The organism is Glutamicibacter sp. AOP5-A2-18 (genome assembly GCF_052446055.1).
Lineage (GTDB): Bacteria > Actinomycetota > Actinomycetes > Actinomycetales > Micrococcaceae > Glutamicibacter.
The window spans coordinates 1-57,671 of sequence record NZ_JBQSVW010000002.1 but is presented as its reverse complement, the minus strand read 5'-3'; the positions used below and the strand labels follow the sequence as shown (position 1 = coordinate 57,671).

Genomic DNA, 57,671 nt, shown 5'->3' with positions numbered 1-57,671 from the left:
GCTCCGTTCTCGCCCTGGCGCAGTTCGGGGGTTTTGACAAGGTTTCCACTGCGGGTAATGTGGGACATTTTTCCTCCTGCTGATTGAACCTTGTAATTCTAATAGTACTGTTGGAGTTAGCGAGTTACAAGGGGTTTTGTGAAACTTTTGGGTAAACTTACTGCGGTTCAAGGGCTTCGATCTTGTCCGGCCTAAAGCCTGACCACTGATCGTCGGCCGTGACGACTACAGGCGCTTGCATGTAGCCCAGGCTGCGCACGTACTCCAGAGCTTGCGCATCGGTCGATATGTCTACCTTGCGGTAGCTGACCCCCTTCTTGTCCAGCGCCCGGTAGGTGGCGTTGCACTGCACGCATGAAGGTTTGGTGTAAACGGTGATTTCGGAACTCATGACCCTTCCTTCCCTTCTAACTCTAATAGTACTATTACCGCTAGTCAAAAGCAACGGTAACAGTACTATTAGTGTCGTCATGTTGTCGGATAGCGGCGAGCTGCTGCAATGTTCTGCATGAGGTCGCTTACTGCCGCCGCATCATCGGCGGGGCCGTAGTAGCGCCTGCGCGTTTCCTTGACTAGCTCTGCTCGGTACTCCGGCGCGATCCCCCGGATCACCTCGGCGGCCGCATTCTCGATCTGTTCAATGGTGAGCATTAGACATTCTCCTGTAACTCTTATAGTACTATTACCACCGACGGCGGTAATAGTACTTTTGGTGTTAGTTCGTCCAGTAGCGCGGGTTGAGCACTTCGGGGCCGTCATAGTCGATGGCCAGGGTTGCGCGTTGTAGCTGCTCGATGCCGACTCCCTCGATTTTTGCATGCTCTGTGCCGCGCGTGATTTCTCGGGCTTCAATCTCGATTTCATCGGCGGGGGTCAGGCTGATCATGATGCCCATTTTGCGGGGCTGCGTGCCGCGCGTGCCGCGCTTGGTCATTGGCAGCACTCGGACGGTCAGCAGCAGGCCGCCGCGCTGGTGAGTTCCTGGCACTGCGGTGAGGTCGCTGGCTCCGAGTGATGCCAGCACGTTCACACCAAGCACCTGCCGGAACTGAATTGCGGTGGTGTGGTGCTCTTCGGTGGGGCTGCATACTGCTAGCTGGTCGTAGATGAAAATTGCCTTGTTCATGGGGTTTCCTTCCTCTTTACTCTTCCTTCTAACTCTAATAGTACTATTACCGCTATTAGAAAGCAACGGTAATAGTACTATTAGTGGTAGTTTTTAGGCGGCTTCTTTGATTTCCTCCGGCTCGGTGATGGCTTCGGCTAGCTGGTGTGCTGCTTTGAGGACTCGGGCGGCGGTGTCCTTGATCATTTCGGTGTCTCCTTGGCTCCATCCGGCCACGTAGCCGATGCTGTAGACGCTGGTGTCCAGTCCGAGGATTCCGGCGACGATGTAGGCCACGCTCTCGGCTTCGGTTTCTTTGATGCCCCGGTGCTCGATGTATTCGGCGGCTTCGTCTTCGCTGCTGTGTAGGATCACGTGGGCGGCTTCGTGTAGTGCGGTCTTGGCTGCCTGTGCTGGTGCTAGTGCTGCGTCGATGACTACCTGGCGGCTGCCGTCCGTGGTGGTGTAGCCGTTGGCGCTGCCGCTGATCGGCTCGCGGGTGACGGTCCAGCCTTGGCCGGTGAGATAGTCTGTGACTGCCTGGGTGATGCCCTGGGGGTCGTCGCCGGTGAGTTTGTGGGCGATGGTGCTAGGGTCTTCGGCTTCTGGGTCGATTAGATCCGTCTGGGCCATGTCGAACACGCTCACGGGGAAGAATCGAACCGCGCTGTGCTCTTTTTCTTCTCCGGTCTGCTCGTCTTCTGCCGTCCATTTGACGTTGCGGCCGCCGAAAATTCGGATGCCGGTTTCTCCCTTACGCACCTGGCGGCCGAGGTTCTGCCATGTGCGGTATCCGGCGACGTGGGTAGCGCCTGGGCACTGGGCCATGATCAGCAGTAGGTTTCCTACGCTGTAGCGGTGGAAGGCCTGGGCGAAATTCAGGTAGTTAATCCATGCGTCGCTGTTGCGCAGCTGCTCGACCTGTTCAGCGATTTTTGCCTGCATTGCTTCGGCTTCGGCGCGGCGTTGGTCGGCGGTCTTGGTGTTCTTGATCTTGCGTGCCATGAGATGTACCTCCAAAAGTACTATTAGGGCTAAATGAGATGCTCGGTTGATCACCTCGTTCCTGATAAGCGGAGCATTCCTGGCATAAGGCCGCGTAGTGCAACCCGTAGGGCGGTGGGGGAGAGAATTTCTGGGCGGGATAAGGGAGCTTGCGACCGCGCCCGGAAAATCTCGGAGGAGCCGGGGCGTAGCCCTTGCGCGCAGCGGCCGGCCAGGCATGATGGAGCGCCAGGAACGAGGTACGAAAGAGTGGGGTAGGGGATAGGTCGGCCGCGTGCGGCCGTCCTTTTGTCTGTGCCAGGGCGTAGCCTTGGCTCGTTATGTCTGACGAATTTGTTGAGGTGCGTTTTACGGCGGCCGGTGTGCCTTGGAAGATTCGGCGCGGCGGCCGTGTCTGGCAGGTCGCGGTCGAGCCGAGCCGTCATTTTGAGCGGGTGAACTGGTGGGAAGACCACTCGTTCAAAATCAAGAAGGGGGCTGCTGATCCTATTGATTTTGCGGTGTGGAGGGTGCAGGTGCGGTTAGGGGCTAATCCCCGTTCGGATCTGCTGGCATGGGATCTGGTGGAGCATCCTCGGGATGGTTCCTGGACTGTGCGAGACGTGGCGTAGATGCGCGAAAAAGGGCCGGCTAATGTAGCCGGCCCTTTTTGGTGTGCTGGTTAGATGAAGATGTTGAGTATGAGCGCAATAAGCACGATGGGAACTGCGCTGTATCCCAGGATTGTGAGTGTTCGGTTTTCGGTCGTGTTTTTGTAGCCCTGGAAGTGCGCTGTCTGCCAGATGATACGCATCAAGCAGGCTACAGCCATGATTACTGCTGCTAGTGCGATTCCAAAAAGTACTGTGAGCGATCCTGAGACGATCACGCCCAGGATCAGCAGGATGGGGATCAGCGTTGCTCGCGCATTTTTAGGGCGGCTTCGTCTGCTGCGTAGGGGGTCATTGCTTCTCCTTCGGGCATATGGCAAGTCTAGGTGTATCGTCGGACAGTTTGGGTTTCGCTGTTTTCTGGTGAGTGGTGCCTGGTCAGAGATCCGTGCACATGTCATGCTCGCGTGTCGTGTGCAAACTCGAGTACTAAACGTGTGGCTTGTGTGCGGTCGGTCGTTTGGTTCCTGCTGTCCATCATGTGTGCGAGAAAAGCCGCTTGCGGTTGAGCTTTTGTCGTGCCCATGTGGGCAGGAGGCTAGGAACATGCCCCGGTTCGGCGTGCGGCAGCCAGGGCGGCGCGTGCGGCTGTGGCACCTCGGGAAGCGGTGCTGCGCAGTTGCGGGCGCTGCGCGGCTTGCTGGGCGCGGCGTTCGGCGGCGGCGCGGGCGGCGGCGCGTGCGTGGTTGCTGGCGGCTGCTGCTCGTTGGGATCGGCTGAGCATGATTTCTCCGGTGGGGGTGCGCCATTGGTTCATGCGGTGCAGGATCGCTGCGCGCAAGATCCGGCAGTAGTCGATGTAGGACTGAGTGTCACGGTTGTGCTGGGGCAGTGCTCCCCAGGCTTCTTTGCCGTGCAGGCCTGGGGTGGTGCGCCATTCCAAGGCGTGCTGGATATCTGAGATTGTCCATCCGTTGGAGAAGAAGGGTTTGAACATGTTGAGCACGTTTTTCTTGGAAAAACGGGCAAAATCTGGCATCCGACGCAAGATTTCAGCGGCAGCCGATAGCCCCTGTCCTCTAGAGCTGATCGTTCTGTGAGCTGGCCACAGCTCAACTGGTCGATGATCGCTGTGGTGAGTTCGCACGGCGGAGCCGTGCCCAAAAAGTTTTTCAGTGCCGCGTAGCGGCTCATTATGAGTGTTTTCTTCGCGCGTGCGCGTGTAGGAACTTACTTCGTAAGTGGTTAACCCCCCTACGGGGAGGGGTTCTAAGTTATTTCCACAGGTCGTGTGGTTGGGGGGGTGGGGGGTTGGTCGGGTTGTGGTGGTGTCTTTGGCGTCTTGGGGGCGTAGTCCGAGGCCGATGGGGCGGGTGATGACGTAGACGGGGGCTTCGTTGGTGGCTGGTTGGCCAGCTTTGGCGGCGTATTCGGCGCTGCGGCCGGAGGCGACGATGCCGAGGATGCCGTGGGTTCGCAGGAATTTCAGGGCGTTGCCTACGGTGGCGCGGGATACGCGTGCTTTGGTGGCGATGGTGTCCCAGGTGATACGCACCGTCATGCTGTCGTGGTCGGTGTAGCGAAGCAGTACCCAGAGCACGGCCAGAATGTTGCGTTTGCAGTCTTTGCGGCGGCACAGCAGCTCGTCCAGGGATCTTGTGGCGCGCCAGGCTTGGGCGGTGTGTTCGATTTTCTTGCTGCCGGTCGGAATTGCCCAGGCAATCGCGCGGGGAGAGGTTTCCTGGGCGCGTGAGACACGCTTGATATGCAGGGGAGCGGGGGTGTGGGCGTGTTTAGTGGCCATTGCTTCTTTGGCCGCATTGAACTGGCTTTTCCCCTTGGCAGTGAATCCTTCTGGGGTTTCTGCCTTGATAAACGGGCGGTGCCCCTGGGCTGTATGGGCCAGGATCGCTGCTACGCGGCCGTCTGCCGGGCGGGTGCAGTGACGCGTCGTTGTGGCTTGTATCGCGTCTTGCGGCCCCGTTTCCGGACTGCTGGTGCTTGATTGGATGCGTGAAGGCGCTACTATAGACATATAGGCATTTCTGGTTTTGGAATGTACTGAAGGGAGCGTCCGGCTGGTAACCGGAAGCTTCTGGTCAATCTGGTCTGCGAGACTCGCCAAAGTTATGGCAGATCAGATTCGGATTCTTAGAAAAGGTCGCGCTCAGCGCGGCCTTTTCCGTTTATGGCTTATCGATAGGCAGCTGCCCCTCGGTGTCTTGTGGCGGAATCCAAGTTGGCTTTCCGTCTTTGTCTAGCTCTACAGAACGCATCATCAGCTCAAGAAACGCGGAGTTGGTATACCCCGCTTTTTTTGCCAGAGCAGCAAAATGGTCTTTGACCGGGCGGTCAATTTCCCATCCCACAGATACAGGCTCTTTCATAGAGCCGCGTGGTCGCCTTTTTACGTTCATAGCTTCACCCTACCCCTTAGGCCTAGGGTTAAGCGAGGTGTGACACGCTCGAATTCGAAAGATCAAACACTAGGGTTATACGGAATCGCTGTTCCGTTTTCATCGAACGAAATCGCGAGGTGTCGGTGCCAGCCGCCTAGCCGAAGAAGTCCTGGTGCCTTTCTGTATTTATCGAGTAGGTGGCCTTTGGTATCAACTAAGTACAGGGCTATCAGCCGAACGAGATATTCCAAGACTTTGCTGGAAAGCACGATCACTTCCTGTTCTGGATACTTCCCTTTGTTGTAGTGCTTTGTTGCGTTATAGGTTTTAGCAAGTCCACGGGCAAGACCTACACAGTTCGGGGCAATCTCATTCCAATAGACGTTTAGCACTGCTAAGCAACGGTAGACATACGTTGACGTCGAGGGACCTGGCTTTTTGCCAGGCTTGTAAGTAATTTCTTCCCCAAGTTGTCTGCCTAAAAGCGTTCCGGCTGCTTCGACGGTCATCGACAAAGTGTTGACTTTTTCTTCGGCAAAGACGTTATCGCGTGAAAAGATGCTGACCGCAGGAAAAATGAACTTTGGTCCCCATTGCGCATATTTCCCAGCCCACGCTTGCAGCCCGTCAACGCCGATCTCGTCAAAGTGAGCTAGGGACCAATTAAAATCCTGATTTTTAGGAGTTGGTTGGTCGTGCTCTAGTACCGTGGCCGAGCTTATGAGCGGGGAAAGGGGGTTCCCGAGTACAGTTCCGGCTAAAGACTTCTCAATGACTCGTGCGGAAGAAACCTTATGCGGCTCTTCACAGATGAGGGTGTAGTTGAGGTCTGAATCCGCCGGACTCGAGCAGGGATCTGGCGATGTAGTTGGTCAGGTTGCGGAAGCCCAGGGCCGAGCCGCGCAGGTGCTCCAGGCGTCCGTTGATCGCCTCTGTGGGGCCATTGCTGGTGCCAGGCCGCTCGAAGTAGGCCAGCACGTCGGTGGCGCGAGCCTTCAGGGTCCGACCGAGCTTGCGCAACTCGTCCAGCCCGGCGGGGACGTCTTGGCTGACGGCGTCGATGAGCGCCTCCATCGCCGCGCGGCCGAGGGATCGGTCCTTCTCGCGGTAGGCCGCGATCATCCGCTGGTAGATCCCCCAGGTCGCCTCGACGGGCACGTGCTCCTCGAGCACGAACAGCTCCTGCAGGCGGGTCTGCTGCTTGTCGGTGAGCAGGCCCGCGCCGGTGTGCAACGTTCTACGCGCACGGTAGAGCGGGTCGTCTTTGCGGCCGCGGTGCCCGTGCAGTTCCTGCTGGACTCGGCGTCGGCACTGGTCGAGGGCATCACCGGCAAGGCGCACGACGTGGAAGGGATCCATCACCGCAGCCGCGTCGGGCAGTTCCTCGGCGGTGGCGCTCTTGAACCCGGTGAAGCCATCCATCGCGACGACTTCGATGGCCTCACGCCATGCCTGAGGGCGAGCGGCGAGCCACTCCTTGAAGACTCGCTTGGAGCCGCCAGACGTGCTCGTCGACGCCGAGCACGCGGACGCCGTCGAAGCGGTTCGGGTCCTCGATCAGGACGCGTGTGCCCTGGGCCAGGACGGCATCGTTGGCGGTGTTCCACGCAACCCCGAGCCCCTCAGCGACCCGCGCGACCGTCAGGTGGGCGATGACGATGCCCTCCAGCGCCCACGCCAGCCCTCGCCGGGAGAGCTTCGCGCGTGGCTCGGCCGCCAAAGACGTGTCTTGGCGCCACACGTGGCCGCAGCCGGTGCACCGGTAGCGGCGGACCGTGACCTCCAACGTCGTCGGACGCCACCCCAACGGCTCGTGGGCCAGCCGGCGGACAACCGTGCCGCGCGCGGTTCCTTCACAGCCACAGCGTCGGCACCAGCGGTCGGGTTCGACGACTCGACAGGCCAGGACCGCACCGGCGGGCTCGAGGCGCTGACCGGTGGCCTCAAGGCCGAGCTCATTCAAGCGGCAGAACATGGTCAGGTCAGGGTCGGTGAAGGTAGCGTCAGGCACGTCGAGGTCTTCCAGATGGGCAGTGTGAGAACTTCCATCATCGGAAGGCCTCGATGCCTACCCGGGCAGCGCCACGCCGTTCGATCCTTGACTACGCGCTACACCCTCATCTGTGAAGAGCCCGTTTCGTCAGTGTTCGGCCGAGCTTGGCCAGCTCGGGCAAGGCGTCCGGGACGCGCTTGCTCAGCGCGGTGATGAGCTTCTCCATCTTCGCTTTGGCTTTCGCGGCTCTTCGGAATCAAGGGTGTAGGTGAGGTCTGAACCCTCCGGCTTCGAGCAGCGACCTGGCGATGTAGTGGGTGAGGTTGCGGAAGCCGAGCGCGGAGCCGCGGAGGTGTTCGAGGCGGCCGTTGATCGCCTCGGTCGGGCCGTTGCTGGTGCCGGGCCGGTCGAAGAACGCGAGGATGTCGGCGGCGCGTTGCTTCATGGTGCGGCCGAGCTTGCGGATCTCCACGAGCGCCGCGGGAACCCCGGTGGTGATCGTGGCGATCACCGCCTGCATGGCCTGCCTGGCCTTCTTCTTGTCGGGTTCCCGGTAGGCGGCGACGATGCGCTGGTAGATGCCCCAGGTCGCCTCGACCTCGACATGCTCCTCGCTCGCGAACACCGCGTTCAGGCGTGCCCGCTGCTTGTCGGTGAGCAGGCTCGCGCCGGTGTGGAGGGTGCGGCGGGCCTTGTAGAGCGGGTCGCCCTTCATCCCGCGGTGCCCGGTGGTGTCCTGCTGGACCCGGCGCCGGCAGGCATCCAGCGCGTCGCCAGCGAGACGGACGGCATGGATTGGGTCCATCACCGCAACCGCGTCGGGGAGCTCTTCCGCGGCGGCGGTCTTGAACCCGCTGAACCCGTCCATCGCGACCACCTCGATCCCGTCGCGCCACTGCTTCGGGCGGCCCGCGAGCCACTGCTTGAAGACGGACTTGGAGCGGCCTTCGATCATGTCCAGCAAGCGCGCGGGGCCGGTCTTCTCGCGGGCGGGCGTGAGGTCGATGATCACGGTGACGTACTTGTCGCCGAATCGGGTGTGTCGCCAGACGTGCTCGTCGACGCCGATCGTGGTGACCCCGTCGAACCGGGCCGGGTCGTCGATGAGGCGCCGCTTGCCTTCGGCGAGGATCGCGGTGTTCGCGGTGTGCCACGACACCCCGAGACCGGCGGCGGCGCGCGAGACGGTGAGGTGGTCGACCACGATCGCAGTGAGTGCCCACCCGATCCCGCCGCGGGAGATCTTCGCCCGGGGCGCGGCCGCCTTCGACGTGTCCTGCCGCCAGGTGCGGCGGCAGGACACGCACCGGTAGCGGCGCACCCGGATTAGCAGCGTCGTCGGCCGGTGCCCGAACGGTTCATGCGCCAGCGGGCGCGTCACCGTGTCCCGTGGCGCGCCCTCGGCGCCGCACTTCCGACACCACGGGTCGTCCTCGACGACGCGGCACTCGATCACCGCCCGATCTGGCTCGAGACGCTGCCCAACGGCCTCGAGGCCGAGCTCGTCGAGACGGCAGAACGTGGTCAGGTCGGGCGCGGCGAAGGTAGCGTGGTGCAAGTCGAGGTCTTCCGGCGGATGAGCAGTGTAGGAACTTCCATCTTGGAAGACCTCGACGTCTATCCACGAACCAGCCGCCCACCCCCGACTACACCGTCAACTGCGAAGAGCCCGATATCCAGGCGTCGAGATGCCGCTGGCTGCATCGTCCACTCGGACCGCGGATCCCAGTTCCGATCACGGAAGTTTGTGCACGCCCTGACCCGTCACCACCTCATCGGATCGATGGGGCAAGTCGGTGCCGCCGGGGACAACGCCGCGATGGAGTCCTTCTTCTCGCTGCTCCAGAAGAACGTCCTGGACCGCAAGCGCTGGCGGACCCGAGACGAGCTCCGGATCGCGATCATCACCTGGATCGAGCGGACCTATCACCGCCGCCGCCGACAGGCCCGCCTGGGCCGATTGACCCCCATCGAATACGAGACCATCATGAAACCGGCCGTGAGCCTCGCGGCCTGACACCACAACTGACCTGCCCTACGGTTAGGTTTCCACTCTTGGTCGCTAGCTTCCGATGGTGGTGAGTGCCCGCGGGGTGCGGGCGAGGTCGTAGTCGTGGGGTGTCGCGTACTCGAGGGAGGAGTGCCGGCGACGACGGTTGTAGAACACCTCGATGTACTCGAAGATCGCGTTCGCGAGCTCGATGCGCGTCTTCCACTTCTTCCGGTTCAGCAGCTCGATCTGCATCGTCGACCAGAACGACTCCATCATCGCATTGTCGAGGCCATCGCCGACGGTCCCGAACGACGGCAGCAGTCCCGCTGAACGGATCTTCTGAGTGAAGACCCAGGAGGTGAACTGGACTCCGTGATCCGCATGAACGATCCCTCCGGGCCCTGGCTGACGTGCACGGATTGCCATGTCCAGAGCGTTCACGACCAGGGTGGAGTCCTGTTTGGAGTCGATAGCCCAGCCGATGATCTTGCGGCTGCAAGCATCCAGCACGGCGGCGCAGTAGATCTTGCCCTCCCGGGTGGGATGCTCGGTGATGTCCGTGACCCACAGCTCGTTCAGCGCGAGACGGTGGAACTTGCGGTTGACCAGGTCGTCCGCTGTGGCGACCCCCTTGAGTCGCTTGATTCTGGCTGGGCCTGGAAGGCCACCGATTCCGGCGCGAGTCATGAGGACGGAGATGAGCCGGCTGGAACACGGAATGTTCATTCCGATGGTGAGCTCGGTGTGGATGCGGCGGTAGCCGTAGGTGCCGCGGGAGGCGACGTGGATCTCCCGGATCAGGCCGGTCAGCCAGCGGCGGCGCAGCTCAGTGGCACTGGTCGGGCGCTTTCGGTACCGGTAGTAGCCCTGACGGGAGACGCCCAGTAGGCGGCAGCAGGTGCTTGTGGGTGCCCCGGCGTCGACGAGTCGGTCGATCACCGGGTGCGCCCTTTTGGGGCAACTCCTCCCTCCTCGTCGAGCCACGTCGCGGCCCGGCGGAGGATCGCGATCTCCTGCTCGAGCTGGCGGACACGGCCGCGCGCCGCGCGGAGCTCGGCAGATTCCTGACTGCTTAGTCCCGGCCGGCGGCCGAGGTCGATATCGTCCTGTCGCAGCCAGTTGTGGAGGGTGACCTCGTGGATGCCCAGGTCCAGTGCGGTCTGCTTGACCTGGCGGCCCTCGCGGACCAGAGCGATGGCACGGGCACGGAACTCGGGAGGGTACGGGCGTGGCATGCGAAGAGCCTTCCATGAAGACCATCGACTAGCGACGTCAACTGGAAACCGAGCCATAGGTCATGTCAAACTGTCACCTGATCATGCGGCAGTCCCGATTGAAAGGGAACGCGTGCGGCTGGGAGACGGCAGTCGCATCCGAAGCTAACGGAAGGTTGAAAATGAGCACGAACACATGGAGCTCCCCGGTGACGGGCTTGACCTGTCACGGTTGTGTCGAGACGGTCACCGCGCAGTTGATTGCTGTGCGCGGCGTCAAAGAGGTGAACATCGATCTCGTCGAGGGTGGCGTATCCACGGTGAGCGTGGTCGCCGACCGTGAGCTCACGGACGGCGAGGTCGAGGGCGTACTACACGCCGGCGGCGCATTCGCACTCGCTCGTGTTGATGCGATGAGCTTCCTCGGTTCGACTACGAACGCGCCCGACCTCGCAGTCGACGTGCTTTTCTTCGACGGGGCCGAGGAACTCGATGCAATCGGTCCCTGGGAAGTGCTCCGCTTCTGGGCGGAGCTTGGTGACCGACGCGTCGACGTGCGTGCGGTGAGTTTGGACGGCAAGTCGGTCCGTTGCGCGAAGGGGCTCACCGTCGATGTCGACGGTAGCCTTGGCGACCGCCCCATCGATCTTCTTATAGTCCCGGGTGGTCGCGGTGCCGACATCCTCGCGGGGGATCTCGAACAGGTCGGGCGGATCTCGCGCCTCGCTGAACAGGGAGCAACGATGGCGTCCGTGTGCACTGGCGCCCAGGTGCTCGGCGCTGCTGGCCTTCTCGACGGGATCAATGCGACGACCCACTGGATGGCCCGCGGCCAGCTCCAGAAGTCCCACCCGTCAGCGCGCATCTCGTCGGGCGAACGATGGGTCGACTCTGGCGATGTCGTCACGAGCGCCGGCGTGTCGGCCGGAATCGACATGGCCCTGCACCTCGTAGATCGGTTCGACTCCCGCGCCGTCGCTCACCGAATCTGCAGCGTGATGGAGTACCCGTGGCATCCAGAAGCTCGCGGCGAGGCCGTTATCTCTACATGATGTAGAGTTAAGGGGTGACTTCGCGACGCATCCTCCCCTCTGCTTTCCTCGCCACCCTGACGATCGCCGCCCTCGCGGGATGCGGTGGCGGGTCGATGGACCATTCCGACCACAGCGGGCACTCCGCCGGCTCCTCGGCTTCTCCCACCGGCGCCGCCGACGTCGTTACCGACCCCACATGCCCGGCGGTTGTCTCACTCGAATCCGTCCCCGAGCGCGTTGTGACCATGGACGCCGGAGCGGCGGCCTTTCTCATCGAACTCGGACTCGGCGACACGGTTGTGGGCACTGCGGCTCCAGACTTCAAGACCGACTTCTCCGGAGACATCCGCGCTCAACTCGACGCAGTGCCCGTTCTTGACGACGGACAGGGGTCAGCTGAGGCAGTGATCGCCTCCGACCCGGACCTGGTCACGGGAATCTCGCAGTACGAGTTCGGCGGTTTCGACGGCACCGCGTCTGTCGATCAGCTGGAGTCCGCGGGATCTGCCGCCCTGTCCGCCTGCGGCGCGGTGCAGGATGTCCCGGTGGACAACATCGATGAGACGTACAGGTATATAAGCGCGCTCTCCGATGCATTCGACGTTACCGAGCGTGGCGAGGAGCTGATCGACCGGATTCGTACTCAGGTCTCAGACGCGACGGCGGCCTCGCGGGACGCAGACGTGCCCGTGCTCAGCTTGTCCTCCGTGCCCGACGCTGGCGCGGGCATCAACACCAACGGCGGATCAAGGCTAGCGAACGGCATCATCACCTTGGCCGGCGGTACCAACATCGCCCGTGACCAGCTCCAGGACTTCGCAAGCTTGTCTGCGGAGGCGGTGACAGAGGCCAACCCGGCTGTGATCGTGGTGGTGTCCGGTTTCGCGGATTCCAGCGATGAGGACCTGAAGGCGGCCATCATGGCCAGCCCGCTGTTGGCCGAGACCGACGCCGTCAAGAACGAGAACGTCGTCGTGGTGCCGCAGCGCATCCTCCTGTCACCGAGCCTGCTGAATGCGGACGCCGTCCAGATCATCGCGGATGCGGTCGCGAATGCTTCCTGAGGAGACGCGCAGACGCCGAACCGGGGCCCTGCGCGCCATCCCTCTGACCGCCATCCTCATCGGGCTCCTCTTCCTGCTTCTGACAGTGATGGTGATCAGCGTCGGTGTCGGCGCGGTATCGATCGCCCCCGGAGAGGTGATCGAGGTCATCTCCGGGCGCGTGGCGGGAAAACCCGAGCTTGGCTCCCTGGATTTCATCGTCTGGGAACTACGCATGCCGCGCGTGTTGCAGGCCGCAGTGGTCGGCGCCGCCCTGGCAGTCGCCGGAGCGTGCGCACAGGTCCTCGTCCGCAACCCCATCGCCGACCCCTACGTCCTCGGCCTGTCTTCCGGAGCCGGGGTCGCGGCGGTCCTGGTCATCACTTCCGTCGGTGTTACCACCTTCGGAGTGCTGTTGCTCCCGGTCGCCTCTTTCGTCGGTGCCGCTGCGACCGGAATCATCGTCGCGGCCACAGCGACCTCACGCTGGGGGATGTCCGCAGGCCGACTGGTGCTGTCCGGAGTCGCGATCGGTCAACTTCTCGGAGGGGTGATGTCCTTTCTCCTCATCCGATCCGGGAATTCCGATGCCACTCAGCAGGTGATGTTCTGGCTTCTCGGGAGTCTGGCAGGCGCCCAATGGCGACTGCTGCTCGTCATCGGCCCCGTGATCATCGTCGCGATCGTTCTCGTCGCAATGTCTAGCGGGCGCCTTGACCTCCTCGGCCTCGGAGACGCTCAAGCGGCCGCGTCAGGGGTGCATCCGGGGCGTTCCCGGGTGCTCGTCTTCGCTCTCGCTTCCCTGATGACCGGCGCCGCAGTCGCCGTCTCGGGGACTATCGGCTTCGTGGGCCTCATCGTGCCGCACATCGCCCGTCTCCTCGTGGGCGGTATGCACAAGCGCGTCATTCCCGTGTCTGCGTTGCTGGGGGCGATCCTGCTCAGCTCGGCGGACCTCGCCGCGCGCACCGTGCTAGCATCGTCAGAGCTTCCAGTCGGGATCTTCACCGCGGCGATCGGCGTGCCAATCTTCATCCTCCTCATGCGCAAGAATCGCGCCATGGCCCTCTCATGAGCTCATCGCATACGACGCCATCCGAAGTGGCTTTCAACGCCGTGTCCGTGAACTACGGACCACGGCGCGCGCTCGACAACGTCAGCGCCACAATCGCAGCGGGTGAGATCGTCGCCGTCGTCGGACCCAACGGATGCGGCAAGTCAACTCTCCTGAGCCTCCTTACCGGATACCATCCGGCCTTCACCGGCACCGTCACGGTCGACGGTGAAGACATCAGCACGATGCGCGCTCGCGACAGGGCTCGGAAGATCGGAGTTCTCCGGCAACACACGGGGCCCCTTCCCGACGTCACCGTGACCGAACTCGTCGCTCTGGGCCCTCAGAAACTCTCCACGCACCAGGTCAATCGCACCCTGGCGCGCGTCGGACTCGACGAACTCGCGACCGAACCAGTCGCGGCTCTCTCCGGCGGACAACTGCAACGCGCACTTCTCGCACGAGCCCTCCGTCACGACCCCACTCTGCTGGTGCTGGACGAGCCCACGAACCACCTCGACGTCCAGCACAGATTCGCCCTCATGGAGCTCCTGCAAGACCTTCGGGTAACGGTCCTCTGCGCCCTCCACGACCTCGACCTCGCGATCCGCTACACGGACGACATGCTCCTCCTCGCCGAGGGGCAGTTGCGCGCACACGGACACCCCGACGCCGTGCTGACGAAGTCTCGGGTTCTCGAAGTCTTCGCGATCGACAGCGAAAGCGTGACCACAGCCCGAGGCCAGACGCATCTTCTCTTACGCTCCGCGCGAGCTCGTGCCGCCGGGGAGTGAGACCTGCACATGAGATATGCGGCTCATCGCATTTGACGGTGTAGCAGGGGTCTGAATCCGCCGGTGTCGAGGAGGGATCGGAGGATGTAGTGGGCGAGGTTGCGGAAGCCCAGCGCGGTGCCACGGAGGTGCTCGAGGCGGCCATTGATAGCCTCTGTTGGGCCGTTGCTGGTGCCGGGCCGGTCGAAGTAGGCCAGCACGTCCCCGGCCCGGCGTTTCAGAGTGCGGCCGAGCGTGATGACCTCGGTCAGCGAGGCTGGAACGTTGCCGGCGAGGTCCTGGATCACGGCGGTGAGTTGCTGCTTGGCGGCAACGCGATCGGGATTGCGGTATGCCTGGACGATCCGCTGGTAGATGCCCCAGGTCGCCTCCACTGCGGCGTGCTCGTCTGCGGCGAACACGCTGCTCAGGCGGCCGCACTGGCGATCGGTCAGGAGGTCTGCGCCGGTGCGGAGGACTCGGCGGATCCCGTAGAGAGGATCCCCGGATCGGCCACGATGCCCGCAGGTGGTCTGCTGGATCCGTTGCCGGCAGCGGTCCAGTGCGTCACCGGCCAGGGCGACGACGTGGAACGGATCCATCACCGCGACGGCCTGCGGGATCTCTTCCGCAGCGGCGGTCTTGAAACCGGTGAACCCGTCCATCGCCACGGTCTCGATCCGGTCGCGGAAGCCCTGTTCCTGCTGGTCGAGCCAGGTCTTGAGCACCTTCTTCGAACGGCCGGGGACCATGTCCAGCAGCCTCGAGGCTCCGGTGCCATCGCGGACCGGGGTCAGGTCGATGATCACGGTGACGTACTTGTTACCGCCTCTGGTGTGGGACCAGACGTGCTCGTCCACGCCGAGGACCCGGACCCCCTCGAACCGGGCAGGATCGTTGATCAGGAGCTCGGAGCCGGCTTCGAGGACAGCGTCGTTCACGGTGTGCCAGGCGGTGCCGAGGTTCTCGGCGACCTGCGCGATCGACATCCGGTCGATGACCACGCTCTTGAGTGCCCAGAAGACCGCGTCGCGCGACAGCTTCGTGCGGGACGCGGCAGCGGCTGTGGTGTCCTGACGCCACACGGTGCAGCAGTCCGGGCAGCGGTAGCGACGCACTCTGACCTGCAGCATCGTCGGTCGCCAGCCGAGGGGGACGTGCACGATCGTCCTGAGGACCGTGCCGCGAGGAACTCCGGCCTGGCCGCAGCGATGGCACCACTGATCGTCCGCGAGGACCCGGCACTCCAGAACTGCCTGGCCCGTCTCGATGCGCTGGCCGGTGGCTGTGAGGCCGAGCCCGTCCAGGCCGCAGAAGGCATCGAGATCAGGGGACGAGAAGGTAGCGTGGGGCATGTCGAGGTCTTCCAGATGGCGAGCGTCAGAACTTCCATCATCGGGAGACCTCGACGTCTATCCCCGCACCGACGCGCCCACCCCGCCACCGACCGCTACACCCTCATCTGCGAAGAGCCCCTTATGCTGCCTGAAATGAATGGATCTACCAACGAGCAGGGTCAGCAAGTCACGCACTTTGCTCTGTTCTTTTAAGTGATCTCTAAAGGACCTAGGGGAATCAAAGTTCGATACGAGTACTGTCCCCTCATCAATGTTCAGTCCGTAGCGGCTCTCTTTGTCAGGGTATGAGGTTTTCCATTCGGAAACGATCTGCATGGTTGCTTCTCCTTGGCACCATGTGTCGCTTGCGACTGGTTTAGCCTTGACGTTTAACTCTTTGATAAGCCCTTGATCATCAGTGATGCGTGTGAAGTCTATGGAACGTATCGAAGTCCACTCGGATAACCCATCGATCCTACTGCGTACCTTTTCAAGTAATAGAGGCTGAGATAATTCGCCGTTGTATTCCCCCACCACCAATTCGTTTGGCCGAATCATACCGAGTGACTGATTATTCGAATCTCTATAGCCTTTCCATTGATTGCCAAAGAGTCCGAGGTCTCCATCAACAGTTTGTAGAATCATGTTAGGTGGCACCTGCCGGTCTTTAAACCACTTAGCGACATGCTGAAATTGTGGGACTTCGGGATGCTCGATATATGGAATTTCTAGGACTATCCCACGTTCAGCGTCAATTGTGAGGGTGGCCCCAACATATGGTGTTCCGTCTTCTCCATCTACCAGTAGCCCAGTGACTGAATCTCCACTGAGGAGAGAAGATATATCCATTTGTAGTCCTACCTAGATTCAAGTGAATGAAATTTGCGTTCGTAGGCTTCGCCAGCCTTTAGCTTATAGTCCTCTTGCTACTGCCGCTCCGGCTGCCAGCCATGCCCGCTGCGTATTTGGACGTAGCGCGTCGTAGCGCAGAATTCCGTCAACGATAGCTGGGTCAAATGGAATAGTTGCTACGTCGCGGGCCAGGGTTTTATAGCCATCGGCCACGCGCTTCACGTCGGCGGTAGTGGCTTTGGAATCTGCCTGGGTCACCACTGCTACGGCGTTTTGTGCCAGGGCGTTTGCCTTGTCGTTTTGCTGCGCGAGGGCTTCCAGCAGCAGCGCGCCGGCTTCGGCGTGGTCATCACGGGTCGTAGTGGCCACGACAAGTTGGTCAGTGTGGTCGATCATGCGCCGCCACATCGGATCTGACTCGTCGTTTCCTGAGTCAATGAAGATCAGCCGGTAGTACTTCGAGGCCACGCGGTGAATTGCGTCAACGTCTTCGGCATCCACGCGCTGTGCGCTGGCCAATTCCATTGGCTTCGAACGCAGCACGTCGAACCGGTCTCGGGTCTGGTGGTGCACGAAATGGGCTAGGTCTGCGGATTGTGCCCCGGTGCCCAGGAGCTTTTCTGATTCAGGTAGCAGCTCCAACAAGGTTGCCTCGTGCGGGCCTTGCTCGGTGCGCCAGCCCAGGGTGCCTCGGGTTTGGTTGTTGTCCCAAGCCAGCACACCTGCCCCGCCGTAACGGGCGAAGATCGCACTGAGCAGGACGGTGGTGGGGGTTTTCCCTGCCCCTCCTTTGCCGTTCACAATGGCGATGGTGCGTGGGCCTGGCCAGTGCTGGCTCACGGCCTGCACATCTGCACGTTCGGCGCGCTCGTCCTCGCTCGGGGCCATGCGGATGCCCATGCGGGTCATGGTGCCGCGCCAGCCTTTGGTGGCTGGTTCTTCGACTTGTTCCTGGGTTAGGAAGCTTTGCCGCGCTTCGCGGCGCGTTGCCGTCGCGCTGTCCTGGGTAGGAGACTTCTTGGCGAAGGGGTTATCTTGGGGAGCTTTAGCTGCCGTCGCTGGGGGCGGCGTGGTTTGTCCTTGGGGTGCTTTTGCTTGCACGGTTTCCATTGCTGCTTCTTCTCCTTCGGCGGTAGGTTCCGTTGAGGCCGGTGCCTCGGACACTGGATGTTCTGGTGTTTCCTCAGTGTCTTGTGCGGCCGCTTGGTCAATGACTGCTGGTTCGGTGGTGGCCACATGGGTTACTGGGCTATCAGCGCGGCGGCGTGCTGGTTTCTCTCGGCGCTGCGGTGGGTTCGTCGTGTCAGGCTCCACGGTGCCATTCGGGTGTACTTTCACAGGCCAAGAGCCTTGGGAATCGTACATGACGGCGCGTACGACGCTGCCTTCTTTCTTTGCGTGGGAGCTGACCAGTTCAACGGTTTGTTCTCGTGCAGCGGCTTCGTTATCTGCCGTGAATTCGTGGGTTTTCCCCTCAATGATCACGGTTGCGCTGCCGTCTGCGTTGACGGTCGCCTTAATGAGTTCTTCGGTGGTGCTCATGGTGTGCTCGCTTTCTTCAAGAGGAAATCGGCTGCGCCTTAAGGGGCTCTTCAGGATTGAGAGTGTAACCAAGGCCTAAACCCGCCAGTCTCCAGCAACGACCGTGCGATATAGTGCGTCAGATTCTTGAACCCCAACGCGATACCCCGCAAATGCTCTAACCGGCCATTGAGCGCTTCAGTAGGCCCATTTGAACTGCCGACGTGGTCAAAATACGCGAGGATGTCCGTCTTCCTCCGCCGCAGGGTGCCACCGAGCTTCTTCAGCTCCGGCATCCCCTTCGGGATCTTTGAGCCAACCCCGTTGATCAGTTGCTCCAACGCCCACCGCCCGATCTCTGGTTTCGGTTGCCGGTAGGCATCCACCATCTTTTGATACACGCTCCAGACCAGTTGAACCGGCTCATACTCCGGCGCCGTAAAAAGGTCCTCAAGCTTGGCTTTCTGCTTGTCAGTGGCTAAGGACAGCCCCGTGGTCAAGATCCGACGGCACTTATACAGCGGGTCATCCTTGCGTCCTCGCCGGCCATGCTGTTCGCGCTGGACCCGCTGCCGGGTTTGATCCAGGGCCTCGGAACCCAATTTGACGACATGGAACGGATCCAAGACCTCCACCGCGTGGGGAAGCTCTTCGGCAGCTGCGGTTTTGAAGCCGGTGAACCCGTCCATCGCGACCACGTCAATGCCCTGCTTCCACTGGTCGTCTTGTCCGGCCAGCCAGGTCTTGAATACGGCTTTGGACCTTCCTGGAACCATATCCAGCAGGCGTGCGGTGCCGGTGCCATCGCGCACGGCGGTGAGATCCACGATGACGGTGACGTATTTGTCGCCGGTGCGGGTATGCCTCCATACGTGTTCGTCTACGCCTAAGACCTTGACGCCGGAAAACCGTGCAGGGTCATCGATCAGCAGGCGTTGGCCTTCAGCCAGCACTGCGTCGTTGGCGGTATTCCAAGTGACGCCGAGGCCTTCGGCGATCCGTGAGACGGAGAGGTGTTGGCAGACCAAACCGTTCAAGGCCCAGGCCAGGCCGGTCCTGCTGATTTTCTGGCGTTCCGGTGCAGCTCTGGACAGATCTTCACGCCACACCCGTTGGCAGTGGCCGCAGCGGTAGCGTCGGTGTTTGATGACCAGGACGGTCGGACGCCAACCGAAGGGTTGGTGGGCAAGTCTGCGGGTGTCAAGCCCCGTGTTTGATGGAGAGTTTTCTACTTGGAATTCATCGGCTCACCCACGAGCTACGCAGCCCGTGGCATCGTGCTGAGATGATCGGCTCGGAACGCGGCGGGAGTCGCCCCACCAAGTGCTCCGTGGGGCCGGTACGTGTTGAACCAGTGCACCCACTGCGCCGTGGCGATCTCGACATCATCAATACCTTTCCAGGGACCCTTGTTCCGGATGAGTTCGGCCTTATAGAGTGAATTCAGCGCTTCAGCGAGGGCGTTATCGTATGAATCTCCTTTCGACCCGACAGACGCGACTGCGTCTTGCTCAGCCAGGGCCTCGCCATAGCGAATCGCTCGATACTGGACCCCGCGGTCCGAGTGATGCACCAGCCCAGACAGGTCGTGACCAGCACGTTTACGCTGATAGATCCCCATCTGCAAAGCGTCAAGAGCCAACTCGGTATGCAACGACCTCGAGACCTGCCAGCCGACGATCTCGCGATTGAACACGTCGGTGACGAACGCGACGTAGACCCACCCTGTGAACGTGTGCACATAGGTGATATCGGCCACCCACAGCCGGTCAGGAGCGAAGGCTTCGAAGTGCCGATCGACGAGATCGGCCGGGCAGTTCTCCCGCGGTGCTGACCTCGTAGTGTTCGGTGCCTTGGCCCTCTTGATCCCGTGTAGATCGAGGTCTCTCATCAGGCGCTCGATCGTGCAACGGGCCACATGCCCGCGACCATGCGAGTCAGGTTCGCGGTTGAGCACGATATGCATCTTCCTGGCTCCGAACGCATCGTAATTCTTCCCGTGCACAGTGCTGATCTCTTCTTTCAATACCTCGTCACGTTTCTGTCGAGCCGAGGCTGGTCGATGTTTGCGGGCATAGTAGGTACTCGGAGCGATCTTCACGCCGGCAGCACGCAGCGTGGCACAGATCGGCTCGACTCCGAGTTCGTCCTTGTGCTCGTCGATATACGAGCAGACTACTTCGAGGGGCGGTCGAGCTCCGCCGCGAAAAAAGCCGAGGCCGACTTCAGGATTTGGTTGGCCCGGCGCAGTTCCCGATTCTCCTTCTCGAGGTCCTTGATGCGCTGGGCTTCAGCGGTGGTAGTGCCGGGGCGGTCGCCGGCATCGACCTGGTCCTGATTGACCCAGGACCGCAGTGTTTCTGGGTTCACACCGAGTTGGTCGCCGATCCGGCGGAAGACGCCGCGGCGGGCACCAGGGTCAGCTTCGAGGGCGTCGAGGACCATGCGGACTGCTCGTTCGCGTAGCTCGAGGGGGTACTTCTTTTGGGGCATGACAGGGAAGTCCTTTCCGTGGCTTCACTGTCTCCATTATTCCCGGGGCGAATCATGTCTCCACTTTTGGTATGCCGCCACACGTGCTCATCAACTCCCAACACTTTGACTCCGTTGAACCGGGTTGGGTCATCTATCAGCAGGCGCTGGCCTTCGGCCAGCACTGCTTCGTTGGCGGTATTCCAGGTGACACCGAGCCCTTCGGCAATCCGTGAGACTGACAGGTGCTGGGTGACTAGCCCGGCCAAAGCCCAGCGTAGCCCGGTCCGGCTGATTTTCTGTCGTGGCGCTACCGCTTGGCTGAGGTCTTCACGCCAGACTCGTTGGCAGTGGTTGCAGCGGTAGCGGCGGTGCTTGATCACCAGGACGGTGGGCCGCCATCCGAACGGTTCGTGGGCCAGGCGCCGGGTGACGGTATCGCGTGGATTTCCGGGCGTTCCGCACGTTTGGCACCATGGGTCAGGGTTGGTCACTTGGCAGAGGATCTCAGCTTTCTTCGGCGTGAGGCGCTGCCCGATGGCGGTGAGTCCCAGTCCGTCAAGGTTGGTGAAAGTCGTGAGATTTGCGGGGGTATAGATAGAATGGTGCACAGTCGAGGTCTCTAGAAATGGTTAGTGTGGTAACTTCCATTCTTCTGGAAGGCCTCGACTTTTTAATGCATTGACGACATGCCCGGGATCCGGGGTGTTGGGTTTAGGTGGCTACACTCTCAATTCTGAAGAGCCATTAAAGAACCGGATATGACGTCCGCAAGAGGTCACATCCGACTGAAAATCGAAGCTGAGCACATGCATCGGATACTCGGCGGTCAAACGCTTTTGCTCCCCAGCTCCCGGGCCGGTCCGGCGCTTCTTTCGACGCTTGGGCTTACAGACTAGACCTTCCTCACGCCACAGACGTCGAACACGCTTACCGTTCAGCACGGTGCCTGCCCACCGTTCGGCGGCCAGCAGGTGCCACCGGGCCTTGCGCCAGCCCCATGTTGGATGCTTAGACGCGACGGCCCTCAGATCTGCGCGAAGCTGTGCTTCGTCAAAGCTCATCGGCGATTTCTTCTTACGTAGTGCAGAGCGGTTCTGGCCCAGAACTTGGCAAGCGAAGCGTTCGGACGCCCCGAATTTTCCCATCGCCATCCGTACAGCACGGCGGCGTGGTTCGGGGCTTAGAATTTTCCCTTAGCCACCTCGGTCAGGATGTCGTTGGCGAGCATCTGATCGGCCAACAGCTTCTTGAGTCGGGCGTTTTCCTTTTCCAGTTCTTTGGTGCGTTTGCTGGCTTCGGCGTTTTTCTCGGACCCGTACTGATTAATCCAGCGGTACCAAGTAGCTTCAGTGATCTGCAGTTCTTTGATGACCTCGATCATCGTGTGGCCGTCGTTGAGCATCTTCTGTCCTTGGCGGACTTTAGCGACGACCTGGTCTGGTGTGTGTCTGCGTGCCATTGTTTCTGTGATTCCTCCTGTGTCCATTGTCGAACACGAATACTCACAAAGTCACTGGACTACTTTTCGGGGACCCAACCAGGACATCGCATTAAGTAGCGAAACTAATATTGGGGGCAGTGACTGTGGGGACGATGACGCTGCCGAAACTAGCCTTTCCATCCTGCGTAAAGAGCTAGATAACCAAGAAGTGCGCCTCGAGCTCCGCGAGAAAGTCAAAGTTTGGGCCACGGTCTTTGCTACTAATGAGCAATAACGTTTAAGGGTTACGATTCTCATCTCTAAAAGACGCACATCGGAGTAAAGGACGCGGTTCAGAAATAATCAAGCTCCCACTAGGGAACTTATTTTTTAGAAATGCTGTCGAGGGTTTTCGCTGAGCAGTCCTACGGCAAAGTCCTCTACGGGTCTTTACCGGTAGAAGAAGTTGAACCCAAATTTCATATTTAGCATATGTGCTATATTGCTAAATATGATAGACGCAATGTCCGACGTATTCACTGCATTAGCTCATCCCACGCGACGGCAAATTCTGCAAGACCTCAAGGATGGCGAGCTAGCTGCCGGAGAGATTGCTTCACGCTTCCAAGCCACCGGGCCGACCATATCCCGCCACTTAGCTGTCTTACGCCATGCAGGACTCGTCACCGAACGGCGTGATGCCAACCGGATCTTGTACACCCTCGGTGAGGAACGCTTGGCGCACTCTGTCGGAGACTTTCTCTCTACCGTTTGTCCGGAGCAGATCGTATTGCGTGAAGTGCGCAGACACAAAGATGGTCGCGTGAGCCAGGTGAAGACCTAAATGGCGTTTTCATCGCTCATTACACCTTGGTACAAGCGCACCTCAGCCCGATCTGGCTGGGGCCACGAACAACCGGGCTCAGTCGCTCCGACGTCGATTCTGGACTATGAAGCACCTGTTGTGGCAGGGCTGGTTGCCCGTTCACGTGAACTAGCGCCATCGCACGAATATATTGAGGTGCTCAAGGCGGCGCACTCGATTATCAGCAATGAAATACGGGCTGTTTACGCCTTAGAGGAGAACACGCCTGCTTCGCGCACATTAATCCGCGGATATGGTTCTTGCAGTCAACGATTGGCGCTATTAGAAAGCGTTGCGCGTTCCCTCAGTGTATCCACTCGGGTGCGTATTTTGCTCATCGATCGATCTTTTTGGTATGCACGTTTTCCCCGCCTCGGCTTTGTCCTTCCAAATCGCATCTTGCTAGCCTGGCCCGAGTTCAATATCGATGGCTGGCACCCCGTGTCCGAGTTGTTCGGACCAATTGGCTGTCGAGGAGGGTCCCCTTTCGTGAATCAAGGCTCCGAAACGCTTTTCGAGGCCGTAGGGCGCTGCGCGGTCAATTGGGACGGCCGGAGTAGTAGCGATCCATATGACCTTTCACGCTTTGTCCGCGCCGACTACGGCTACTTCACGGACAGAGATCAGGCCTTTCAGCAACTTGGTCAAACTCTGTGCGCACCGTCACGCCTTATCGCAGACCCCGTACTCCGTCGAATTGAAGCCTAGAGCTGTTCTTCGCGTCCACAAAGGCGCTCGGCATTGCTTTTACAATTACCGAGACCACCTGCGAGGGTAGCTCCGCTAGCGTGTAATTCTAGTCTTGCGCGCCCTTGAAACAGAGGTGCAGTGACAAGCGACATGAAGCGAAGCGTTCCATCGTTTAAGCATTTGAACACCGGCCGTCTCGGCCACCGTTCTTCTAGCGGAACCCAACGAACCGCCATTTAGAATGGCACTTTAGCCGCCAAATAATGTCAACAGTCACACTCAGGGGAGTGGCATCCAACAAGGCGTCTTGCAACTCTTGAATTGCAAGACATCTCTGGACGTGGGATAAATTCTTTAGTCGTTGGCGAGCTTGCTCGGAAATTAGAGAGTTCACTCAGTCAGAATGAGCGCAGCTCGATAGCCATCTTCCTCGAGACAAGACATGGCGTCTAGTTCCTGGAAAGTTATGGGAAGGCAGGTGGCATCCACCCAGCTCTCTGCACTACTAACATCAACCCAAGAGTCCTCGATGAGGATAACGGGATGTTCCGCGGAACCAGCCGTCCCATGGCACAAGATCCAGTGCGGAACATCGTAGCCGAGCATCTGTTGCAACGACACCAGTAGCAACACCTGGTCACCCTGGTTTACAGCTTCGTGAATCTGTGAGATTTCCATCCGCGTAGAAGTCACCGGCAGTCCGGTCGCTTCGGCACGGCGGCGTGATTCAGCCTGCAAGATGCCCCGCCAACTGCGTTCAACCTCGGGATAGTAGTCGACGATTACTGGCTTATCGGTATCCAAAGACACTTGGACTGAGCTTGCTGGCCAGCGCTCAGCGATGGCCAGCCCGAGTCCCAAGGGTTCACAAGCCATAAAGTTGGTCGCTTGACGCCACAGTAGCAACTCGGCGGTACGCAGTCTATCCATCGTTTCAATGCCGCTGGTTTCCCCATGCGCAGCCAGCGCGGCAACCGCCGCGCAGGTGAAGTTCTCACTTTGCTGGTAATGAGCGGTACGCAGATAACGGGCTGGATGCAACCAGTGCACATAGCCGAATGGTGGACTCGGGGCCGAACCATCCGTGGTGCAGCGTGGAGTTGGCAATGGCCGAAAACCGGTGTGTTCGGCCAACTCGTCTAGCCACGGTTCGTCCGTCCAGCTTTCCCATTTCACACAGGCTAGATCTTTTTCCCTGGCGTAGTCCAGTACCGCGTGGACGAGTTTTTTATATGTTTGTGCGTCGCGGGCAAGAATGCCAGAGATCTTCACATATGCAGTCGCCGAACGGGCGCTGAGCATTGCTGCACCGAATACTGTGGCACCTGCTGACTGTATGGTGAGCAGTTGGGCGTTGGCAGCTGCAATGCCACGTTCCCACGGACCTGACGTGGGACCCAGATGTCGCAGTTGCGCCGGGTGGTGTTCCGGGTCGAAGTTCTGGATTTTCGTGTACGGGGTAGAGCATTGTGCCATGGGAGCCTTTGGTTCGGTGGGTGGGAAGCCGGCTGAGACCCTCGATTACAGACTAGCCGCGTGACCGGTACAGCAGCCAAATGAAGTACGGGGCACCGAGTAAGGAAACGATCAGGCCGGCGGGAATCTGTGCCGGCGCGATCACGGTACGGCCCAGGGTATCGGCCAGACAAACGAGTAGTGCTCCGAAAACCATGGACACCGGGATCACTCGGTGGTGGCGGGATCCCACCATCGACCGGGCCAGATGAGGGGCGATGAGTCCGACGAAGCCAACCACGCCCACAGCCACGACGCTGAGCGCTGCAAGCAAGGCTGCAATGGACAATGAGGCTAATCGGGTGCGGGCGGTCCTGATGCCCAGAACGCGGGGCAGGTCTTCGTCGATGGCCAGTAGGTCGAGCTTGCGACCCATGAGCAGCACGACCGGAAGGGCTAATGTCAGCACCACCAGGACAGGTAACACGTCTGCGAACTGACGGCCATAGGTAGAGCCAGAGAGCCAGGTGTAGATGCGCGGGGTTTCCCACGAATTGATGCTCAGCAACAGGTATGTGGTGACCGCAGAGAGTGTGTAGCCTGCCCCGATGCCGATTAACACAAAACGTTCAGGGGAGAAGCCTCGACGCCAAGCTAGTGCGGTGATGGCAGCGAAGGTCGTCAGACCGGCAATGACCGCAAAAATCACCAGTAGCGAGCGGGAACCGCCAAAGGCGGTGACCACTATGGCTGCACCCAGCCCTGCACCCGCGGTGATGCCCAGGATGCCAGGTTCGGCCAATGGATTGCGCACGGTGCCCTGAACCAGGCAGCCAGCCAGACCTAAGGCGGCTCCGGCACCCAGCGCCGCGGTGGTCCGTGGTGCACGTTCGGCGAAGGCTCGGGTGATGAGCTTAGGTGCATCATCTTGGAACCACAAAGCCAGATCTCCCAGTTTGAGGAACATGCTCCCGGCCAATAGGCCTAGAATCACGGCACCAAGCAACAAGATGAGACCCAGCGACATGGTGAGGATGAGCCGTCGGTGGCTACGCAATTTGCTTGCCACCTGTAACGGATTCCGCGAGCTGGATGCTTCTGGCAGTCGCATAGCCAGGATGATGATCAGCACCCCGCCAAGTACCGCGGTGGGAACTCCGGTAGGAATGGAGGCCGCGCCTTGGGCACCGAGCAAGGCTCGAAGGGAAACATCGGCCAGTAAGATCAGCAGTGCACCGATCAGTCCCGTAGCCGGGAGGAGGAAGAGTTGGCGGCGCAACACCGTCAGTCGACGCGATAGCAGCCGTGCGAGCACCGGGGCACCGAGCCCTACAAAGGCAATGGGACCGGCTAGCGAAACGGCGACTCCGGTGAGAACCACGGCACACAGGATGGCAAGGGTGCGCGTTGAACGCACCGGGATCCCGAGCACCGCTGCGTTTTCATCGCCCAAGGAGAGTACGTCCAATCGGCGGGAGAGCAAGAGGCAGATGACTAGTACCAGCAAGATCACCGGGAGACTGCGCAGGAAAGCATTCAGATTTAATTGGGCTAGCGACCCTGAACCCCAGGCATACAGGCCAGTCGTGTTTTCCTTGAAGAGTAGCAAAATAATTCCGCTGCCTGCTTCTAAAGCCATCGCGATGGCTGAGCCAGCGAGGATCAACCGGGTGGTGGCGGTGCCTGCGCTGCGCCCGGAGATGGCCAGCACGATCCCGGCGGCGAGCAGTCCGCCGGCGAATGCGAGGGTACTGGAGGCCAAAGTGGACAGGCTTAGTCCCAAGGCGGCAGCCACACTCAGCGCGAAGTAAGCGCCGGAGGTGACAGCCAACGTGTCTGGTGAGGCCAACGGGTTGCGGGTGACCGATTGGAGCAGAGATCCTGCTACCCCTAAAGCCAGACCGACGGCAGCTCCCGCACAGAGGCGCGGTAGCCGGGAGCCGGTGAAGATCTCGGCGACTCCCACTCCTCCGATACGGGTGTCGTCTCCGATCAGGGCGCGCAACAGTTCGCCCAGACCTATACCAGAGGTCCCCTGGGTAAGGTGCCAGGCACCCACCACCAGTACCGCTGCCGCTAAGGCGGCTAATAGACCTAGGCCAGCGGCGAGACGAGTACCAGTGACCGGCACGGGGGAATAACCCGCGCCGGTCACTGGGGTGCTGACACCACTGGTCACGACCTGTCGCTCTGTGGATTTTTCAGCGATTTTCATTTCAGCTGTACGCTACTGGGCTTCCGAGGCGGAGGTCAGTGCGTCGGTGAAGGCATCCACGGCTTGACTGGTGGACTTCGGTCCGCCGGCTCCCCAAATATTTGGGAACTGGAAAGTCCGGCCTTCCTTCACTGCGGTCAAGTTGTTCCAGATCTCGCTAGATTCCAGCTCGGTGGTCCACCCGGTACCTGCGTCGTTAGAGTAGAACAGATTGACGTCGCCGACCCCTACGAGGCCTTCCACGTCGGTCTGGGCCAGACCGTATTCTTTGTTCACGCCCCCGGATCCGAAGGACTCATTGATGTCCTCATTCCAAGCTGGGGTCAGACCCAGTTCTTTACCCAGCTCCGTGAACAGCGCGCCATCGGTGTATGGACGGATAGTCAGGTTAGAGCCGTCAACCCAACCGTCGAAGAATAGGAAGTCGGTGGTTTCTAGCTTCACATCGGAGACCTCCTGTTTCTTCTGCGCCAAGTGGGCATCGAATTCGTTGAGCACTGCGGTAGCACGCTCGCTGCGGCCGGTGGCTTCGGCTACCTGTGCGAAGACTTTTTTCATGTTGCCGATGGGATCCGTGGAATCGTTGCCCTTGACTGCCAATACGGGAACGTCTCCCTTATCAAGTTGCGACAGCACAGGGTCGTCTTCACTAAAGGCGTCCACAATGATCAAGTCGGGGTCCAACGCGTAGATCGAATCCAGATCTGGCTCGCCGCGTTCACCCACCGAGGCAACCCCCTCAGGCAGCTCCTCTGCAGTGACGTAGGTGCTATATCCATCGGGGGAAGCGACGCCCACCGGGGTGACGCACAAGGTCAGGGCATCTTCAATTTCCTGCCATTCGAGCACCACCACGCGCTCGGCTGGTTTATCCAATTCCAGTGTGCGACCCAGGTCATCGGTCATCGATACCGGGCCTGTGCTAGTGACGGTGGTGTCATCGGCGCAGGTTGCGGATGCGGCGGCGGGGCTCTGTTCGGTGCCAGAACCGGTGGTGTCGGTGGTACCGCAGGCGGTGGCTGAGAGCAGCAGAGCTAGGGCGGCCACCGAAGTGACTGCGTTACGCGCGAGTGTAGACATAGGTTTTCCCTTGTAATTGAATGTTTTTGTGAAAAGAAGAGGTGGTCAATTCTGCCGGTGGCGGCTGACCGGTTCGATACGCAGCATTTGGGTACGCTCGTCCGAGCGGACCTGCACGGTGATCTCATAGACCTCAGAGAGGTTCTCCGCGGTGAGGACCTCAGCGGGGGTTCCAGCGGCGTGCACCCGGCCGTGTTTCATCAGCACCAGCCGATCGGCCAGGGCGGCGGCTTGGTTCAGGTCATGCAGGACGATGCCGATGGCCAGCCTATTTTCACGGGCTAGGTCATGGACCAAGTCCAGGGTCTCGACCTGATATCTCAGGTCCAGGTGATTAGTCGGCTCGTCGAGAAGCACCACGTTGGTTTGCTGCGCCAAGCACACAGCCAGCCAGACACGCTGCAGTTCTCCCCCGGACAATTCCCCAGCAGCCTTGCGGGACATCGAGGTAGTGCCGGTCAGTTTCATGGCCCAGGCAATCGCCGCATGATCCGTCTCGGATAGCCCGGCGAATCCGCGCCGATGCGGGTGGCGACCAAAGGCTACGATATCTGCCACGGCTAACCCTTCCGGGGTGGCGTGGGACTGGGCGAATAGCGTGACTTCGTGGGCGAATGCTCGTCCGTTCAGCGTGCTAATTTCACGGGCCTCGCCATGGGAACCGGTGAGCGTGATGACCCCCTCGGCACGCTCATGCAGCCTTGCCATGGAACGTAGTAGTGTGGATTTTCCACTGCCATTGGGTCCAATGAGCGCGGTGACTTCACCCGGGGATAACCGGATGGAGGCCCTGTCGACTACAGTATTTTTGCCGTAGCACAGCACTACCTCGTGGGCGTGCATACTTCCGGCTGCAGCGGAAGCTGCTCCGGTCGCTACATCTAGCATGCGCAATGGGAGGATTGAATACATCCGACTTTAGTAGGTATTTTCACTTAGGTAATTCTAAGTTAACTAGCCGGTGTCAGCAATCAATAACTTCTGACAGTAGATCAGGTTTTTCGGTCAACTATTCGTATTTGTCATGATGAATGCGCCAGGGGTGGAGCCCATGGTGCGTCGAAAAGCATCGATAAAAGTACTTGATTGCGCGTAACCCAACAGGTCGGCGACGTCTTGGACCACTTCGCCATTGGTTAGCAACTCCAAGGCGCGCTGAATTTTCACCGCTTGACGCCACTGGGCAAAGGATAAACCGGTCGCTTCACGGAAGACTCGCGTGATAGTGCGTGCGCTGATTCCAGCATCCACCGCCCATCGCTCAAGAGATCGATTATCCGCCGGGTTAGCCAATATCCGGTTGGCGATGCCATTGATACGTGGGTCATCGGGCAGGCGCAACGCTAGCTGATGAGCGGACGGTTTAAGCACGTCGAAAACCACAGCCTCCGCACGCGCTCGGGCTTCTTGACTCAGTTCCCGACTGGATAAATGAATCAGCAGCGATTTAAGCAACGGTTCCATGTCGATCACCGTCGGGGCGTTGAATGGGGTGATGGTTCGTTCAGGGGAAAAGAAGGCACTGAAAAGTTTTACATGTGCGGTCAGGCGTCCGCCATGCAGCGCTCCGGCCGGAATCCATAGACCATGCCCCTCGGAGACCGTAAAAATCTGCCCCTCAATTCGAGCGGTGAGTGTCCCATCCTGGGTCCACAAGAGCTCATGAGCCAGGTGCGAATGTGGCTCCCACTCCGTGGAGACCTCAATGGTGTAGGTTTCGCTCAAAATGACAAACGAAGAGGTCGCACTGCTAGGCAGAGCCGTTGCTCGCGCCAGAGCTGTATCTGGTTCACGGGACCAGGTACCAAGTCCGATGGTCGAGTTAGGAGGGGAGATCATATTTGCAGTATAGAAAGTAATCGGTCTGAGAAAGCATGTGCCACGTTAGCCCTACCGCACCACGTGAAGAATGGTCCAATAGCCACGTGCCAGAATCCTACGGAGCGACTCCGAAAGCGAATACATTTCACCCGCAACTAGTTCAAGCAAGAATCTAGACTGCGTTCGGTTACCCACAGAGGGCTAGTCCAGTATGTAGTACTCAAGCTTGTCATCACGTTTTTCCAGTCTGAATCCTCGACTGGTGAGCAGTCGGGCTGAGACAGTGTTATCCGGAGCTACCCGGGCACTGAATTTCGTGATTCCGTAGATCTTGGGAATTGAGATTAGGGTCCTATCGAGCATGGCTCCGCCAACTCCCCGCCCCCATTGATCTGGGGATACCCAGTAACCGAGCTCCACGCACGTTTCCTGTCGGGTGCAAAACACGAGACCCACCTCTGTGTTTGCTTCAGTTGCTAGGAACCAGCGAGAGGCTCCCACCGTATGGAGTGGTTCAGGGTGAAGGGATTCCTGAACGCAGGCGTTGATAGTTTGCCGGTCCCATGGCCTTCCATGCCCAATAAAACGCGTTACACGTTCATCCGAGGCCATACTGGCAAAGAATTCGGTGTCTGCGCTGCGAAATGGACGCAGGGTAATTGATTGCAGGCGCAACATGCGGAGCCTTTCAACGTCGTGGATTAAAAATAACTTATAAAAGTATTAAACAGTCCTAAACCTGCCTAAGTGCCGAATTTTGACACAGCACTGATGTCGACTGTGTCAAATACGCACAATATTGACATTCCTTAAGTTCGCTCTGCCGAGTGTCCGGACAACGACCATGAACGTTGTCTTCCTAACATTGCTTTGCGAGGAGCACGACGGGGTACAAGCCCGTAATGTCTAGACTCCAGAATTTCGAAGTCGATGACGATAGAAAGCTAGATTCAAAGCAAAACGGTCCATGGATCGACAGCGGTTCATTACCCAAAATGTCATCATGTGCGGAAGGAGCTTGGTTTGGCAGCGAATTATCGGGGGGACCGCGAGTTCGCATGATCCGACAATACAAAAGCCTTTACTTGACATAACGGAGGTTATCGGCGCGAGAAATCAGCTTAGGGGAGTAGGTCCCAAAGCAGACTAAAATGCACAAAAGGTCATGTCAGTAGTGGTATTTTGCCTGCAGAATCGTTATAGCTCGGTCGTCAGCAATATACACCAGTCGGTTGACGTCATCGATGCGTCGTGACCAAGCTCCGGCCAATGCGTGTTTCAGTGGTTCAGGCTTTCCTATGCCTTCAAAAGGATCGTCGCGGAGCACATCCTCGATCAGCAGGTTGATGCGTTTGAGTGTTTTGCGGTCCTGGGTCTGCCAGTAGACGTAGTCTTCCCATCCACCGGCAGTCCAGGTTAGAAGTCTGTCACTCACGCTTCGATAAGTCCGTGTTCCACAGTCTGGTCATTACGCGCCGCTTCAAGGGCTGCGAGTAGACGCACCGCATTCTTGGGCGAGCGTAGCAGATGGCTGGTTTCAACGAGTGAATCGTACTCGTCTTTCGACATAAGCACCGCAGAGCCACGCTTGGACATGATCTCTACTTCGGTGTGGTCAAGGTTCACTCGTTCAATGAGACCAAACAAGTCGCGTCGCGCTTCGCTGGTAGTGATTGCCATTTCGCCTCCTAGTGGTACTAGATATGGTACCACTTTGCTAGTGCCCACACCGGCAATCAAAAGTTCACCTGCTATCGAAAAACTTAGATATGGCAGTCACCACAACATATCGAGGAATGTTCAGAGGAAGGAATTTTCGTGTTCTGAAATTAGATTCCTCTGGTCACTGCTGCACCGGCCGCCAGCCATGCCCGCTGCGTAGCTGGTCGTAGCGCGTCGTAACGAAGAATGCCGTCCACCATCGCTGGGTCAAACGGAACCGTTGCCACATCGCGGGCCAAGGTCTTGTAGCCGTCTGCAACGCGCTGCACGTCGGCGGTGGTGGCCTTGGAATCAGCTTGGGTCACGACGGCGACGGCGTTCTGTGCTAGGGCGTGGGCCTTGTCGTTCTGCTGCGCGAGCGCTTCCAGCAGCAGCGCCGGCTTCGGCGTGTCACACGACTACCGTGCTCGGCACTTCGTGTCCATTGACATGGAATGGACTCTATCGACCCCTGTTCCTTGTAGGCCCTGTGAACGCTTCAGTGACAGGTGCAGCGCAGGCGCCTTGTTTCCCTATACGAGCGCAGCGGCCCTCCAGCTATAGCTGGAGGGCCGCTGGCGGCTACGCGTTATTCATAGAACTGTTCAGTAGCTCTGTTTGTGTTTGAAGCTGGATGGCTGCTTGCTCGAGCGGACCCGTGGCAATACGCTGCAGTGTTTCTGCAAATCCAGTGTCGAAACTAGCATCGGGGCTATTAGCAACCTCAGAGTAGTCCGCAAGCTCCCGTTGAAGTTCTTGCAGTGTCTGGATCGAAGCATCCAAGACTGATTTCAGCATCCGATCTTCGGCATGCTCAAGATGCACCAGATCCAAGACATACAGCGAAGACACCGCCAGGGTAGCTGCCAGCCTTTCGGCACCTTCCAGTGTTGAAATCCAAGCAGTGATGAACTCATCAACAGCCTCGGGGTGTTCTCCCGCTACGTTGCGAAGAACATCCACGACTCCCGAAACTGACTGCTTCGAGGCCAGCTCCACTGCGGCGGTTACCTCTGCAGGCTGTCCGGCCAAAAGGCCTTTGAGCTTATCGAACCCATCCATTACTTACCTGCCCTCCGTTTTTAGAATACGTCACCACGATGGTCTTGCCTTTGTAGTTGTAAACAGCTTGCATGGCGCCACTCTTGTACGCTGAATGTTTACCTTCGGCCATGGCCCGACCCATAAGATCCGCGACTTGCTCGCGTGATTTGGCCCCTACGCTGCCCCACTTATGCTTAGGTGATTCGCCCCGGGAATAATGGAGACAGTGAAGCCACGGAAAGGACTTCCCTGTCATGCCCCAAAAGAAGTACCCCCTCGAGCTACGCGAACGAGCAGTCCGCATGGTCCTCGACGCCCTCGAAGCTGACCCTGGTGCCCGCCGCGGCGTCTTCCGCCGGATCGGCGACCAACTCGGTGTGAACCCAGAAACACTGCGGTCCTGGGTCAATCAGGACCAGGTCGATGCCGGCGACCGCCCCGGCACTACCACCGCTGAAGCCCAGCGCATCAAGGACCTCGAGAAGGAGAATCGGGAACTGCGCCGGGCCAACCAAATCCTGAAGTCGGCCTCGGCTTTTTTCGCGGCGGAGCTCGACCGCCCCTCGAAGTAGTCTGCTCGTATATCGACGAGCACAAGGACGAACTCGGAGTCGAGCCGATCTGTGCCACGCTGCGTGCTGCCGGCGTGAAGATCGCTCCGAGTACCTACTATGCCCGCAAACATCGACCAGCCTCGGCTCGACAGAAACGTGACGAGGTATTGAAAGAAGAGATCAGCACTGTGCACGGGAAGAATTACGATGCGTTCGGAGCCAGGAAGATGCATATCGTGCTCAACCGCGAACCTGACTCGCATGGTCGCGGGCATGTGGCCCGTTGCACGATCGAGCGCCTGATGAGAGACCTCGATCTACACGGGATCAAGAGGGCCAAGGCACCGAACACTACGAGGTCAGCACCGCGGGAGAACTGCCCGGCCGATCTCGTCGATCGGCACTTCGAAGCCTTCGCTCCTGACCGGCTGTGGGTGGCCGATATCACCTATGTGCACACGTTCACAGGGTGGGTCTACGTCGCGTTCGTCACCGACGTGTTCAATCGCGAGATCGTCGGCTGGCAGGTCTCGAGGTCGTTGCATACCGAGTTGGCTCTTGACGCTTTGCAGATGGGGATCTATCAGCGTAAACGTGCTGGTCACGACCTGTCTGGGCTGGTGCATCACTCGGACCGCGGGGTCCAGTATCGAGCGATTCGCTATGGCGAGGCCCTGGCTGAGCAAGACGCAGTCGCGTCTGTCGGGTCGAAAGGAGATTCATACGATAACGCCCTCGCTGAAGCGCTGAATTCACTCTATAAGGCCGAACTCATCCGGAACAAGGGTCCCTGGAAAGGTATTGATGATGTCGAGATCGCCACGGCGCAGTGGGTGCACTGGTTCAACACGTACCGGCCCCACGGAGCACTTGGTGGGGCGACTCCCGCCGCGTTCCGAGCCGATCATCTCAGCACGATGCCACGGGCTGCGTAGCTCGTGGGTGAGCCGATGAATTCCAAGTAGAAAACTCTCCATCAAACACGGGGCTTGACACAGCGGTTGCACTGGCTAAGCCTCGCAAACCTCGAACGATAGATTTTCGCACTGTCGTTGACACCCTTTCGTGTCTATTGGGTTACTTGGCGTATCGCATCTTCGATACGTGTATTAGCGTCTATTGCCGCTAAATCTGAAAAGTCAATGTCATGCCACGCAGCAAGAATCTGTTGGGCGGCTATTGCGGTGGCAGGGGAAGTACCATCAAGGTACTGTTTCTCCGCACCAACGTTCACCGGGATATTCTCGCCAGGAGCAAGTATCGCCACTGCACGAGAGTTAGTGAACCGACGTCGATCGCCATGCTCATCCAGTGCTCCGATAGAGAGAACCCCAGGGTAACCGGCAGGATATGTTTGAAATGACCCAATGCCATTGCCGGCAGCTGCAACCACAACAACGTCCTGTTCAACAGCTCGTGAGACGGCCGTTGCTAAACGGGGGGAATCAATTTCTACTGCCAGGCTGCAAACGATCATATCTGCGCCCAGAGTTATGGCCTGCTCGATCCCCCAGGCCAAGTCTTCAACGTCGCCTCTCCCATGCTCGTCTAGGACTTTGATATCAATGAGGCTCATGCTGGCCGGGTTACCTGTGGTCGTGGACGAGTTCAAAAGTGCCGCCATTTGCGTCCCATGGGCAGTAAACCCGTCTTCCAGCGCAGCAACCCTCACCTTCTCTAAAGGAAGATCTTTTATTCCCTCCTGGGAGGCATCTACTCCCCCGTCTAGAAGGGCAACTTTAGGGGGCGCAGGGTCTTTAGGAAGAAACGCGACGAAGGTCGTGAACAGAGCAGCAAGAACCACGAGACTGAGTGCGCCGAACCACAAGCGCTTCGAGCCACAAAATCGTGTAGAGGGCGCGGCCATTTGTCCTCATCTCAAAGATCATCAAACCTGCCGAACGCTTCGCCAAACTTCCATTGTTCAAGGTCGTGACGGCGTGGTCAGGGTACGGAAATGGGAAGTAATGATGGTGAGTATCGTACATGAATAATCACTTCGTGTGATTTTATTTGATCTACATCATCTAAATATGGCTCACTTCAGTGAATGCCCTGAATTTTTTGTTCAGTGACACTGCCTCGCAAACGACCGCAAGTTTCTCCAAAGAGCTAGCTCAAGAGAAGTTTGAAGCCCGGCCCTGTCGCAAACGCAGGAGTAACTCAACGCACATCTCATTTTCATAGCCCCCTTGCGACTGCCGCTCCGGCTGCCAGCCATGCGCGCTGCGTGTTCGGGCGTAGCGCGTCGTAGCGCAGGATCCCGTCCACCATTGCTGGGTCAAATGGGATCGTTGCTACGTCGCGGGCCAGGGTTCTGTAGCCGTCGGCTACGCGTTTCACGTCGGCGGTAGTGGCTTTGGAATCTGCCTGGGTCACCACTGCTACGGCGTTTTGTGCCAGGGCGTTTGCCTTGTCGTTTTGCTGCGCGAGCGCTTCCAGCAGCAGCGCGCCGGCTTCGGCGTGGTCATCACGGGTCGTAGTGGCCACGACAAGTTGGTCAGTGTGGTCGATCATGCGCCGCCACATCGGATCTGACTCGTCATTGCCCGAGTCAATGAAGATCAGCCGGTAATACTTCGAGGCTACCCGGTGGATCGCGTCCACATCGGCTGCGTCTACGCGTTGGGCGCTGGCCAGCTCCATGGGCTTGGAGCGCAGCACGTCGAACCGGTCACGCGTCTGGTGGTGCACAAAATGGGCGAGGTCTGCCGATTGTGCCCCGGTGCCTAAGAGTTTTTCCGATTCGGGCAGCAGCTCCAACAAGGTCGCTTCGTGCGGGCCTTGTTCGGTGCGCCAGCCCAGGGTGCCTCGGGTCTGGTTGTTATCCCAGGCCAGCACCCCGGCCCCGCCGTAACGGGCGAAGATCGCACTGAGCAGGACGGTGGTGGGGGTTTTCCCTGCCCCTCCTTTGCCGTTGACAATGGCGATGGTGCGTGGGCCTGGCCAGTGCTGGCTCACGGCCTGCACATCTGCACGTTCGGCACGTTCGTCCTCGCTCGGGGCCATGCGGATGCCCATGCGGGTCATGGTGCCGCGCCAGCCTTTGGTGGCTGGTTCTTCGACTTGTTCCTGGGTTAGGAAGCTTTGCCGCGCTTCGCGGCGCGTTGTTGGCGCGCTGTCCTGGGTAGGAGACTTCTTGGCGAAGGGGTTATCCTGGGGAGCTTTAGCTGCCGTCGCTGGGGGCGGCGTGGTTTGTCCTTGGGGTGCTTTTGCTTGCACGGTTTCCATTGCTGGTTCTTCCCCTTCGACGGTAGGTTCCGTTGAGGCCGGTGCCTCGGACACTGGCTGTTCTGGTGTTTCCTCAGTGTCTTGTGCGGCCGCTTGGTCAATGACTGCTGGTTCGGTGGTGGCCACATGGGTTACCGGGCTATCAGCGCGGCGGCGAGCTGGTTTCTCTCGGCGCTGCGGTGGGTTCGTCGTGTCAGGCTCCACGGTGCCATTCGGGTGGACTTTCACAGGCCAAGAGCCTTGGGAATCGTGCATGACGGCGCGTACGACGCTGCCCTCTTTCTTTGCGTGTGAACTGACCAGCTCAACGGTTTGTTCTCGTGCAGCGGCTTCATTATCTGCCGTGAATTCGTGGGTTTTTCCCTCAATGATCACGGTTGCGCTGCCGTCTGCGTTGACGGTCGCCTTAATGAGTTCTTCGGTGGTGCTCATGGTGTGCTCGCTTTCTTCAAGAGGAAATCGGCTGCGCCGTAAGGGCTTTTATTGGATAGATGAAACGTAGTCGCGGATCTTGTACGGTTCGGTGTCGGTGAAGGTGAAGTAAAACGTCTGCTTCCCTTCCCCTGCCCAGGATTCCCCGTCCTTGGTGACCCATTGCCAGGTGGCAGTGATCGCAACCGTGTCCTGTTCATGGTGCTCGGTCATGAGTTTCACCGTGGGCTTGCTGGTCGCTTTCTTCTCTGCGGCGGTCAGCCATTCAACGCCGGTCGCGGGCCGCTCCGGGGCAATGACTTCTTTGGCCCGTTCGCTGGTCATGAGCTTTCTGGCGCGCATTTCCGCGGCGGTGCGGTTGAAGTCCTTGTTCGGGTCCCAGGTGGTCATGATCGTGGCCGCTTGCTTCGCCAATTCGATTTTGGCTGGATCATCCACGGCATCCCCGTGCTCATGGCTGGTGCTGGGCGCTGGCGTGGTGGGGCTGGCCGTGGTCGGGACAACGCTCGGAATGCTGCTTGGTTCGTTCTCGGTGCCGGCGGGGGTGCATCCGGCTATCCCTGTTGCGAGTCCTATGGTCAGGGCCAGGGCGAGGATTTTGGGGTGTTTCATTGGATGTTCACCTTTTGCTGTCTAAGGATCGGTACCGGGTCATAGGTTTTGCCGTTGTTGATCGCTGGCCTGTCAAACACACTGGTTTTCGGGTTGTTGATCTGGAAGTGAACGTGGATGCCGCTGGAATTGCCGGTAGCTCCTGGCTTGCCCAGCGGGGTTCCCTTCTTCACCACGTCTCCGGTCTTCACCAGCAGGGAGTTGTCTTGTGCTTCATGGAACTCAAAGACCAGGTAAGGGGCTTCGGTCATCTGAGCAAAAATGTAGTTGCCATAGGAGCCGTAAAGCTTGTCGATATTCCCGATGCTGGCATAAGTGATCTTCATGTCCGTAGGAGCGTAGAAATAGGGGTCTGATCCGGCCAGGTCGATGCCTTCGTGCTTCAACAGGAACGGCATGCCAGCGCAGCTGGCCAGCGGGCACGCGCGCGGCCCGAATGGCGAGGTCAGCCGCGAATTAGGCATGGGGTGTGCCCATTCATCCGCTGTCAGGTCGCCAAAGTCGAAGCCACCAGGCGCTTCGCAGGTTGAGGAATAGTCCATCTGGGCGTTGCCCATGATGATTTCTACGTAGTGGCGGGTTTCCTCGAAGGGCGGGATGCCCCCATATTTCTGGACGTTGCCCGCTCCGGCGTTGTAGGCGGCCAGGGTGAATTGGATTTTTTCCTTCTCGTTGCTTGCCAGATCCGCGATGGTGTCCCCGAGATATTTCATGTAGCGGCCTTGGGCATCAAGGCCAGCGAACGGATCGAACGGGTCTTTACCGTTGCCCCATTCCTCCCAGGTACCGGGCATGAACTGGGCAATGCCTCGTGCTCCCACCGGAGAAACTGCCTTGGGGTTCCAGCCGGATTCCTGCTGGATTTGCGCGGCGATGATCCCTACGGGCAGCCCAGCAGTATCGGCGGACTTCTCCACAGCTTCCCGGTACTGTTCGGGAATTTTCACCGTCGATTCTCCGTCGTTGCCCTTGCCGATGGGAGTTCCTTCAATGACACACGGGGCATAGGGATCAGGTTCTTCGCTGTCCCCACCACCCAAGAACAGAATGATCGGGGTGATGACCAGAAGAAGAAGGACACCGAGGACTGCCAGAACGATTTTGGCTCCGCCACCCTGCTCTTCCATGACCAGACCTCCCTACTGTTCGCGGTTGGATCGATAGACGGTGGTGTTATCCAACTGGGTTGCCACCAAATACACCGCGTCATCGGTGACCAGTGCCGGGGCTGGATCTTCGGCCCGGTAGTTCGCCCACGACTGCGGCTCGGCTTCGGGGTTGCCCAGATCCAGGGTGACTGGCCCATTGCTGCTGTTCGCGTAGATCAGGTTGCCGTGGATTGCTGACAGGTCAGCGGCAGGAAGGTCTATGAGTGCTGCCTGGTCGCCGTAGCTGATTCCCACGCTTCCGATAGCTGCGGTTTTCGCTTCCCTGTCCACCAGAAGGGGTTCGGTGGCGGTAGGGATTGCCCGTGGCGTGCCGGAGAACAGCATTGAACCGGTGCTGGTGTTCAGCACTCCCATGACGCGTTCGGTGTCATCCCACGCCAGCAGGGCATGGGTGTCATCGAGCAGCCACACTCGTACCGGGTATTTTGTGGCACCTTCTGGCGCGGTGAAGTTCTTCTCTTCCAGGATCTTCCCGCTGTTATCCAGGGTGTAGATGGTGTTGGAGCTGATTGTGGTGATGGTTCCATCGGCGGCCACGTCCAGCACGGTCGATCCGGGTGGGATCATCACATCATGCAGCGTGCCAGCCGCATCAGGCACACGGATATACCAGTCCCCAAGTTCGATGTAGGGGGTGTGGGTGTCGGTGCGCGCTGTTTGCCCTGGTTCCAGCCCGATGCTGGTCGGTGCCACGCTCGGGGTGTCGTAGGGCATCTCTACCGGCCATAGGCGCAGTTCGTTGCGTTCGGCAACGGCATAGACGGGCTTGCCTGCCCAGGTGCCCTGGTGGATGCTGGCCAGGTCTTCCGGGGCTTTGTCCCCGCGCCAGACAGGTTGGCCGGTAGACGGGTGGCGGCCGGTGACGGTGCCTTCTGGATCCGCGGTGAGCAGCCGGTCAGGGCTGATCATGTTGACCGTAGCATCAGCGAGGGTGGGGTGGCTCCACGCGGCGGTGGCCGAGTGTTGTGGCGGCGGCGCGGCTGGCAGCGTGGCGCCGACCCCTTGCGGGGTGTAGGCGGGGACGGTGGCGGCGGGCTGGTTGGCGATGACCACGGCGGTGCCGAGACCGCCGAGAGTAAGCACCGCTAGGGTGCTCACTCCGGCGATCATCAGCCGTTTGTTGCGGCGCTGTTTGCGGGCCTTGGCTGCTTGTTCGGCTTCTTGTTGCTCGGTGAGGTCTAGGACTTCCCCGGTAGCAGCGATGATCATGTCCCACGCTTGCCCGCTGGATTCGTCGATGGCTCGTGCCCGCACCATACCCAGATTGTGGCTGGTGAGCTTGGCGACGATCGCGTTTTTCCCTGCCTCGATGAAATCTTCTCCATCAAGCACAGGAATTTGTGCACCGTCCAGAGTCAAGGACTCCCGGCCTTCGCTGATCTTTAGCGTGTAGACCGGGAATGCCGGGACTTTCTGTGGATCAATGATCGTCATCTAACTCACTACCCGTAGCTTCCTTGGGTTAGTCGGCTGTTTCGTCGCTTCTCAGTAAGAAGTCCCGCACGTCTTTCTTCCTGTACCGGCGCACGCGAGACCCAATGGACACTGATTTGAGACCGTATTCACGGTTCCATTTCAGAACGGTCTGCGCCTTGACGCGCATCACGTCAGCGATCTCCTCGGTCGTTGCCCACTCCGGCAAATCCGCGATGAGATCCTCCACTGCTTCTGGATCGTTCATGGTCACACTCCAAATGTGTATGAATATGAAATCCATGTCAACCATATTGCCCATATTAACCATTCAAAGCGTTAACTTTGAACTTCCCCAATCTAAGTATGGCAAAACTATTGACAGTGATTTCAATGCGAGTTTATACTAAATGTTAGATCAACTCTTTTCCGTTGATCACTCTACTAAGGAGAGCGCACTATGTCTGCCGTGTCGAATCCTTTTGCCCCTTCTGAGAAGCAGGTGACGCAAAAAGACTCTTTCGACATTCGAGATGAGCTTATGGGTAATGACTTGCTAGTTACCGGCCCAGTGAAACCTGGACTATCACCGATGCTTGAAGCTCCAAGCGAAACATGGGCTGTTAGTGATGTTGGGGCTTTTGAAGGTATTGCCGTCATGGGCCTTCACGGCGGTGCAGGCGCATCCACTCTTGCATCGCTTCTGGGCGATGGCGCATCTGAGGTTGGCCAAGCTTGGCCCATCTCGCAGAACGCCTGGACGGGCAGCGCCTGGCCTATCCCAGTGATTGCGGTGGCTCGTACCGATCATTCTGGATTGGCCACTGCGGATAGGTTCGTCCGCTCCTGGGCCAATGGTCAGCTGACCGGCTCCCAGCTTTCAGCCCTGGTGCTGATCGAAGCAGGGCCACGCACCAGTGATGCCCGCAAAAAAGCCACCAAGCGTCTGTTGCGCATGGTTCCCCGAGGCACCCATATCCCATGGATGGATCCCTGGCTGGATGCTCCACCCGATCCGGCCCGGTTGCCCGGACGGATCAAGCGAATCATCAAACTCCTGAACACTCCCACCAAATAGAGAGGCATAAAAATGTTGCTGCAAACCCTGGCTTTCGGTATCGACCTCGCCGCCAGCATCCCCAACCCAACCCCGGAACAGCCACCAGGAACCGATGGTTTCACCACGATCCTGAACTGGATCGCCTGGGCTGTGATCCTGCTCGGCGTGGCCGGATTCCTCGCCTCAGCAGGTTTCCTGGCGTTCGCGTCCTTCACCGGACGGGAAATCAACGGGTTCAAGGGACTGGTCATCTCGCTGATCGTCTGCATCCTGGCCATTAGCGCGGGAACGATCATCAACGTCTTCGTCTAAGCACCGGTGAACCGTCTAAGAGAAAGAGAAGATCCTCATGGCTGAAACTGATCCATTAGGCAGAAACTGGAAACTCTGGGGCGGTATCCTCGCCTTCATCGTGGTCATCGTGATCGCGGGGCTAGTCATCTTCCCCCGCGTCAACTCTGAACCAGAAACAGCTCCGAGCGCTCCTGCACCGTCGGTACCGGTCCAGACTGCTTCCCCGTCCTCCCCCTCGGATACTCCGTCGGATTCGGCTTCCAAACCGGCTTCTGGGGATTGCCCTGCGCTAAGTACCGACGCTTCGTTCCCGAACGATGCCCCGGACACTGAATGGAAGCGGCACCCTGCCGGGATGCTGCTGCCGGTGAATGCCGATCATGGGCCAGCGAAGATGGACGGGGATTTCTGGCGCTGCTTCAGCCACACACCTACTGGTGCGGTGCTGGCAGGGTTCACCCTGGTAATTGATTTCTCGGCCGGTGCAGAGATTGATGCTGCCGTTGAATCGATGAATCGTCAACGGCTTTTCGAAGAACAAGGTTCTAGTACGAGCAATGAGAGCTTCCCGCCGATGCTCGGATACCGAGTCATGAATAGCAGTGATGACAGTGCCATTGTTGAATATCTTTCCAAGGCAGGCGAGCAGTATGCGGCTATGAGCGTGAACCTGGCTTGGAGCGACAAAGACCATGACTGGCGATTGGATCTAACTTCCGGCCCTCCGGCATGGAGCGAAGTCAACGATCCAAGTTCTTACACAGAGTTCAAGTAGGCGATTATTGTGGCGAACCAGGCTAGTTGTGAATGGTGGCAGGTGAACTGCAACATTGGTGAAGGCCTCAAAAACCTTGCCGATAGTGCAATTACGGACTTCGTCCAGTCGCTCTATGACGGTGCCGTGGCCTTCGTTGCCCAGGTTTCCACCTTCTGGATGGATACCCCCAGCCCCGACGTAGACAACGCTGCCGTGGCTAGTTTGCGCGATGACATGTCTTGGTACGTTGCAGGGTTTGCGATCCTGGGTTTTCTGATCGGCCTGATAAAGCTCGTCATGTCCCAGGACGTGAAAAACAGCCTGATCGGTTTGGGTACCCCGATTGTGAATCTGATTCTCGCGGCCACCGCCTATGCAACAGGTATTGGCTTGTTGCTCACCGCTTCGGATGAATTTTCCAAGTGGATCGTTGAGCGTTCTACTGGCGGGGATGTGGATCTGACGCAAATGCTAACCGCTGGCACTGCGCTTATAGCTAGTCCCGGTACTGCGTTCCTGCTGTTCATTCTCTTGTTGCTCGGCGCAGTCATCAACCTGTTGTTCATGTATTTCCGTGACGTGATGTTCCTGATCCTCTCCGCCTTCATCGTGGTGCTGGCTGCGGCCAGTGGATCAGAGCAGGGCCGGCAAGCATGGCGCAAAGCCAACGGGTGGCTGATCGCGTTGCTGCTCTATAAGCCGGTCGCAGCGGGCATCTATTCTTTGGGGTTCCGCATGCTGGTAGAAGGCAGTGCCCCCGAGGGTGAAGAAGCCACGGTTCCTGAGGCGATGCACTCGACCCTGATTGCGTTGCTGATCTTGTTGCTGGCGGCGCTGGCGTTGCCCGCCTTGATCAAGTTCATCGTTCCTGCTGCCGGTGTTGGCGCTGGCGCGTTCTCCGGCGGCGCAGCGCTGGGCGCGGGTGTCACGCTCGCGGCCGGTGCCGCAGTTCTCGCGGGTACAGGTGGCGCGGCTGCTGCTGCCGGTGGTGCAGGTGCGGCGATGGGTGGCGGTGCAGGTGCCGTTGGTGGTGGCAGTGGTGCCGCTGCTGCTGCCAGTGGAGGTTCGATCGCAGCCGGGACAGCCGGCGGCGGCACTACAGCCGGTGGTGGAGGATCGACTGGCGGCAGTGCTGGCGCATCCGTGAGTGGGTCATCTGGCGGTGGTGGTTCTTCTGCTTCGGAAACCATTAGCGGCACCGATGGGGGTTCTTCCGCGTCGGGTGCTGCCTCTGCTGAGGCAGGCTCCGGTTCTAGTGCTGGTGGTGGATCTTCTGCCAGTGGTTCTGGCAGCTCCACTTCCGGCGCAAGCTCTGGTAGTTCTCCTGCTGCTTCGGGCGGCGGCGCTCATTCCGCTGCCGGTGGATCGGATGGCGCAGCTGCGGCTCCGGCATCAAGTAGTTCGAGTTCCACTCCAACTGGTGCCGGTGCATCAACTTCCACTGATTCTTCTGGCTCCGGTAGTTCGGGTAACGGCGTTACTTCCCCAGGCTCAGCCCAGAACAGCACCCCACCTGCCGGTGGCCCATCCGGCGCCAAAGCACCCAACAAGGCCACGGAAGCCATGCAGAAAATGAGCGACGTTAAAGGCATCGCCAACGGCGCGAACCCCAGCAAGCTCGTAGACGAGGACGGCGAATAAACATGGCCATCACAGATACGCGAATCGAACCGAACACCTTCGGCAACCTGACCGTGCCGCGCCGCTCAGGCTTGCTGGGCCTGTCCATGGGCCAAAGCCTCATGCTGGTGCCCATCGTCCTCATCGTCATCGTCACCGCAGCGCGCGGCTGGATCATGGCCGCCGTCATCATCGCCCTGGCCACCATCCTCGGGGCCGTGCTGCTTCTGGTCACCAAGAAACAAGGCCGTTCAATCTATGGGAGACTCATGCTTCGTCTAGCGCAGCGGCAGAAGGTCGCATCCAAAAAGCACGTTTATCTTTCCGGCCCCACCGGGTTCACCCCCGATGGGCAGGTACGCTTGCCCGGTCTGATGGCCAAGTCCCAGCTGACTGAATCCATGGACTCCTACGGTAACCCTTTCGGGCTGATCCGCCTCTCCTCCCGTGGCCACCACAACTACTCCGTGGTGCTCGAATGCTTCCCCAACGGGGATAATCTCATTGACCAGGCCGACGTGGATAACCAGGTGGCGCACTGGGCGAACTGGCTGACCCAACGCGGCCTGGACGAGGGAATCCGCGGCGCTTCGGTCACCATCGAATCCTCCCAGGACTCGGGCCTGCGGTTGCAAAAGCTGTTGGCTGATAATCACCGCGAGGACGCGCCCGAGTTCGCCCAGCGTGTCGTTGAACGTATCGCGCAGACTGATCACTCCGCCGCTCCTGAAGTCGTAGCCCGCATTACCCTGACCTTTGACGGCCGCCGCCTCGATGGGAAGGCCGGGGATCGGGGCATGGAAGAGATGGCTGAGGAAATCGGCAACAAGCTCCCCGGCATCATTTCCGGGCTGGCGAACACCGGGGCCGGAGCAGTACGGCCGAACACGGCCCAGGAAATCATCGACTTCACCCGCGTGGCTTATGACCCGACCACCGCTGTCGCCGTGGAGGAAGCACAAGCCGCTGGCGGCACCGGCCTGGCGTGGGAGGATGCTGGCCCATCGTTCGCATTGGACGCGTTCGACCATTACCGGCACGACCGGGCCGTGTCGAAGTCGTGGACGATGTATGAAGGCCCGCGCGGCGCGTTCATGTCCAACTCGTTGGCTCGCCTCACTGCACCGAGCGAGGGGGCGCTGCGCAAGCGGGTGACCTTGCTGTATCGTCCGATCCCGGCTGATCAGACCTCCACCGTGGTGGAGAACGAGCAGAAGGATGCGATGTTCTCCGGCTCGCAGCAGCGCGTTTCCGTGCGTGCCCGCCAGCGTTTGGCGGCAGCACAGAAAACAGCCCAGGAAGAAGCCTTGGGTTCCGGGTTGACCCGCTTCGGGCTAATCATCACCATCAGCGTGAAAGATGAAGCCGAGCTGAAGAAGTTCGACCGCACCGTTCCCGGCTTGGTGTCCCACGCCAAGCTGCGGGTACGCGAAGCGTTGGCGAACCAGGCAGTGACCTTCCAGGCGGGCTTGCCTTTGGGCATGGTGGTACCTGATCACATGATGATCCCCGACGAGATTAAGACGTGGTTCTAATGACTCCGCTAATCCAGAAGAAGCGCCAGCAGCCTAACCCTGAGGATCTGGCCCAGTCCCACAGCCTCACGCTATCCAAGCGCGACGTGGCCCGTTTGGAACGCTCTGCGAAGAAGGCAGCACCCAAACCAGCCAAAGAACCAGGCTTGCTTTCCCGACTGCTGGCTGAGGGCGCCCAATCGCGCTATGTTCCAGGCGATGCAGGGTCGAACCGCCGTGGCGGCGGGCCGGTGAACTACATCGAAAACCCGGTCGAGATTCAAGGTTCAGCGGTGCAGGTGTGCGGGTTCTGGCCCTTCGTCAACGGCGCCGGATTACCGACCATTGGCGCACCTCTGGGCCGCCATCTGCTGCGCAACACGCTAGTGACCGGCGATCCTATTTCCTGGTTCCTTAACGGCATCATTTCCAACCCTTCCGCCTTCATCCTCGGCCAGCCAGGACTAGGCAAGACCTCGCTGGTGCACCGCCTGCTGGCCGTGCTCTCAGCCTGGGGCGTGGTGCCAATGATCTTGGCCGACTCACGCCCTGATTATGTGCCGCATATCCGCGCGCTCGGCGGGCAAGTCATTACGTTCTCCCCTGGCCAAGGGCATTTGAATCCCTTGGATCTCGGGCCGCTGGTGGCCAGCCTGAATGAGATTGACGATGACAAGGCTCGCGATATTGCGATCCAGGAGATGATCAGCCGCCGCCGCTCCCTCATGGAAGGCATTACCTCCATGATGCTCGGCCGTCCCTTGCAGCCTCACGAATCCACCTGTCTTTCGGTAGCGATCAATGAGCTGGACCCGCATCTGCAAGATGCTCCGCTGATCGGGGATCTGGTGGATTTCATGCGTTCACGTCCCGAAGTGCTGCGCCAGAATGTACTGTCCTACGATGATGACCATGAATATGATCAGCGCCTTCAAGCGCTGCTGGACGCGTTGATCAATCTCGGCCCGTCCGGTGCCTACGGCGATATGTTCGCCAAACCATCCGACGCGCACATTACCCCTGGTGTTCCGGTGGTGTTCGACATTTCCGGCGTGAATGAAAACGATAGTGTTCTGGTCGCTGCGGTGCAGTCGCTGTGCTGGAATCTCGGATCAGCCACCGTCTCGGCCGAACAGCATTTGGCCGCTGCGGGCAAGCGCAAACGCCGCACCTACTTCCTTGTCATGGATGAACTGTGGCGCATCCTGCGTGCCAGCGATGACATGGTGCACTTCATTGACACCATCACTCGCCTGAATCGCGGGCGCGGCATTGGCCAGGTGATGATCACCCACACCATGAACGACCTCAGGCTGTCCAAAGAGCATCTGACAGCCACCGCGTGGGGGTTCGTGGAACGCTCCGCAATGGTGTTCCTCGGCGGTCTGGCCCCTTCTGAAATGGGCAACCTTGAAGAAGTGTTCGCCCTATCCTCCAAGGAAAAAGCGCTCATGACTGATTGGACTGGTGAAGCGGTCGTTGATCCCAAGACCAATAAAGCCTCCCGCCGACCAGGGGCCGGCCACTTCATCTTGAAAGTGGGTAAGAATCCTGGCACCCCGTTTGTCACCCACCTGACAGACCTTGAATTCCAGATTTCAGATACCAACCGGGCATGGGAAATGGTGAACAAATGATCGGCACAGATCCGCGCTCTGGGCGCAAGAACCAGCCAGCGAACGATGACGCTCTGTGGATGGTCGGCGGCGGCATTCTCACCCTCGGCATCTTGGGTGTGTTGCTGTGGACGTTCGGCGCGATCCTAGATCCCAAGGTGGAGAACGCCTCGAATAATCCGGTGCAGATCCTCATGGATCAAGGCCGGGGTTACCTGCCGGTCGGCGGGTTGCAAATTACGGTGTTTGTGATCGGCATGCTACTGCTAATTGCCGTGATCCTCATGTTGGTAGTGGTGTGGCGGCGCAGCCGGGGCACCACCTCGCGGGTGGATCATTTGGCGAAGGAGATGGGTCACGCCAAGGACTTCAAAGCTCTCGAAGAACCAGCGGCCCGTGCCGATGCAGAACGCCTCGGTGCGACCAAGGCCGGCATTGGGGTGCCTCTGGCCAAGCTGGTCAACAACCGCAAGTCCTTGTTTGCTTCCTATGAGTGGGTGCAGATCTGGTTGATGGGGCCACGCGCCGGCAAAACCTCCTGCGTGTGCGTCCCGCAGATCCTGGAAACCGGCGGGCCAGTGCTGGCCACCTCGAATAAGCGCGACATCGTAGACATGACCCGTGGCCCCCGCGCCCGCGTAGGCACTGTGTGGGTGCACGACGTGCAGGGCATCATCGGAGAAGAACCCTCCTGGTGGTGGAATCCGCTCTCCTTCGTCACTGATATGGAAACTGCTGAAAAGCTCGCGGACGTGTTCCTGGCCTCGGCCACCGACGCAGGGGCTAAACAGGACGCGTATTTCGAATCTGACGGTAAACGCCTGCTCTCGCACTTGTTCTTTGCCGCCGCCGCGGGTCGGCGCCCGATCACTGACGTGTTCGCGTGGGCGCAAGATCCCGAGGATTTCACGGCCCGCGACCTGCTCAAAGACCACGGCCACCGGCCTCTGGCGAACTCCCTGGAGCAGATCCAGAAGCTCACCCCGAAGCAGCGTGACGGGGTCTATGGCACGATGCGCCCATGGGTGAACGTCCTGTCCTACGACAAGGTGATTCCCTGGATTCGCCATAATGGGGCCAATCGCCCCGAATTGGATCATCGCAAGCTGGCTACCGGAACCGACACTCTGTATCTCATCTCCAAGGAAGGCGGCGGATCAGCTCGTGCGATCACCGCAGCGCTAGTCATGGCCGTCATGACCGAAGCGGAAAAGACCGCAGCCAGCCAGCCAGGGGGCCGGTTGAAAACCCCGCTCACAGCAGTGTTGGATGAAGCGGCGAACGTGGTGCGTTGGCGCGAACTGCCCGACGTGTATTCACACTATGGTTCACGCGGTATCGTCGTTTCGACGTTCTTCCAGTCCTACAGCCAAGGCGTAGAAGCCTACGGAGAGAAAGGCATGAACAAACTCTGGGGCGCCGCCAACATCCGCGTTGCCGGCTCAGGACTCTCGGACGATAAATTCTTGCCGTTCCTGACCCAAGTAATCGGTGAACGGGACGTGCTCAAACGCTCCTCCAGCACCAGTGCTCGCAGCGGCCGCTCGGTATCCAGTTCGATGCAGCGCGAAAAGATCCTGGACGTGGCCGACCTTGCGGCATTGCCACGGGGCCGCGCCATCCTCACCAGCTCCGGCCTACCGGCAGGACTGATCGAGCTACAGCACTACTCGACCAAGCCTTATGGAGACGATGTGCGAGACTCGCAAAGATATTACGAGGGGCTGCTGAAGAACTAACGAATCGCAGAAGTTGATTCCCGTTCATTCGATGCTGCAATGAATTTCGCAGATCAATCGATTGACTAGATTTGATGCTCCCCCAAGTTGACCCCAGCCTTCAACCTCTCGTTTCGTAAGATCATTGGGTAAATAACGTTTAGGCAACTTTTTTCCCAAAGCGTTCTTTTTGGTAATTCGCGCGCACTGGATATAGCAGAATCTATGTGCTGGCTATGTGTCAGCTTTATTTCTTATCGAAAATAGAGGTCGAAGTGCACCTTCTGAGAAGGGATATCTCTGCGCGCCTGTGGACAGATTTCACAGTAGGGAAGAGGAAAATCCTATCTGCTATCGCGATTGCCAGCACCAGTGCGTTGCTGGCCTCAGGTTTAGTCGCCCCATCGGCGTTCGCCGACGAAGAACCGCAAGACACGGCACAAACCGTGGAGGACGTCACCGAACGTCCTGACGGGGTGTCCGCCCAAATTACCGCGAAAGCCACCGGCCACCGCGTCGAAGATTTGTCCCTCCGCACGGCCACCGAACAGGTGTTCGCCAACCCGGATGGGACCTGGACGTCCGAAACGACCTCAGCAGCCCGCTTCAAAGAAGAAAAAGGCAGGTTCATTCCTCTAGGCGCCGACGGAGAACTGACTGACACCGCTTCCACGGTCGTAGGTGACGGCACCGAGCTCACCATCGCTGACGGCAAGGACGCGCTCGGCGATGGCCCCACCCAAGATTCGGTCGTGCTCGCTGAGCTCGACGCCACCGGCGAGCACCAGAACGCCAAGCTCACGCTGGGCTGGGAAGGCGAGCTTCCTCAGCCTGAGATTGCTGAGAACCAGGCCAAGTATTCTGACCAGGTCGAAGTACCAGTGACGGATGAATCCATTGGGGATGTCTCACCGCAAACTTCAACGGTGACTCCACTCCCGTCGGAGGAATCTGAATCATCTGAGGCCCCTTCCCAAGAGTCTGAAGTTGCCGAAGGTACAGCTAAGCCATCGCAGTCGCCTACCGGTAACAGTGATGCAACATCCACTGTTGCCCCGAGCGAAGCATCGGCAGAGTCATCAAGCACGAATCCGGAACCAGAAACATCGGCAGAGCCAGTCGAGTCATCCTCTTCGGAAGCTCCGCAGGAACAGTCAGCTGAAGCTGATGTCGTCGTGCAGCCATTGAAGTCAGGATTTTCCCACCGCACAGTGGTCGATAAGGCACCCGAGGGAGATGTCTCATTACGTTTCCCGGTCCAACTTTCTAAAGGCCTGACCCTGAAGAAAGATAAGGACACCGGGGATCTGCGTGCCGTGAATGGCTCGGGCGAGACCATATTCTTCGCCCCGGCGCCGACGATGTGGGATGCCAAGATCGATGAGGCTTCCGGCCTTCCATCTGCTGAACGTTTCGTCGACACCGAACTCACCGAAGAAGACGGCGTCCCAGTACTCACGCTAACCGTCGATAAAGAGTGGCTGCAGGATCCAGAGCGCCAGTATCCGGTGACGATTGACCCGACCTGGACATCCGGTGTCTCTGATACGTGGGTTCAGGCAGACGTCCCCGGATCCAAGGCCGGCGATCCTGAACTTCGCGTTGGCACGTTCAATGGTGGTTCGTTGAAGTCCCGCTCATTCCTGCAGTTCGCCTCCACCGCCTTGAACGGCAAGAAGATCACCAAGGCCGAGCTGCGGATGCACAACTACCACTCTTATTCGTGCACTTCGTCGCCGATTAAAGTGCAGCGTGTGACGACCTCGTGGATTTCGTCTGATGTTCGTTGGACCGCACAGCCCAGCGTGACAACCAGCGGCGAGGGTTCAAACAACATTTCCAAAGGCTACTCCTCCAGCTGTGCTGCCGGGTACGTCTACTACCCGATCACGCCGATCGCCCAGTACTGGGCAGATAACCCCACCAAGAATTTTGGTGTTCGACTGATTGCCGCCGATGAGACGAACAACAACACTTGGAAGCGGTACCGCTCAGCGAACTACATCACCGGGTCCAATGATCCGGTTGAGCCGCAATTCATCGTGACCTACAACTCCTACCCAGGAACCCCTTCGGGTGTTTCGTTCAACTCCGGCGAGTCAGTCAAGGACGCTGCTGGCAAACTGTGGGTAAAGTCCAAAACCCCGACGTTCCGTTCGACAGTGACGGACCCTGATGGCGGTAACGTCAAGGCAGAGTTCGACATGTCCGGCACCAGCACCCTGGCCAAGAAGGCAGGGACGACTGTCGCTTCAAAGCAGGTCTCCACGTATAAGGCCTCCTTGGCTGAGAACGGCACTTACACGGTCAAGGCCTGGGCCAATGACGGTTCGCTGCGTTCCAAGGCTGCCGGTTCGTCAACTACTTTCACTGTTGACTCGGTAGCGCCGTCGGCTCCTTCGATCTCCTCCTCAGGAGGGATTACGAACAACGGCTGGAAGTCCACAAAGCCCACCTCGAATACTTTCACATTCTCTTCCAGCGCTGACACCGACAAATTCTCTTACCAGTTGAACAATGATCCTTGGAAGACCGTCACGGCCACCTCTGGCAAGGCGACCTTGTCATGGAATCCTACGGGCGCGAATATCCTGAGGGTGAAGGCGAACGACAAAGCGACCAATACTTCGGGCACTACCACGTGGACCTTCGGCAACGGCGTTGCTTCGCTGACTTCTCCTGCCGGTGGTTCCACTACTTCGGACTCGTTCAAGGTCACTGGCCAAGGTCCGAGCTCATCGACCGGCGTGGTGACTCCGAAGGTGTATTGGCGTGAAGCAAACAGCGTCAGCGCTGATACGACGACCTATGGTTCGAATAGCGGATGGTATGAAGCTGCCACGTTGCCTGCTATCGCTGTTGGGCAGCCGGTCAAAGTCAATACCATGGTCAACGTCGCAGCCGCTCCGGCCGGAAAATTGAAAGAACTCGGTAAAGACCGCCTGGCGACCTTGGTTGAGCTGCAGGTCTGCTTCGACTATGCAGGAGCTCCAGCCGCTTCGAAGTTGCAGTGCACCACGAACAAATCCAAGAAACCAGTCCAGGTCACCAAGCTGCCGCACGCTTTCGGGGATAACTACCCTGTTGCCGAGGCCGGCGACGGACAGGTCGCGCTGACCACCGGTGAACTGAACCTTTCGGAAACCGACGTCGAAGTCGACGCCGGCAACACTGGTCTGTCCGTGAACCGCTCCTACTCGTCCTACTCGGGGATCGGCGCGAACTCCCGCATCTTCGGCAAAGGCTGGCGCGTGAATATCGAAGGCCCCGACGAGGGTCTTTCAGGGCTGATGGTCGCTGAATCCACTGCCCTGGATGGCACCGTCACCTTGATCAATGATGATGAAACCGCGGCGGTCTTCCGCCAGCCAGGCAACGGCCGTGTCTCCTTGAAAACGGGCACTTATGTCGCGGCGAATGACGACGCGAGTGCTTCGGGATGGAAACTCGCATTATCCGGCACTGGTACCTCCGCGCGGATCAAGATCACGGAGGAAGACGGCACAGTGACCACCTTCAAGCGTGGTGCGATCCTGGAGGGCAACTCCAAGATCTACGAGTGGATCACCGAAACCGTCACCGGCGGCAACGGCACGGGCACAGCCAAGTTCGTCTCGAACACCGCTGGACAGACCACGATGGTTGTTGCTGGCACCGAGACCAACCTGACATGCGACACGACCACCCCCGTCAAGGGCTGCCGGCGCATCAACCTGGCCTATGACACTTCAGGCAAGATCACGAAAGTCACCTACACAGCCTGGGATCCAGCCGCCAGCGCGATGAAGACTGTGAACATTGCCGAGTACGCGTATGACGGAACGACTGCTGATGCACGACTGACCAGCGTGAAGGATTCGCGCACAGGGGATGTCACTTCCTACACCTATGCTGCTGACTCGGCCGCTGGCGTGCCGCTGATTGCTTCCACCGAGGAAAAGACCAGTGGGGGCGCACGTGTTGATGCCCCGACCTACTATTCCTACGGGCTCGGGAACACCGGCTCCGGGCGTGCTGATTGGCTGGAAAAGGTCGAGCGCGGCAACCCCACCGACGGGAACTCCCGGGTGCAGACAGCACGCTTTGTCTATGGGGTCAACCCCGTCGGGGATGGAAACAACCTGCCGGACCTGCGTGAAGAACGAGTCAAGCTCTGGGAGCAAGAAGGTTCCAAGCGTCCCGTTACCGGTTACGCAGTGTTCGGAGCGGGGAAGAACATCGCATCGTCCAAGGCCGGATCCGTTGCAGCCAGCGACTTCAAATATGCGGATCTGCAGTATGTGGATTCGCAGAACCGAGTCGTGAACACCTCCTCGTACGCTGCCGGAGCCTGGCAGAGCACCGCCAGCGTCTTCAACGAGGACGGCAATGTCGAACGGGCCTACGATGAGCGGGCCCTGCGTATGATCCAGGCCTCGGCCGCAACCCCTGAGAATGTTGTCGGCGGCATCGTCAATGGACATATGGACCAGGCATCCTTGTCTTTCTACTGGTCGGCTTTGTCGGCCTATGTGGATGAGAACGGTGACGGGATCTCGAACGCCACCGACCCGGTGATCAAGGCAGATGAGATCGCGAAGAATGAGGCTACCGCAGAATTCTTACGTGGGTATGTCACTGACTCATATTCTCCGGTGACCACCGATGAGAACGATGAGCCAGCTCGCGTCCACACCAAGACGACCTACACGCCGTTGAGCGATGTTGATGCTGGCGGCATGCCGCGGATGCTTGCCACGAAGGAAGTCACTACCAAAGCGAATTCCGGCGACGTCGACATGTCTGCCACGAATGAGCCGATCATCACCCAGGTGGAGAACGGGTATGACGCCTATACGGTCGATAAGAACGGAAAGGCGATTACTGATAAGAACAACTTGCGTTCAGGCTGGGTGATCGGAACCCCCACCAAGGTCACTCAGGTCCTGTCTCCCACGACAAACAACATCGTGGTCGAAACCAGGTATGACGACCAGGGCCGCGTCATCGAGACCCGCCAGCCGAAGTCGGCAGGAGCAGACGCCGGCACCACTCAGAGCATCTACTACACAGCCGGCACCAACGCCGTTGATGCTGTTTGTGGCAGCAAACCTGAATTTGCGGGATACCTCTGCAAGAACACCCCAAAGGGTGCTGGCTCGGTGTCGAAGCATCAGACCGGGTTCAACATCTATGGCCAGCCGGCGACGTTCACCGAGGCCTCGACCGGGACCGATGGTGCCAAGCGCACGACAACCCAGACCTACCGTGCTGACGGGCAGGAGCTGAAAACCACGGTCACCACCAGTGGCATCACCACTGTCGCGGTTCAACCGGTCGAGAAGCTCTACGACGCCACCGGCGTACAGAACGGCGTACGGGCACTAGCCTCAGGCACGTTGCCGCAGTCAGAGGTGAAATGGACCCAGGATCTGTGGGGACGTACCACTTCCTACACGAACTCGCTGGGGGAAACGACCACGACCGAGTACGACGGATTTGGCAACGTGTCCAAGACCGTCTCGCCGGTGTCCACCTCGACCTACAAGTACGGGGCGCTCTCGTCAGACGGCACCGCGGAGTACCAGGGCGTGGTCACGAGCATGACCGTGTCCAAGCATGGTGGGACGGGAACCGGCACCTACAAGGCGTCCTACGATGGCGACGGCAACATCCTGACCCAGAGCATCCCGGGCGGCTTCACCCAGAAGATGGACTACGACGAATCCGGCAAGCAGGTCCGCCTGGCCTATGACGGCCCGCTGAAAGCCGAAGACGGGACCACGTCGAACGGGACCTGGATCGCGTGGGAACAGAACCGGGATACCACCGGCCGGATTGTCGGTGAGACGACTCCTGAGGGTGATGTCCTTGCTGGCACCTCCACCGCCGGTGACCGGGGTGCAGCTTATGACCGGTCGTTCACCTATGACCGGGCCGGACGCCTGACCGAAGTCAAGGATGTCACCGCGCAGCCGGGCGAAACCGTCAATACTGACCCTGCTGAAGGTGCCGTCACTCCGACAACGGTGCGGAAGTATGCGTTCGATAAGAACGGCAACCGTACTTCGCTGACCACCACGGTCAACGGAGCCCAGACTGCTTCGCGGACCTGGGCCTATGATGCGGCTGACCGCGTCGGTGTAGGCGCCGGGTATGTGTATGACGGGTTGGGACGGCAGACCACGCTTCCAGCCGCGGATGCGCCAGCAGCTGCTGGTGGTGTGAAGGCTGGTGCTGGGGCGATCACGGTGAAGTACTTCGCTGATGATGCTGCTGCAGCCATTACCCGCAACGGCACCACCTCCACCTTCGCCCGGGATCCGCAAGGCCGCCGACTATCGGTAACTTCTACGGGGACGAACGCTGCCGGGACCGAAACGAAGCACTACGCCGATGATTCGGATAACCCTGCATGGACGAGCCGTGTTCAAGGAACCCAAACGATCACGACTCGGTATGAGTCCACGATCGGTGGAGACCTGGCACTAACCATCACCGAGAATAACGTTGAACTGGCGTTGAGCAACCCCCACGGAGACGTGGTGGCCACTGTTCCGGTCACTGGCACCGGTGCGGGGCAAGGTATCACCGGGTGGGCACAGTATGACGAGTATGGGAACCAGCTGTCCGAACCAGTGAATACTGGTGCGACGACTTATGGCTGGCATGGCGCTGATCAGCGAGCTGTTGATACCAGCGGACTGATCCTGATGGGCGCACGTCTTTACAACTCTCATGCTGGGATATTTACCGGACGTGACCCAGTAGAAGGCGGCAACACAACAAGCTATAAATATCCGGATGACCCAGTTAATAGCAGCGACACCGATGGTGAAGCATGTCGAACGCAATGGTATGGATTTGCCATCAGAATTAGCTGCGGAGGCGGCTATGGCAGCGGGTACGGATCAAGTTCGAACAACTATATGAATAGTTGGAACCGCGCCACAAGTAGATGGCATAACACATGGAGTAGGAACGTAACACGCGCCGCAGCTAGAGCTTCCGTGCATGCGGTCAGGGTGGGCGGCGTCGCGCGTCCTGGGAAGTCGAAGAGGTATAACAAGAAAAAATACTACGGCTATACCATGTCCTACCACAGGGGATCGAAGAGCAAGGTCTACAAATATGGGATTAGCCGAGTTGGCGCCAAACGTCCGATATCGCAGATCTCTAGATGCCAGCGCAGGATGGGTACGCGATGCAGTTATAAGATCAATCGCCGGTTCCAAAGTTACCAGCATGCACGAGTCTGGGAGACTGGGCGGATCGTTGGATACAAGAAGCGAGCAGGAAGTTGTCCACCAGGGCACAGAGGTAGATACTGCAAGTAACAGAGTAAGCCGGTAACGAGTTGGCTTATCCGCATCCACGAGTTCAATTGGGGGAACATGGGTTTTTCAGTATTCCGTAAAAAGAGCGATAGCGGCTTACGAGGGCCGAGTATTGAAGCGCTCAAAAAGGGACATCGAATTTTCTACGGAGAGTATCTTGAAGGTCCAGCTAAAGGAACAACTGTTCTCATAAAAGTTGTTTCTTCTCGGAGGGTCACTAAGAAGCTCGTCGAGGGCAATACTGGGAGTTCCATGTTCCCTGCTGGGATCGAAGTATTAGTGACGCTTCGTTCAGCGGGCCCGGGGTCATACACCCTTTTTCCGGAGATTAGTGAGAGCTGGGATTTCTTCTCCTTGGCCCCAGGGGAAGAGGAAGAGTGGCTTTCAGTTCAACCCATTAGCTGGTTCACGCATATTGACTCTAAAGCTAAGGCTAAAGGCTTTGACAGAGTTTATTGATCGCGCGATCCAAGCGAGGCAATGATTCGAAACTTAACAGAGGATTCACTCTTGACTTTTAGGAACAGCCATAAATGCATGACGATAATTTGACACCGCCCCATGATGAATATGTGAATCACTTCACCTCGGAGTTCTATGAAGATCTAACCAACGAGTTCGCGCCGTTTGGTTCGGACGAAGGCTTTGACGTAATTTCTTTGGCAGAAGACCATCGAGACGAGGTCTCTGAAGAAACAACCGTTCAGGAGCTTTTGGAGATAGTAGACGCACCACTTAGCGACGAGTGGAGCCAGACTCTAAAAGGCCAGGAGGCTTTGGATGATGCACTGTTCATTTCGTCAGCCGCGTTCGCATTGATTCGCATTACTGGAAGGATAGACTCGCACGGCCATAAAAAAGCGCTTGAATCATTGAAGGTTTTAATTGATAGCTTCGGAGATGAAAGCGAACTGGTGCAGCAGAAAATTGATCTGGAATCTTGGACTAATTCCACTGCCTGACCACAATCAGGGTTGAGCGCTAAGAGGATCTCTAACTATAAGTTGATTCTAAATTGCATTCGTTCTACCAAACCATTTGCCGAGTTTTGGGTAGTTCGATAGAAAAGCTGCAAAATAAACCAGGGTGGAGAGAAGATCTTTCCACCCTGGTTTGTGTTACGCCCTGAATCCGTACAGACCGTGGACGACGAGCTTCTATGAATTTCGGCCGATATCGTTCCTGGCAATTGCTAAATAGTATTTGCTTGCGTTGATGGCTAGTTCCACCGCCTGGTACCAATCACTCACGTAGGCCGCTAAGTCAGCAATAACCGCAAGAATCAAAAGAGTGTTCACACCACTCATGTGTGCGGCGCAACGCTTCTGCCTCTCCGGTGGGCCAAGAAACATGGGTTACGCACCCTACCATGTGCGCAAGAGGTGGCATTAAAAGCAAGAAGCTGGCCAGCGAAATTCGCTGGCCAGCTTCTTGCTGCTGCTATACAGATGAACGGAAATACCCGCTCGGTGCGTCCCAGATAGGGAGCATCTCGGGCAGTTCTGGGTGCATCACCTTGTCATAAGCATGGAACGGGCCATCCTGCGCGGTGAGTCTGTCCATCAGCGGATAGAAGTAGTCCCGATAGAACACCAAGACCTGCTGAGGGCCATCCCACCGCATCTGCTCCCATGTCTCCCACAGCGCAGTGATCACCGAATACGCTTCCGGGTACTCATACCAATT

49 protein-coding genes, 5 pseudogenes and 2 other annotated features (1 of these 56 running past the window's edge) are annotated in these 57,671 nt (G+C 58.9%); of the genes and pseudogenes, 18 read left to right on the top strand and 36 right to left on the bottom strand.

The genetic code is table 11. The features are described from left to right. From ACT3RW_RS17500 to ACT3RW_RS17480, 5 genes are all read right to left on the bottom strand, one after another. Window positions 1-68, bottom strand: the start of a protein-coding gene (locus ACT3RW_RS17500; RefSeq protein ID WP_096254240.1) for a single-stranded DNA-binding protein. 451 nt of this gene lie to the left of the window's left edge; the window shows 68 of its 519 coding nt (coding positions 1-68); its start codon is at window positions 66-68; its stop codon lies beyond the left edge, outside the window. Between the two features lie 89 nt (window positions 69-157). Beyond that, complete coding sequence (nrdH, locus tag ACT3RW_RS17495) at window positions 158-391, bottom strand: glutaredoxin-like protein NrdH (RefSeq protein WP_096254241.1); 234 nt, start codon at window positions 389-391, stop codon at window positions 158-160. Between the two features lie 77 nt (window positions 392-468). Then, window positions 469-651 (bottom strand): hypothetical protein, encoded by a 183-nt coding sequence (locus ACT3RW_RS17490; protein ID WP_096254242.1) that lies wholly within the window; start codon window positions 649-651, stop codon window positions 469-471. 64 nt (window positions 652-715) lie between these two features. Continuing rightward, window positions 716-1,126 (bottom strand): hypothetical protein, encoded by a 411-nt coding sequence (locus ACT3RW_RS17485; RefSeq protein WP_444614674.1) that lies wholly within the window; start codon window positions 1,124-1,126, stop codon window positions 716-718. A gap of 93 nt (window positions 1,127-1,219) precedes the next feature. Continuing rightward, window positions 1,220-2,110: an ArdC-like ssDNA-binding domain-containing protein gene (locus ACT3RW_RS17480; RefSeq protein WP_096254244.1), complete on the bottom strand. Its 891-nt coding sequence runs from the start codon at window positions 2,108-2,110 to the stop codon at window positions 1,220-1,222. 320 nt (window positions 2,111-2,430) lie between these two features. Between ACT3RW_RS17480 and ACT3RW_RS17475 the strand changes: the two genes are divergently transcribed. Next, window positions 2,431-2,721, top strand: coding sequence for a hypothetical protein (locus ACT3RW_RS17475; protein WP_096254245.1), 291 nt, complete (start codon window positions 2,431-2,433; stop codon window positions 2,719-2,721). A 577-nt stretch (window positions 2,722-3,298) separates the two neighbouring features. Here ACT3RW_RS17475 and ACT3RW_RS17470 read toward each other — a convergent pair. From ACT3RW_RS17470 to ACT3RW_RS17450, 5 genes and pseudogenes are all read right to left on the bottom strand, one after another. Beyond that, complete coding sequence (locus ACT3RW_RS17470) at window positions 3,299-4,735, bottom strand: hypothetical protein (protein ID WP_444614673.1); 1,437 nt, start codon at window positions 4,733-4,735, stop codon at window positions 3,299-3,301. Between the two features lie 151 nt (window positions 4,736-4,886). Beyond that, a complete protein-coding gene (locus tag ACT3RW_RS17465) occupies window positions 4,887-5,087 on the bottom strand; it encodes a hypothetical protein (RefSeq protein ID WP_049862679.1) in 201 nt (66 codons plus the stop codon). A 92-nt stretch (window positions 5,088-5,179) separates the two neighbouring features. Beyond that, the gene (locus tag ACT3RW_RS17460; RefSeq protein WP_041649115.1) at window positions 5,180-5,608 is read right to left on the bottom strand and encodes a hypothetical protein; all 429 of its coding nucleotides are present in this window, start codon (window positions 5,606-5,608) and stop codon (window positions 5,180-5,182) included. 295 nt (window positions 5,609-5,903) lie between these two features. Further along, window positions 5,904-7,110: pseudogene (locus tag ACT3RW_RS17455) on the bottom strand (ISL3 family transposase). Window positions 7,111-7,348: 238 nt separating this feature from the next. Continuing rightward, window positions 7,349-8,650 carry an ISL3-like element ISAar42 family transposase gene (locus ACT3RW_RS17450; RefSeq protein WP_013350329.1) on the bottom strand — a complete coding sequence of 434 codons (1,302 nt, stop codon included), beginning with the start codon at window positions 8,648-8,650 and terminating at the stop codon, window positions 7,349-7,351. Between the two features lie 141 nt (window positions 8,651-8,791). On the opposite strand from ACT3RW_RS17450, the pseudogene ACT3RW_RS17445 reads away from it, so the two are divergent. Next, window positions 8,792-9,109 (top strand): annotated as a pseudogene (locus tag ACT3RW_RS17445) (integrase core domain-containing protein); the annotation flags it as partial. A gap of 45 nt (window positions 9,110-9,154) precedes the next feature. On the opposite strand, the gene ACT3RW_RS17440 reads toward ACT3RW_RS17445, so the two are convergent. Further along, window positions 9,155-10,320 (bottom strand): IS3-like element ISAar24 family transposase gene (locus ACT3RW_RS17440; protein WP_096253939.1). Its coding sequence is split into 2 segments (ribosomal slippage): window positions 9,155-10,044 and window positions 10,044-10,320, totalling 1,167 coding nucleotides; the frame shifts between segments, so codons are not numbered across the junction. Between the two features lie 161 nt (window positions 10,321-10,481). On the opposite strand from ACT3RW_RS17440, the gene ACT3RW_RS17435 reads away from it, so the two are divergent. Genes ACT3RW_RS17435 through ACT3RW_RS17420 form a run of 4 tightly spaced genes read left to right on the top strand, consistent with a single transcriptional unit; the run spans window position 10,482 to window position 14,224 of the window. After that, on the top strand, window positions 10,482-11,351 hold the full coding sequence (locus ACT3RW_RS17435) for a DJ-1/PfpI family protein (RefSeq protein WP_226833574.1): 870 nt from the start codon (window positions 10,482-10,484) through the stop codon (window positions 11,349-11,351). A 14-nt stretch (window positions 11,352-11,365) separates the two neighbouring features. Next, window positions 11,366-12,397 (top strand): ABC transporter substrate-binding protein, encoded by a 1,032-nt coding sequence (locus ACT3RW_RS17430; protein WP_013350325.1) that lies wholly within the window; start codon window positions 11,366-11,368, stop codon window positions 12,395-12,397. After that, a complete protein-coding gene (locus ACT3RW_RS17425; RefSeq protein WP_013350324.1) occupies window positions 12,387-13,451 on the top strand; it encodes a FecCD family ABC transporter permease in 1,065 nt (354 codons plus the stop codon). The genes ACT3RW_RS17430 and ACT3RW_RS17425 overlap by 11 nt, the downstream gene beginning before the upstream one ends. Further along, on the top strand, window positions 13,448-14,224 hold the full coding sequence (locus ACT3RW_RS17420) for an ABC transporter ATP-binding protein (RefSeq protein ID WP_013350323.1): 777 nt from the start codon (window positions 13,448-13,450) through the stop codon (window positions 14,222-14,224). The genes ACT3RW_RS17425 and ACT3RW_RS17420 overlap by 4 nt, the downstream gene beginning before the upstream one ends. A gap of 23 nt (window positions 14,225-14,247) precedes the next feature. Here the strand turns inward: ACT3RW_RS17420 and ACT3RW_RS17415 are convergent, their stop codons facing one another. The 7 genes and pseudogenes from ACT3RW_RS17415 to ACT3RW_RS17385 form a co-directional block, all read right to left on the bottom strand. Next, on the bottom strand, window positions 14,248-15,558 hold the full coding sequence (locus tag ACT3RW_RS17415; protein ID WP_444614672.1) for an ISL3-like element ISAar39 family transposase: 1,311 nt from the start codon (window positions 15,556-15,558) through the stop codon (window positions 14,248-14,250). Between the two features lie 57 nt (window positions 15,559-15,615). Continuing rightward, window positions 15,616-16,389 carry an ApeA N-terminal domain 1-containing protein gene (locus tag ACT3RW_RS17410; RefSeq protein WP_013350321.1) on the bottom strand — a complete coding sequence of 258 codons (774 nt, stop codon included), beginning with the start codon at window positions 16,387-16,389 and terminating at the stop codon, window positions 15,616-15,618. 63 nt (window positions 16,390-16,452) lie between these two features. Beyond that, a complete protein-coding gene (locus tag ACT3RW_RS17405; protein WP_444614671.1) occupies window positions 16,453-17,934 on the bottom strand; it encodes an AAA family ATPase in 1,482 nt (493 codons plus the stop codon). Between the two features lie 50 nt (window positions 17,935-17,984). Beyond that, window positions 17,985-19,112 (bottom strand): annotated as a pseudogene (locus ACT3RW_RS17400) (ISL3-like element ISAar20 family transposase); the annotation flags it as partial. Window positions 19,113-19,171: 59 nt separating this feature from the next. Then, a protein-coding gene (locus ACT3RW_RS17395; protein ID WP_373270471.1) for an IS3 family transposase occupies window positions 19,172-20,406 on the bottom strand; the annotation gives its coding sequence in 2 pieces (ribosomal slippage) (window positions 19,172-20,121 and window positions 20,121-20,406; 1,236 coding nt in all). Beyond that, window positions 20,000-20,128: a sequence feature (AL1L pseudoknot), on the bottom strand. (Overlaps the previous gene by 129 nt.) 56 nt (window positions 20,407-20,462) lie before the next feature. Then, a pseudogene (locus tag ACT3RW_RS17390) lies at window positions 20,463-20,996 on the bottom strand (ISL3-like element ISAar23 family transposase); the annotation flags it as partial. A gap of 135 nt (window positions 20,997-21,131) precedes the next feature. After that, a pseudogene (locus ACT3RW_RS17385) lies at window positions 21,132-21,847 on the bottom strand (transposase); the annotation flags it as partial. Window positions 21,848-22,331: 484 nt separating this feature from the next. On the opposite strand from ACT3RW_RS17385, the gene ACT3RW_RS17380 reads away from it, so the two are divergent. After that, window positions 22,332-22,652 (top strand): metalloregulator ArsR/SmtB family transcription factor, encoded by a 321-nt coding sequence (locus ACT3RW_RS17380; protein WP_226910805.1) that lies wholly within the window; start codon window positions 22,332-22,334, stop codon window positions 22,650-22,652. A 1,101-nt stretch (window positions 22,653-23,753) separates the two neighbouring features. Here ACT3RW_RS17380 and ACT3RW_RS17375 read toward each other — a convergent pair. The 11 genes from ACT3RW_RS17375 to ACT3RW_RS17325 form a co-directional block, all read right to left on the bottom strand. Then, a complete protein-coding gene (locus ACT3RW_RS17375; RefSeq protein ID WP_102598947.1) occupies window positions 23,754-24,839 on the bottom strand; it encodes a peptidase C39 family protein in 1,086 nt (361 codons plus the stop codon). A gap of 52 nt (window positions 24,840-24,891) precedes the next feature. Then, the gene (locus ACT3RW_RS17370; RefSeq protein ID WP_102598946.1) at window positions 24,892-27,033 is read right to left on the bottom strand and encodes an iron ABC transporter permease; all 2,142 of its coding nucleotides are present in this window, start codon (window positions 27,031-27,033) and stop codon (window positions 24,892-24,894) included. Between the two features lie 12 nt (window positions 27,034-27,045). Beyond that, on the bottom strand, window positions 27,046-28,113 hold the full coding sequence (locus tag ACT3RW_RS17365) for an ABC transporter substrate-binding protein (RefSeq protein ID WP_443446689.1): 1,068 nt from the start codon (window positions 28,111-28,113) through the stop codon (window positions 27,046-27,048). 45 nt (window positions 28,114-28,158) lie between these two features. Continuing rightward, window positions 28,159-29,025, bottom strand: coding sequence for an ABC transporter ATP-binding protein (locus tag ACT3RW_RS17360; protein ID WP_102598944.1), 867 nt, complete (start codon window positions 29,023-29,025; stop codon window positions 28,159-28,161). Between the two features lie 93 nt (window positions 29,026-29,118). Further along, complete coding sequence (locus tag ACT3RW_RS17355) at window positions 29,119-29,952, bottom strand: helix-turn-helix transcriptional regulator (protein ID WP_102598943.1); 834 nt, start codon at window positions 29,950-29,952, stop codon at window positions 29,119-29,121. A 183-nt stretch (window positions 29,953-30,135) separates the two neighbouring features. Further along, window positions 30,136-30,612 (bottom strand): GNAT family N-acetyltransferase, encoded by a 477-nt coding sequence (locus ACT3RW_RS17350; protein ID WP_444614670.1) that lies wholly within the window; start codon window positions 30,610-30,612, stop codon window positions 30,136-30,138. A gap of 490 nt (window positions 30,613-31,102) precedes the next feature. Next, complete coding sequence (locus ACT3RW_RS17345; protein ID WP_102598941.1) at window positions 31,103-31,369, bottom strand: Txe/YoeB family addiction module toxin; 267 nt, start codon at window positions 31,367-31,369, stop codon at window positions 31,103-31,105. After that, the gene (locus tag ACT3RW_RS17340) at window positions 31,366-31,614 is read right to left on the bottom strand and encodes a type II toxin-antitoxin system Phd/YefM family antitoxin (RefSeq protein ID WP_102598940.1); all 249 of its coding nucleotides are present in this window, start codon (window positions 31,612-31,614) and stop codon (window positions 31,366-31,368) included. Before ACT3RW_RS17340 ends, ACT3RW_RS17345 begins: the two co-directional genes overlap by 4 nt. Window positions 31,615-31,763: 149 nt before the next feature. Then, window positions 31,764-31,961 (bottom strand): hypothetical protein, encoded by a 198-nt coding sequence (locus tag ACT3RW_RS17335; RefSeq protein ID WP_180993143.1) that lies wholly within the window; start codon window positions 31,959-31,961, stop codon window positions 31,764-31,766. Between the two features lie 256 nt (window positions 31,962-32,217). After that, on the bottom strand, window positions 32,218-32,697 hold the full coding sequence (locus ACT3RW_RS17330; RefSeq protein ID WP_102598939.1) for a hypothetical protein: 480 nt from the start codon (window positions 32,695-32,697) through the stop codon (window positions 32,218-32,220). Further along, window positions 32,681-32,935 carry a polymorphic toxin type 35 domain-containing protein gene (locus ACT3RW_RS17325; protein ID WP_444614669.1) on the bottom strand — a complete coding sequence of 85 codons (255 nt, stop codon included), beginning with the start codon at window positions 32,933-32,935 and terminating at the stop codon, window positions 32,681-32,683. Before ACT3RW_RS17325 ends, ACT3RW_RS17330 begins: the two co-directional genes overlap by 17 nt. On the opposite strand from ACT3RW_RS17325, the gene ACT3RW_RS17320 reads away from it, so the two are divergent. Then, window positions 32,934-34,168 (top strand): IS3 family transposase gene (locus ACT3RW_RS17320; RefSeq protein ID WP_373270471.1). Its coding sequence is split into 2 segments (ribosomal slippage): window positions 32,934-33,219 and window positions 33,219-34,168, totalling 1,236 coding nucleotides; the frame shifts between segments, so codons are not numbered across the junction. The genes ACT3RW_RS17325 and ACT3RW_RS17320 overlap by 2 nt on opposite strands. Then, window positions 33,212-33,340: a sequence feature (AL1L pseudoknot), on the top strand. Its footprint overlaps the gene before it by 129 nt. 134 nt (window positions 34,169-34,302) lie before the next feature. Here ACT3RW_RS17320 and ACT3RW_RS17315 read toward each other — a convergent pair. The 6 genes from ACT3RW_RS17315 to ACT3RW_RS17290 all read right to left on the bottom strand — a co-directional run bounded on the left by ACT3RW_RS17315 (window position 34,303) and on the right by ACT3RW_RS17290 (window position 40,358). After that, window positions 34,303-35,100 (bottom strand): S8 family serine peptidase, encoded by a 798-nt coding sequence (locus ACT3RW_RS17315; protein WP_102598937.1) that lies wholly within the window; start codon window positions 35,098-35,100, stop codon window positions 34,303-34,305. Between the two features lie 314 nt (window positions 35,101-35,414). Then, window positions 35,415-36,896: an AAA family ATPase gene (locus tag ACT3RW_RS17310; protein ID WP_444614668.1), complete on the bottom strand. Its 1,482-nt coding sequence runs from the start codon at window positions 36,894-36,896 to the stop codon at window positions 35,415-35,417. 48 nt (window positions 36,897-36,944) lie between these two features. Next, window positions 36,945-37,508, bottom strand: a complete 564-nt coding sequence (locus ACT3RW_RS17305; RefSeq protein ID WP_102598935.1) for a hypothetical protein — start codon at window positions 37,506-37,508, stop codon at window positions 36,945-36,947. After that, the gene (locus tag ACT3RW_RS17300; RefSeq protein ID WP_102598934.1) at window positions 37,505-38,635 is read right to left on the bottom strand and encodes a transglycosylase SLT domain-containing protein; all 1,131 of its coding nucleotides are present in this window, start codon (window positions 38,633-38,635) and stop codon (window positions 37,505-37,507) included. The genes ACT3RW_RS17305 and ACT3RW_RS17300 overlap by 4 nt, the downstream gene beginning before the upstream one ends. A gap of 12 nt (window positions 38,636-38,647) precedes the next feature. Further along, window positions 38,648-40,111, bottom strand: coding sequence for a hypothetical protein (locus tag ACT3RW_RS17295; protein ID WP_102598933.1), 1,464 nt, complete (start codon window positions 40,109-40,111; stop codon window positions 38,648-38,650). A 28-nt stretch (window positions 40,112-40,139) separates the two neighbouring features. Next, window positions 40,140-40,358 (bottom strand): helix-turn-helix domain-containing protein, encoded by a 219-nt coding sequence (locus ACT3RW_RS17290; RefSeq protein WP_013350316.1) that lies wholly within the window; start codon window positions 40,356-40,358, stop codon window positions 40,140-40,142. A gap of 192 nt (window positions 40,359-40,550) precedes the next feature. Here ACT3RW_RS17290 and ACT3RW_RS17285 point away from each other — a divergent pair, with 192 nt between their 5' ends. From ACT3RW_RS17285 to ACT3RW_RS17240, 10 genes are all read left to right on the top strand, one after another. Further along, window positions 40,551-41,168 (top strand): DUF6668 family protein, encoded by a 618-nt coding sequence (locus ACT3RW_RS17285; protein ID WP_441583923.1) that lies wholly within the window; start codon window positions 40,551-40,553, stop codon window positions 41,166-41,168. A 12-nt stretch (window positions 41,169-41,180) separates the two neighbouring features. Then, entirely contained in the window at window positions 41,181-41,462 is a 282-nt protein-coding gene (locus ACT3RW_RS17280) for a hypothetical protein (RefSeq protein ID WP_013350314.1), read from the top strand. Between the two features lie 37 nt (window positions 41,463-41,499). Further along, the gene (locus tag ACT3RW_RS17275; RefSeq protein ID WP_444614667.1) at window positions 41,500-42,219 is read left to right on the top strand and encodes a hypothetical protein; all 720 of its coding nucleotides are present in this window, start codon (window positions 41,500-41,502) and stop codon (window positions 42,217-42,219) included. Between the two features lie 42 nt (window positions 42,220-42,261). Further along, window positions 42,262-43,842 (top strand): hypothetical protein, encoded by a 1,581-nt coding sequence (locus tag ACT3RW_RS17270; protein WP_441680267.1) that lies wholly within the window; start codon window positions 42,262-42,264, stop codon window positions 43,840-43,842. A 2-nt stretch (window positions 43,843-43,844) separates the two neighbouring features. Further along, a complete protein-coding gene (locus ACT3RW_RS17265; protein ID WP_013350311.1) occupies window positions 43,845-45,356 on the top strand; it encodes an SCO6880 family protein in 1,512 nt (503 codons plus the stop codon). Next, complete coding sequence (locus ACT3RW_RS17260) at window positions 45,356-46,972, top strand: hypothetical protein (RefSeq protein WP_444614666.1); 1,617 nt, start codon at window positions 45,356-45,358, stop codon at window positions 46,970-46,972. The genes ACT3RW_RS17265 and ACT3RW_RS17260 overlap by 1 nt, the downstream gene beginning before the upstream one ends. Next, window positions 46,969-48,690, top strand: coding sequence for a type IV secretory system conjugative DNA transfer family protein (locus ACT3RW_RS17255; RefSeq protein WP_444614665.1), 1,722 nt, complete (start codon window positions 46,969-46,971; stop codon window positions 48,688-48,690). Before ACT3RW_RS17260 ends, ACT3RW_RS17255 begins: the two co-directional genes overlap by 4 nt. 254 nt (window positions 48,691-48,944) lie before the next feature. Further along, on the top strand, window positions 48,945-55,985 hold the full coding sequence (locus ACT3RW_RS17250; RefSeq protein WP_444614664.1) for a DNRLRE domain-containing protein: 7,041 nt from the start codon (window positions 48,945-48,947) through the stop codon (window positions 55,983-55,985). A 57-nt stretch (window positions 55,986-56,042) separates the two neighbouring features. Beyond that, complete coding sequence (locus ACT3RW_RS17245) at window positions 56,043-56,444, top strand: hypothetical protein (RefSeq protein ID WP_157867178.1); 402 nt, start codon at window positions 56,043-56,045, stop codon at window positions 56,442-56,444. 74 nt (window positions 56,445-56,518) lie between these two features. Then, window positions 56,519-56,947 carry a hypothetical protein gene (locus tag ACT3RW_RS17240; protein WP_013350308.1) on the top strand — a complete coding sequence of 143 codons (429 nt, stop codon included), beginning with the start codon at window positions 56,519-56,521 and terminating at the stop codon, window positions 56,945-56,947. Window positions 56,948-57,425: 478 nt separating this feature from the next. On the opposite strand, the gene ACT3RW_RS17235 is transcribed toward ACT3RW_RS17240, so the two are convergent. Next, window positions 57,426-57,671: DUF4913 domain-containing protein (locus ACT3RW_RS17235; protein ID WP_444614663.1), on the bottom strand; the 246-nt coding region annotated here is incomplete at its 5' end.

Coding starts and splice junctions, on each gene's coding strand:
- ACT3RW_RS17370 (WP_102598946.1), bottom strand. CDS start 27,033: ATGAAAATCGCTGAAAAATCCACAGAGCGACAGGTCGTGACCAGTGGT.
- ACT3RW_RS17330 (WP_102598939.1), bottom strand. CDS start 32,697: ATGGATGGGTTCGATAAGCTCAAAGGCCTTTTGGCCGGACAGCCTGCA.
- ACT3RW_RS17300 (WP_102598934.1), bottom strand. CDS start 38,635: ATGGAAGAGCAGGGTGGCGGAGCCAAAATCGTTCTGGCAGTCCTCGGT.
- ACT3RW_RS17360 (WP_102598944.1), bottom strand. CDS start 29,025: ATGTATTCAATCCTCCCATTGCGCATGCTAGATGTAGCGACCGGAGCA.
- ACT3RW_RS17245 (WP_157867178.1), top strand. CDS start 56,043: ATGGGTTTTTCAGTATTCCGTAAAAAGAGCGATAGCGGCTTACGAGGG.
- ACT3RW_RS17470 (WP_444614673.1), bottom strand. CDS start 4,735: ATGTCTATAGTAGCGCCTTCACGCATCCAATCAAGCACCAGCAGTCCG.
- nrdH (WP_096254241.1), bottom strand. CDS start 391: ATGAGTTCCGAAATCACCGTTTACACCAAACCTTCATGCGTGCAGTGC.
- ACT3RW_RS17435 (WP_226833574.1), top strand. CDS start 10,482: ATGAGCACGAACACATGGAGCTCCCCGGTGACGGGCTTGACCTGTCAC.
- ACT3RW_RS17375 (WP_102598947.1), bottom strand. CDS start 24,839: ATGGCACAATGCTCTACCCCGTACACGAAAATCCAGAACTTCGACCCG.
- ACT3RW_RS17280 (WP_013350314.1), top strand. CDS start 41,181: ATGTTGCTGCAAACCCTGGCTTTCGGTATCGACCTCGCCGCCAGCATC.
- ACT3RW_RS17260 (WP_444614666.1), top strand. CDS start 45,356: ATGACTCCGCTAATCCAGAAGAAGCGCCAGCAGCCTAACCCTGAGGAT.
- ACT3RW_RS17290 (WP_013350316.1), bottom strand. CDS start 40,358: ATGAACGATCCAGAAGCAGTGGAGGATCTCATCGCGGATTTGCCGGAG.
- ACT3RW_RS17425 (WP_013350324.1), top strand. CDS start 12,387: ATGCTTCCTGAGGAGACGCGCAGACGCCGAACCGGGGCCCTGCGCGCC.
- ACT3RW_RS17340 (WP_102598940.1), bottom strand. CDS start 31,614: ATGGCAATCACTACCAGCGAAGCGCGACGCGACTTGTTTGGTCTCATT.
- ACT3RW_RS17410 (WP_013350321.1), bottom strand. CDS start 16,389: ATGGATATATCTTCTCTCCTCAGTGGAGATTCAGTCACTGGGCTACTG.
- ACT3RW_RS17475 (WP_096254245.1), top strand. CDS start 2,431: ATGTCTGACGAATTTGTTGAGGTGCGTTTTACGGCGGCCGGTGTGCCT.
- ACT3RW_RS17275 (WP_444614667.1), top strand. CDS start 41,500: ATGGCTGAAACTGATCCATTAGGCAGAAACTGGAAACTCTGGGGCGGT.
- ACT3RW_RS17485 (WP_444614674.1), bottom strand. CDS start 1,126: ATGAACAAGGCAATTTTCATCTACGACCAGCTAGCAGTATGCAGCCCC.
- ACT3RW_RS17350 (WP_444614670.1), bottom strand. CDS start 30,612: ATGTTGCGCCTGCAATCAATTACCCTGCGTCCATTTCGCAGCGCAGAC.
- ACT3RW_RS17405 (WP_444614671.1), bottom strand. CDS start 17,934: ATGAGCACCACCGAAGAACTCATTAAGGCGACCGTCAACGCAGACGGC.
- ACT3RW_RS17315 (WP_102598937.1), bottom strand. CDS start 35,100: ATGGCCGCGCCCTCTACACGATTTTGTGGCTCGAAGCGCTTGTGGTTC.
- ACT3RW_RS17465 (WP_049862679.1), bottom strand. CDS start 5,087: ATGAAAGAGCCTGTATCTGTGGGATGGGAAATTGACCGCCCGGTCAAA.
- ACT3RW_RS17365 (WP_443446689.1), bottom strand. CDS start 28,113: ATGTCTACACTCGCGCGTAACGCAGTCACTTCGGTGGCCGCCCTAGCT.
- ACT3RW_RS17255 (WP_444614665.1), top strand. CDS start 46,969: ATGATCGGCACAGATCCGCGCTCTGGGCGCAAGAACCAGCCAGCGAAC.
- ACT3RW_RS17480 (WP_096254244.1), bottom strand. CDS start 2,110: ATGGCACGCAAGATCAAGAACACCAAGACCGCCGACCAACGCCGCGCC.
- ACT3RW_RS17415 (WP_444614672.1), bottom strand. CDS start 15,558: ATGCCCCACGCTACCTTCTCGTCCCCTGATCTCGATGCCTTCTGCGGC.
- ACT3RW_RS17310 (WP_444614668.1), bottom strand. CDS start 36,896: ATGAGCACCACCGAAGAACTCATTAAGGCGACCGTCAACGCAGACGGC.
- ACT3RW_RS17420 (WP_013350323.1), top strand. CDS start 13,448: ATGAGCTCATCGCATACGACGCCATCCGAAGTGGCTTTCAACGCCGTG.
- ACT3RW_RS17295 (WP_102598933.1), bottom strand. CDS start 40,111: ATGACGATCATTGATCCACAGAAAGTCCCGGCATTCCCGGTCTACACG.
- ACT3RW_RS17285 (WP_441583923.1), top strand. CDS start 40,551: ATGTCTGCCGTGTCGAATCCTTTTGCCCCTTCTGAGAAGCAGGTGACG.
- ACT3RW_RS17355 (WP_102598943.1), bottom strand. CDS start 29,952: ATGATCTCCCCTCCTAACTCGACCATCGGACTTGGTACCTGGTCCCGT.
- ACT3RW_RS17265 (WP_013350311.1), top strand. CDS start 43,845: ATGGCCATCACAGATACGCGAATCGAACCGAACACCTTCGGCAACCTG.
- ACT3RW_RS17305 (WP_102598935.1), bottom strand. CDS start 37,508: ATGAAACACCCCAAAATCCTCGCCCTGGCCCTGACCATAGGACTCGCA.
- ACT3RW_RS17325 (WP_444614669.1), bottom strand. CDS start 32,935: ATGACAGGGAAGTCCTTTCCGTGGCTTCACTGTCTCCATTATTCCCGG.
- ACT3RW_RS17380 (WP_226910805.1), top strand. CDS start 22,332: ATGTCCGACGTATTCACTGCATTAGCTCATCCCACGCGACGGCAAATT.
- ACT3RW_RS17460 (WP_041649115.1), bottom strand. CDS start 5,608: ATGACCGTCGAAGCAGCCGGAACGCTTTTAGGCAGACAACTTGGGGAA.
- ACT3RW_RS17240 (WP_013350308.1), top strand. CDS start 56,519: ATGCATGACGATAATTTGACACCGCCCCATGATGAATATGTGAATCAC.
- ACT3RW_RS17490 (WP_096254242.1), bottom strand. CDS start 651: ATGCTCACCATTGAACAGATCGAGAATGCGGCCGCCGAGGTGATCCGG.